Annotated in this window: 53 protein-coding genes and 1 riboswitch (2 of these 54 cut by a window edge); of the genes, 27 read left to right on the top strand and 26 right to left on the bottom strand. The window is 74.5% G+C overall.

What is annotated here, in order from left to right; all coding sequences use genetic code 11:
• Nucleotides 1–524, bottom strand: the 5' end (the start) of a protein-coding gene (locus ACZ56L_RS17175; protein WP_401757795.1) for an endonuclease/exonuclease/phosphatase family protein. It extends 1,342 nt beyond the left edge of the window; only the first 524 of its 1,866 coding nucleotides appear in the window; the start codon lies at nt 522–524; its stop codon lies beyond the left edge, outside the window.
• A 243-nt stretch (nt 525–767) separates the two neighbouring features.
• Here ACZ56L_RS17175 and ACZ56L_RS17170 point away from each other — a divergent pair, with 243 nt between their 5' ends.
• Nucleotides 768–2,255, top strand: coding sequence for a hypothetical protein (locus ACZ56L_RS17170; RefSeq protein WP_471064801.1), 1,488 nt, complete (start codon nt 768–770; stop codon nt 2,253–2,255).
• A gap of 452 nt (nt 2,256–2,707) precedes the next feature.
• Nucleotides 2,708–4,828 carry a terpene synthase family protein gene (locus ACZ56L_RS17165; RefSeq protein WP_471064799.1) on the top strand — a complete coding sequence of 707 codons (2,121 nt, stop codon included), beginning with the start codon at nt 2,708–2,710 and terminating at the stop codon, nt 4,826–4,828.
• A gap of 283 nt (nt 4,829–5,111) precedes the next feature.
• On the opposite strand, the gene ACZ56L_RS17160 is transcribed toward ACZ56L_RS17165, so the two are convergent.
• Nucleotides 5,112–7,493, bottom strand: a complete 2,382-nt coding sequence (locus ACZ56L_RS17160) for a protein kinase domain-containing protein (protein ID WP_471064797.1) — start codon at nt 7,491–7,493, stop codon at nt 5,112–5,114.
• A gap of 247 nt (nt 7,494–7,740) precedes the next feature.
• Here ACZ56L_RS17160 and ACZ56L_RS17155 point away from each other — a divergent pair, with 247 nt between their 5' ends.
• Nucleotides 7,741–7,968, top strand: a complete 228-nt coding sequence (locus tag ACZ56L_RS17155; RefSeq protein ID WP_185025425.1) for a hypothetical protein — start codon at nt 7,741–7,743, stop codon at nt 7,966–7,968.
• A gap of 120 nt (nt 7,969–8,088) precedes the next feature.
• On the opposite strand, the gene ACZ56L_RS17150 is transcribed toward ACZ56L_RS17155, so the two are convergent.
• From ACZ56L_RS17150 to ACZ56L_RS17140, 3 genes are all read right to left on the bottom strand, one after another.
• Nucleotides 8,089–8,298, bottom strand: coding sequence for a hypothetical protein (locus tag ACZ56L_RS17150; RefSeq protein ID WP_468684192.1), 210 nt, complete (start codon nt 8,296–8,298; stop codon nt 8,089–8,091).
• Nucleotides 8,299–8,396: 98 nt separating this feature from the next.
• Complete coding sequence (locus tag ACZ56L_RS17145) at nt 8,397–9,632, bottom strand: TerD family protein (protein WP_471064794.1); 1,236 nt, start codon at nt 9,630–9,632, stop codon at nt 8,397–8,399.
• Between the two features lie 144 nt (nt 9,633–9,776).
• Nucleotides 9,777–9,995, bottom strand: coding sequence for a hypothetical protein (locus tag ACZ56L_RS17140; protein ID WP_471064793.1), 219 nt, complete (start codon nt 9,993–9,995; stop codon nt 9,777–9,779).
• 95 nt (nt 9,996–10,090) lie between these two features.
• Between ACZ56L_RS17140 and ACZ56L_RS17135 the strand changes: the two genes are divergently transcribed.
• Complete coding sequence (locus tag ACZ56L_RS17135; RefSeq protein WP_471064791.1) at nt 10,091–11,131, top strand: AraC family transcriptional regulator; 1,041 nt, start codon at nt 10,091–10,093, stop codon at nt 11,129–11,131.
• Nucleotides 11,132–11,332: 201 nt separating this feature from the next.
• Here ACZ56L_RS17135 and ACZ56L_RS17130 read toward each other — a convergent pair whose 3' ends face one another.
• Together ACZ56L_RS17130 and ACZ56L_RS17125 are read right to left on the bottom strand one after the other, a co-directional pair.
• Complete coding sequence (locus ACZ56L_RS17130; protein ID WP_345224193.1) at nt 11,333–12,145, bottom strand: NAD-dependent epimerase/dehydratase family protein; 813 nt, start codon at nt 12,143–12,145, stop codon at nt 11,333–11,335.
• Between the two features lie 84 nt (nt 12,146–12,229).
• Entirely contained in the window at nt 12,230–13,435 is a 1,206-nt protein-coding gene (locus tag ACZ56L_RS17125; RefSeq protein WP_471064788.1) for an MFS transporter, read from the bottom strand.
• 294 nt (nt 13,436–13,729) lie between these two features.
• On the opposite strand from ACZ56L_RS17125, the gene ACZ56L_RS17120 reads away from it, so the two are divergent.
• Both ACZ56L_RS17120 and ACZ56L_RS17115 read left to right on the top strand, forming a co-directional pair.
• Entirely contained in the window at nt 13,730–14,323 is a 594-nt protein-coding gene (locus ACZ56L_RS17120; protein ID WP_345224195.1) for a TIGR03086 family metal-binding protein, read from the top strand.
• A 145-nt stretch (nt 14,324–14,468) separates the two neighbouring features.
• Complete coding sequence (locus tag ACZ56L_RS17115; RefSeq protein WP_345224196.1) at nt 14,469–15,806, top strand: S28 family serine protease; 1,338 nt, start codon at nt 14,469–14,471, stop codon at nt 15,804–15,806.
• Nucleotides 15,807–15,899: 93 nt separating this feature from the next.
• On the opposite strand, the gene ACZ56L_RS17110 is transcribed toward ACZ56L_RS17115, so the two are convergent.
• The 5 genes from ACZ56L_RS17110 to ACZ56L_RS17090 form a co-directional block, all read right to left on the bottom strand.
• A complete protein-coding gene (locus ACZ56L_RS17110; protein WP_471064785.1) occupies nt 15,900–17,360 on the bottom strand; it encodes a peptidoglycan D,D-transpeptidase FtsI family protein in 1,461 nt (486 codons plus the stop codon).
• A gap of 118 nt (nt 17,361–17,478) precedes the next feature.
• Entirely contained in the window at nt 17,479–18,096 is a 618-nt protein-coding gene (locus ACZ56L_RS17105) for a response regulator (protein ID WP_380837074.1), read from the bottom strand.
• Between the two features lie 89 nt (nt 18,097–18,185).
• Nucleotides 18,186–19,481, bottom strand: a complete 1,296-nt coding sequence (locus ACZ56L_RS17100) for a sensor histidine kinase (RefSeq protein WP_468684204.1) — start codon at nt 19,479–19,481, stop codon at nt 18,186–18,188.
• Nucleotides 19,478–20,449: a hypothetical protein gene (locus tag ACZ56L_RS17095; RefSeq protein ID WP_468684206.1), complete on the bottom strand. Its 972-nt coding sequence runs from the start codon at nt 20,447–20,449 to the stop codon at nt 19,478–19,480. The genes ACZ56L_RS17100 and ACZ56L_RS17095 overlap by 4 nt, the downstream gene beginning before the upstream one ends.
• A gap of 131 nt (nt 20,450–20,580) precedes the next feature.
• The gene (locus ACZ56L_RS17090) at nt 20,581–21,069 is read right to left on the bottom strand and encodes a GNAT family N-acetyltransferase (RefSeq protein ID WP_345226580.1); all 489 of its coding nucleotides are present in this window, start codon (nt 21,067–21,069) and stop codon (nt 20,581–20,583) included.
• 194 nt (nt 21,070–21,263) lie between these two features.
• On the opposite strand from ACZ56L_RS17090, the gene ACZ56L_RS17085 reads away from it, so the two are divergent.
• Nucleotides 21,264–21,962, top strand: coding sequence for a DsbA family oxidoreductase (locus ACZ56L_RS17085; protein ID WP_471065216.1), 699 nt, complete (start codon nt 21,264–21,266; stop codon nt 21,960–21,962).
• A 61-nt stretch (nt 21,963–22,023) separates the two neighbouring features.
• Complete coding sequence (locus ACZ56L_RS17080) at nt 22,024–23,112, top strand: aminotransferase class V-fold PLP-dependent enzyme (RefSeq protein ID WP_471064783.1); 1,089 nt, start codon at nt 22,024–22,026, stop codon at nt 23,110–23,112.
• Between the two features lie 49 nt (nt 23,113–23,161).
• Here ACZ56L_RS17080 and ACZ56L_RS17075 read toward each other — a convergent pair whose 3' ends face one another.
• Complete coding sequence (locus ACZ56L_RS17075; RefSeq protein ID WP_468684210.1) at nt 23,162–24,061, bottom strand: SCO1860 family LAETG-anchored protein; 900 nt, start codon at nt 24,059–24,061, stop codon at nt 23,162–23,164.
• 391 nt (nt 24,062–24,452) lie between these two features.
• A complete protein-coding gene (locus ACZ56L_RS17070) occupies nt 24,453–25,550 on the bottom strand; it encodes an amidohydrolase family protein (protein ID WP_468684212.1) in 1,098 nt (365 codons plus the stop codon).
• A 129-nt stretch (nt 25,551–25,679) separates the two neighbouring features.
• Here ACZ56L_RS17070 and ACZ56L_RS17065 point away from each other — a divergent pair, with 129 nt between their 5' ends.
• From ACZ56L_RS17065 to thpD, 5 genes are all read left to right on the top strand, one after another.
• Nucleotides 25,680–26,789, top strand: coding sequence for a pyridoxal-phosphate-dependent aminotransferase family protein (locus tag ACZ56L_RS17065; protein ID WP_471064780.1), 1,110 nt, complete (start codon nt 25,680–25,682; stop codon nt 26,787–26,789).
• A gap of 336 nt (nt 26,790–27,125) precedes the next feature.
• Nucleotides 27,126–27,662 carry a diaminobutyrate acetyltransferase gene (gene ectA / locus ACZ56L_RS17060; RefSeq protein ID WP_471064779.1) on the top strand — a complete coding sequence of 179 codons (537 nt, stop codon included), beginning with the start codon at nt 27,126–27,128 and terminating at the stop codon, nt 27,660–27,662.
• Between the two features lie 245 nt (nt 27,663–27,907).
• Nucleotides 27,908–29,176 (top strand): diaminobutyrate--2-oxoglutarate transaminase, encoded by a 1,269-nt coding sequence (gene ectB, locus ACZ56L_RS17055; protein ID WP_345224209.1) that lies wholly within the window; start codon nt 27,908–27,910, stop codon nt 29,174–29,176.
• 50 nt (nt 29,177–29,226) lie between these two features.
• A complete protein-coding gene (locus ACZ56L_RS17050; RefSeq protein WP_345224211.1) occupies nt 29,227–29,625 on the top strand; it encodes an ectoine synthase in 399 nt (132 codons plus the stop codon).
• 6 nt (nt 29,626–29,631) lie between these two features.
• The gene (gene thpD, locus ACZ56L_RS17045; protein WP_471064776.1) at nt 29,632–30,546 is read left to right on the top strand and encodes an ectoine hydroxylase; all 915 of its coding nucleotides are present in this window, start codon (nt 29,632–29,634) and stop codon (nt 30,544–30,546) included.
• A 70-nt stretch (nt 30,547–30,616) separates the two neighbouring features.
• On the opposite strand, the gene ACZ56L_RS17040 is transcribed toward thpD, so the two are convergent.
• Nucleotides 30,617–31,696 carry an alkene reductase gene (locus tag ACZ56L_RS17040; protein ID WP_471064774.1) on the bottom strand — a complete coding sequence of 360 codons (1,080 nt, stop codon included), beginning with the start codon at nt 31,694–31,696 and terminating at the stop codon, nt 30,617–30,619.
• Nucleotides 31,697–31,823: 127 nt separating this feature from the next.
• On the opposite strand from ACZ56L_RS17040, the gene ACZ56L_RS17035 reads away from it, so the two are divergent.
• Nucleotides 31,824–32,291, top strand: coding sequence for a MarR family winged helix-turn-helix transcriptional regulator (locus tag ACZ56L_RS17035; protein ID WP_345224217.1), 468 nt, complete (start codon nt 31,824–31,826; stop codon nt 32,289–32,291).
• Nucleotides 32,292–32,418: 127 nt separating this feature from the next.
• On the opposite strand, the gene cobC is transcribed toward ACZ56L_RS17035, so the two are convergent.
• Both cobC and ACZ56L_RS17025 read right to left on the bottom strand, forming a co-directional pair.
• Complete coding sequence (gene cobC / locus ACZ56L_RS17030) at nt 32,419–33,462, bottom strand: Rv2231c family pyridoxal phosphate-dependent protein CobC (RefSeq protein ID WP_468684219.1); 1,044 nt, start codon at nt 33,460–33,462, stop codon at nt 32,419–32,421.
• Nucleotides 33,452–33,877 (bottom strand): cobalamin biosynthesis protein, encoded by a 426-nt coding sequence (locus ACZ56L_RS17025; RefSeq protein ID WP_471064772.1) that lies wholly within the window; start codon nt 33,875–33,877, stop codon nt 33,452–33,454. Before ACZ56L_RS17025 ends, cobC begins: the two co-directional genes overlap by 11 nt.
• 83 nt (nt 33,878–33,960) lie before the next feature.
• Between ACZ56L_RS17025 and ACZ56L_RS17020 the strand changes: the two genes are divergently transcribed.
• Nucleotides 33,961–34,689, top strand: a complete 729-nt coding sequence (locus ACZ56L_RS17020) for a ZIP family metal transporter (RefSeq protein WP_471065214.1) — start codon at nt 33,961–33,963, stop codon at nt 34,687–34,689.
• 8 nt (nt 34,690–34,697) lie between these two features.
• On the opposite strand, the gene ACZ56L_RS17015 is transcribed toward ACZ56L_RS17020, so the two are convergent.
• The 7 genes from ACZ56L_RS17015 to ACZ56L_RS16985 all read right to left on the bottom strand — a co-directional run bounded on the left by ACZ56L_RS17015 (nt 34,698) and on the right by ACZ56L_RS16985 (nt 43,255).
• Entirely contained in the window at nt 34,698–36,095 is a 1,398-nt protein-coding gene (locus tag ACZ56L_RS17015) for a cobyrinate a,c-diamide synthase (RefSeq protein WP_401757827.1), read from the bottom strand.
• Nucleotides 36,089–36,697, bottom strand: a complete 609-nt coding sequence (gene cobO, locus ACZ56L_RS17010; RefSeq protein ID WP_345224226.1) for a cob(I)yrinic acid a,c-diamide adenosyltransferase — start codon at nt 36,695–36,697, stop codon at nt 36,089–36,091. The genes ACZ56L_RS17015 and cobO overlap by 7 nt, the downstream gene beginning before the upstream one ends.
• Before the next feature lie 2 nt (nt 36,698–36,699).
• A complete protein-coding gene (locus tag ACZ56L_RS17005; protein ID WP_471064769.1) occupies nt 36,700–38,739 on the bottom strand; it encodes a putative cobaltochelatase in 2,040 nt (679 codons plus the stop codon).
• 142 nt (nt 38,740–38,881) lie between these two features.
• Nucleotides 38,882–40,432 (bottom strand): cobyric acid synthase, encoded by a 1,551-nt coding sequence (locus tag ACZ56L_RS17000; RefSeq protein ID WP_401757832.1) that lies wholly within the window; start codon nt 40,430–40,432, stop codon nt 38,882–38,884.
• Nucleotides 40,429–41,412 carry a cobalamin biosynthesis protein gene (locus ACZ56L_RS16995; RefSeq protein ID WP_471064767.1) on the bottom strand — a complete coding sequence of 328 codons (984 nt, stop codon included), beginning with the start codon at nt 41,410–41,412 and terminating at the stop codon, nt 40,429–40,431. The genes ACZ56L_RS17000 and ACZ56L_RS16995 overlap by 4 nt, the downstream gene beginning before the upstream one ends.
• Nucleotides 41,413–41,448: 36 nt before the next feature.
• Nucleotides 41,449–41,596, bottom strand: a riboswitch (cobalamin riboswitch).
• A 140-nt stretch (nt 41,597–41,736) separates the two neighbouring features.
• Nucleotides 41,737–41,958, bottom strand: a complete 222-nt coding sequence (locus ACZ56L_RS16990; RefSeq protein ID WP_471064765.1) for a hypothetical protein — start codon at nt 41,956–41,958, stop codon at nt 41,737–41,739.
• A 13-nt stretch (nt 41,959–41,971) separates the two neighbouring features.
• On the bottom strand, nt 41,972–43,255 hold the full coding sequence (locus tag ACZ56L_RS16985; RefSeq protein ID WP_471064763.1) for an inorganic phosphate transporter: 1,284 nt from the start codon (nt 43,253–43,255) through the stop codon (nt 41,972–41,974).
• Between the two features lie 321 nt (nt 43,256–43,576).
• On the opposite strand from ACZ56L_RS16985, the gene ACZ56L_RS16980 reads away from it, so the two are divergent.
• The 3 genes from ACZ56L_RS16980 to ACZ56L_RS16970 all read left to right on the top strand — a co-directional run bounded on the left by ACZ56L_RS16980 (nt 43,577) and on the right by ACZ56L_RS16970 (nt 46,983).
• Nucleotides 43,577–44,248: a class II aldolase/adducin family protein gene (locus ACZ56L_RS16980; protein ID WP_468684229.1), complete on the top strand. Its 672-nt coding sequence runs from the start codon at nt 43,577–43,579 to the stop codon at nt 44,246–44,248.
• A gap of 105 nt (nt 44,249–44,353) precedes the next feature.
• Nucleotides 44,354–45,484 (top strand): alpha/beta hydrolase, encoded by a 1,131-nt coding sequence (locus ACZ56L_RS16975; protein WP_471064761.1) that lies wholly within the window; start codon nt 44,354–44,356, stop codon nt 45,482–45,484.
• A 101-nt stretch (nt 45,485–45,585) separates the two neighbouring features.
• Nucleotides 45,586–46,983, top strand: coding sequence for a hypothetical protein (locus ACZ56L_RS16970; protein WP_401757841.1), 1,398 nt, complete (start codon nt 45,586–45,588; stop codon nt 46,981–46,983).
• Nucleotides 46,984–46,996: 13 nt separating this feature from the next.
• Here the strand turns inward: ACZ56L_RS16970 and ypfJ are convergent, their stop codons facing one another.
• On the bottom strand, nt 46,997–47,887 hold the full coding sequence (ypfJ, locus tag ACZ56L_RS16965) for a KPN_02809 family neutral zinc metallopeptidase (RefSeq protein WP_345224245.1): 891 nt from the start codon (nt 47,885–47,887) through the stop codon (nt 46,997–46,999).
• A 295-nt stretch (nt 47,888–48,182) separates the two neighbouring features.
• On the opposite strand from ypfJ, the gene ACZ56L_RS16960 reads away from it, so the two are divergent.
• The 4 genes from ACZ56L_RS16960 (at nt 48,183) to ACZ56L_RS16945 (ending at nt 52,350) form a co-directional block, all read left to right on the top strand.
• Nucleotides 48,183–49,112 (top strand): PQQ-binding-like beta-propeller repeat protein, encoded by a 930-nt coding sequence (locus ACZ56L_RS16960; protein ID WP_471064759.1) that lies wholly within the window; start codon nt 48,183–48,185, stop codon nt 49,110–49,112.
• A gap of 99 nt (nt 49,113–49,211) precedes the next feature.
• Nucleotides 49,212–50,810: an ABC-F family ATP-binding cassette domain-containing protein gene (locus ACZ56L_RS16955; protein ID WP_345224250.1), complete on the top strand. Its 1,599-nt coding sequence runs from the start codon at nt 49,212–49,214 to the stop codon at nt 50,808–50,810.
• Nucleotides 50,811–51,234: 424 nt separating this feature from the next.
• Nucleotides 51,235–51,453: a helix-turn-helix domain-containing protein gene (locus tag ACZ56L_RS16950; protein WP_185035675.1), complete on the top strand. Its 219-nt coding sequence runs from the start codon at nt 51,235–51,237 to the stop codon at nt 51,451–51,453.
• Between the two features lie 105 nt (nt 51,454–51,558).
• Nucleotides 51,559–52,350 carry an enoyl-CoA hydratase/isomerase family protein gene (locus ACZ56L_RS16945; protein WP_471064755.1) on the top strand — a complete coding sequence of 264 codons (792 nt, stop codon included), beginning with the start codon at nt 51,559–51,561 and terminating at the stop codon, nt 52,348–52,350.
• Nucleotides 52,351–52,417: 67 nt separating this feature from the next.
• Here the strand turns inward: ACZ56L_RS16945 and ACZ56L_RS16940 are convergent, their stop codons facing one another.
• Nucleotides 52,418–53,284: a nucleopolyhedrovirus P10 family protein gene (locus tag ACZ56L_RS16940; protein ID WP_471064753.1), complete on the bottom strand. Its 867-nt coding sequence runs from the start codon at nt 53,282–53,284 to the stop codon at nt 52,418–52,420.
• Between the two features lie 100 nt (nt 53,285–53,384).
• On the opposite strand from ACZ56L_RS16940, the gene ACZ56L_RS16935 reads away from it, so the two are divergent.
• The 5 genes in view from ACZ56L_RS16935 to amaP are tightly spaced (at most 58 nt apart) and all read left to right on the top strand, a layout consistent with a single transcriptional unit that may run on beyond the window.
• A complete protein-coding gene (locus ACZ56L_RS16935) occupies nt 53,385–53,897 on the top strand; it encodes an Asp23/Gls24 family envelope stress response protein (protein WP_380836900.1) in 513 nt (170 codons plus the stop codon).
• 58 nt (nt 53,898–53,955) lie between these two features.
• On the top strand, nt 53,956–54,174 hold the full coding sequence (locus tag ACZ56L_RS16930) for a hypothetical protein (RefSeq protein ID WP_345224263.1): 219 nt from the start codon (nt 53,956–53,958) through the stop codon (nt 54,172–54,174).
• Nucleotides 54,171–54,542, top strand: coding sequence for an Asp23/Gls24 family envelope stress response protein (locus ACZ56L_RS16925; protein WP_471064750.1), 372 nt, complete (start codon nt 54,171–54,173; stop codon nt 54,540–54,542). The genes ACZ56L_RS16930 and ACZ56L_RS16925 overlap by 4 nt, the downstream gene beginning before the upstream one ends.
• On the top strand, nt 54,539–55,135 hold the full coding sequence (locus ACZ56L_RS16920; RefSeq protein WP_468684245.1) for a DUF6286 domain-containing protein: 597 nt from the start codon (nt 54,539–54,541) through the stop codon (nt 55,133–55,135). The genes ACZ56L_RS16925 and ACZ56L_RS16920 overlap by 4 nt, the downstream gene beginning before the upstream one ends.
• 7 nt (nt 55,136–55,142) lie before the next feature.
• Nucleotides 55,143–55,536 carry the 5' portion of an alkaline shock response membrane anchor protein AmaP gene (gene amaP / locus ACZ56L_RS16915; RefSeq protein WP_471064748.1) on the top strand. It continues 179 nt past the right edge of the window, so the window shows 394 of its 573 coding nt (coding positions 1–394); the start codon lies at nt 55,143–55,145; the stop codon falls past the right edge of the window.

Below are 55,536 nucleotides of genomic sequence, written 5' to 3'. Positions count from 1 at the left end.
CCGTCCGGGGCGTACCGGGAGGGCACCGTGCGGGAGTCGATGAGGACCGGGGCCGGGACCGGGTTGCCGGAGGAGAGCACCGTCACCGTCGGCTTCGAGAGCTGGGTGAGGGACTGGTTGCCCGAGGTCGGGCCGCCCGGCACGTACTCGGTGACAGTGCCGGAGACCTTCACCGCGTCGCCGGGCCGCACGGTCGGGGCGGCGGAGGTGAAGACGAAGACGCCCTCGCTGGTGGCGGCGTCGCCGTCGCCCTTCGGGTCCTGGAACCAGAAGCCCTTCGAGCCGTACGTCCGGACCCCCGTGACGATGCCCTCCACGTCGGCGACCGGCCGGCCGGCCAGCGGGGAGAGGCGGGTGGAGCCCTGGATGTCGTGGATGCGGACCGGGGCCGCGGCCGCGTCGTCGGCGGAGGCGGCGGCCGTGGCGGAGGCGGCACCGGTGAGCAGGCCCGCGGCGAGGGCCGTGGCGAGGAGGGTGGCGACCGCGGTGGTTCTCGGCAGGGAGGGGGACGGACGGGACGTCATCAGGGGACTCCGGAAGTGAGGGTTGCGCGCGGGCGGCAGAGGTCCGCACGGGAAAGGTTCTACGCGCGTCAATCTCTTTCCTGCGCACGGGTGTTGTCAAGGCTCCGGGGGCGAGCGGCCGATGCACGGAACCTGACGGGTGCATGAACCCCGGGGGACCGGTGCGGATACGTCTACGCTGGGGGCCGCTCCACCCGCTCCACCCCCTTTTGCCCCACGTGCGTCACCGAGGAGAACCCCCAGATGTCCGAAGACCGCCCCACCCTGCCGCCGGTGCGGCTGCACTCGGACGCGGAGCTGGCGCGGGACGCGCTGGCCGCGCCGCTGTTCGCCCGCGCCGTCACGCTCGCCCGCTGGGCCTCGCCCGACACCCGGGTCGGCGCGGGCGGCGAACTGGTGGAGGAGCAACTGCCGGAAGCAGCAGCCGTGTTGGAGCTGGGGCCGGCCGACGGGGTGGAGGACGAGGAGGACGCCGCCGCCTGCGCGAGCGAGGCCTGGCGCACGGCGGTCGACACCGGGCTCGTGGACGTCACCGACCCGCCGGACCCCGCCGGCTCCGCGGCGGACGCGGCGCACGGCACGGCCGCGCCCGGCGAGGCGCTCGCCGTGGTCGCCGGGGGCAGCCCGCAGGACGTGCTCGGGCTGTGGCTGGAGGCCTTCGAGACGGCCTTCGCCGACGCCACCGCGCCCGTGCTCGACGACCTCGGCGCGCTCCTCGGCGACGACGGCGAACTCGACTTCGACGCGCTCGACTGGGACCCGCAGCAGGAAGCGGAGTTCCTGGAGGCCGTCCTCGGCAACCTCTACCTGCTCACCGTCTCCGGCGGCGGGCCCGAGGACGGCTGGGTGCCGCTGCCCGCGCTGGCCGCCTCGATGATCGTGCCCGACGACATGGGCGAGCCCACCGATGACGTACTGGAACAGGTCTCCGACGCGATGATGCGTCTCGACGACCAGTTCCGGGTGCTGGAGCCGGTGGGCCTGGTGGCGTACCGGCCGGTGGACGAGGCGTTGATGGCGGAGGAGCCCGAGGGTTCGCCCGCCGCCGGGGAGCTGGACGAGGAGGACGTCGCCTGTTACGGCATGGTGCGTCTGACCCCGCTCGGTCTCTACGGGGTGCGCGCCCGGATGCTGGAGGCCGGGGTGGACGCCCCGGCGGTCGGCGATCTCGCCGAGAAGGGCGCCGACGTCCTCCTCGCCTCCCTCGCGTACTACCCCGAGCAGGCGGGGCGCGCCGAGCTGGAGCAGTGGCTCGCCCGGCGCGAACCGGCCGCCGCGGCCGAGGAGTTGCTGTCCGCCGCCCGTGGCCAGGACCCGGCCGCACCGCTGCGCAGGCTGCGCTGCCAGCAGGGTCTGCTGCTGGTCGACGCCGCGGCGGAACCGTCGGTGCGCGCCGTGCTGGACGACCGGGAACTGGGCGGGCTCGCCCGGGTGTGGCTCGCCGAGCGCGGCGCGGCCGACGTGCCCGCGCCGCCGCAGGAGATGGTCTTCTGGCTCGCCGTCGACACCATCGCCGCCCAGTTGGACGCCGACGGCGAGACGCCTGAGCTGGAGGAACTGGTGGTGGGCCTGATCGGCCAGCACACCGGATTCCTCGACTCCGCCTGGCGCGTCGACCACCCGGCGACCGCGCCGGTGCTGGAGGCGATGGGACGGCTGCACCCCGAGAAGAAGATCGCGAAGGAAGCGAAGAAGGCGGCCTTCAAGGCGCGCTCGCGGACGGGCGCCTAGCGCCGCGTTGTCCTGAACCGCCCCCGTGCGCACGGCACTCGGGGGCGGTCCCGTGCCCGGGGCATGTGCCCGTCGCCGCAGGCCGGGACGGGAGCGGGCCGTTCCGGGTGGCTGGAAGAAAACGGCGCACCGGGGGCGCGTGATGACTGGTTCACGCCTCCTCGTGTTGGGTATCGGTTGGATGCCGCAGGGTGTGGCGTACCTCCGATGGCTGTGCGTCGGCCGAGAGGCAGTGTTCGATGACGATGGCCCCGGCCCATGGCCCCCCACCGTGGGACCGGTAGCGGAAGGGCTCCGTCGTCCCTCCCCCTGCACGGCTGTTCGGCGCTCGGGAGCCGGTCGGTTCCGGGCGCCCGTCCGCTGCTCGCCCCCGGGCGCTTTCGCGCGAGCGAGCGGCCCGGCGCGGCCCCGGCCGCGCATCCGTGTCGTCCACGCCCCGAGAAGGACTCTCCATGACGCCCGCCACCGCAGGCCCGGCCCTCATCGGCCGGACGGGATTCGATCCCGGCCAGGTGCCCCAGTACTACACCCGCAAGACCTCCGACATCCTGCACAAGTACGGGCCCGGACCCCGTACGCACTTCCACGTCGGCATGTTCGGACCCGGCGAGCACCCGCAGACCACCGTGGCGCAACGGGTCCTCAAACGCCGCATCGTCGACTCCCAGGAGGCGGTGCTCGCCCGCGCGGCACAGCTGTGGGACGTGGCGGCCGCGCCGCCCGAGACCCTCCTCGACGTCGGCTGCGGACTCGGCGGCGGCTCGCTGTTCTGGGCGCAGGAGTACGGGGCCCGGGTCACCGGACTGACCGTCACGCCCGACCACATACCGGTGATCGAGGACTTCACCCGCAGGGCGGGCGCCCAGGGGCAGGTCACCGCCGTGCTCGGCGACGTGCACGACTGGGAGCGGGACCGGGAGTACGACGCCGCGGTGGCGATCGAGAGCTCCGGCTACATGGACCGTGAGCGGCTCTTCACGGTGATGGCCAGGACCTTACGGCCGGGCGGCTGGTTCGGCATCCAGGAGCACTTCCTGTGCCGCCCGGAGTGGACGGAGTTCGTCGACGGCTACTACCGGACCCGGCTCGGCACCCTCACCGAGTACATCCGCGCGGCCCGCGCGGCGGGCTTCGAACTGGAACTGGACGAGGACATCACCGACCGGGTGTCCGAGTTCTGGGTGCAGTCCATGGCGTGGACGACGGCGGAGATCGAGGGCATCGACGAGGGGCGCGGCTCCCCGATAGCCCGGGACCGCCTGGTCGAATCGGCCCTCACACACGGCAAGTTCTACCGGGTCTGGCGCGACCACGCCCTGGAGACCCGCCTCCTCCTCTTCCGGCTGGCGGGCGGGCCCACCGCCTCCCCGGCCCCCGCCCCGGTCCCCGCGCCGTCCCCCGAGGCCGCCCCCCGTGCCGGGGCGGTCACCGCCCAGCGCTTCGGGCGGACCGCCGCCGACGCCGCCCGGCGCGGCACCAGCGGTCCCCGGTCCGCGCTCGGCGAGAGCCTGCCGCCGTTCTACTGCCCGCTGCCCGACGCGGGCGCGCACCCCGACGCCGAGGCGCTCGGCGCGCACGCCCTGGCCTGGGCCGACCACTACGACCTGTACCCGAACGCCACCGAACGGGCCTGGGCGCAGGCCATCCACAACCCCGACTTCGTCTGCCGGGCCATCCCGCACGGCGACACCGAGACCCTGCTGCTCTTCATGGAGTGGAACTACTGGGCCTGGGCCGTCGACGACTGGCAGGACTCCGGGAGCGCCGCCGGACGCACGGCGGTCGTCGTCGACCACGGCCAGCGGGTGCTGCGCGCCTTGGAGGCCCCCGGCTCCGGACTGCTCCCGGCCGGTGCGCTCTCCGCCGCCCTGGACGACCTCGTCACCCGCACCCGGGCCCGCTTCACACCCGCCCGGCTGCACCGGCTGACCACCGGCACCCGGGACTGGCTGGCCGGGGTCGCCGGCCAGACCGCCAACACCGAACGCGGTCGGATGCCCTCCCTCAACGACTACGTCGCCCAGCGCGTCTCGGTCAACGGCACCCGCTTCTCGCTCGCCTTCAGCGAGGCCGCCAACGGGATCGAGCTGCCCCCGGACATCCACTTCTCCCCGCCGGTCCAGGCCCTGACCGACGCCGCCGGGTTCATCGTCTCCTGCGACAACGACCTCTTCTCGTACGCCATGGACGACCACCTCACCCCGCCGGCCCAGAACCTGGTCAACGTCCTCGCCCACCAGCGCGGCCGCACCCCGCGCGAGGTGCTGCCCGAGGCGGTGGTCCTGCGGGACCGGGCCATGACGTACTTCACCACCCGCGCGGAACGCCTCACCGCCGGACACGGCCATCCCGAACTCCCGCGCTACGTCCAGGCGTTGGAGACGTACGTCGCCGGATGCATGCGGTGGATGAGCAACGCCCCCCGGTACGCCAGCCCCCGCAACCGGCATCCGATGCCGGTCGAGGGCGCCTCGTACGGCATCACCGTCACCGACCGCCCCGCGCCCGGCGGCGAGCAGGACGGCCCGGTCCCCGGGGTGCCCGCGCTGGACTGGTGGTGGGGGCAGGAGTGAGACACGGGTACGGGTCCGGGGCGGGCGGCTCCGGGCCCGTACGGCATGCGGCGCGGCGGCCCCGGCCGGGCCCGGTCGGCCGCCCGCGCGGCGGCGGCCTCCCGGCGGAACCGCTCCCGGTGGTGCGGCTCGGCGGCGGGACGCGCGTGCACCGTCTGCACGGCGACCGGGCGGCCCCCGGCCGCCCGCCCCGGGAACACCTGCCCCGTCCCGCCGGAACCGGCCCGCCCCGACAACCGGAGCGGGCCGGGCCGCCGGAAGCAGCCGGGCGCCGGCGGCCCGCTCACGCCGCCCCCGGGCCGCGCAGCGTCAGCAGGGTGCGGCCCACGCACAGGTGGAGGAGCCCGCCGCCCGCCGCCGCCTGCACCCCTCTCATCCGCTCCACCGGCACCGCCCACACCAGCTTCCCCGTCCGGGGGTCCAGGGCGTGCACCCCCCAGCCGGTCGAACGGCCGCCGTCGGCGGCCGGCACCGAGGGGTCCGAGCCCGCCGCGTAGAGCAGGCCGCCCGACACCAGCGGCACCGCGTCGTCCCCGTCGTCCAGGCGGCGCACGTCCGTGCGCATCCACACCTGGTGGCCGGTGGCCGCGTCCAGGGCCCGCAGATCGCCCCCGCCGGCGTGCACCAGGCCGTCCGTCGCGCGGGGCGTGATCGTCGCCCCGCTGCCCGCCGGGCGGGACCAGCGCCGCTCACCGGTGGCCAGGTCGACGGCGGCGACCGCCTCCGGGCCCGGATAGTGCCGCACGCCCGAGGAGCCGGGGTGCGCCTGCGGATACGCGGAGCCGCCGGGGATCTCCCGCTCGGGCGTGCCGTCGCGGTCGCGCAGGACGACCAGCGGGCCGTCGGCCGGCTCCCGGGCCGGCGTCCGGTGCTCCGACACGGCCACCGCGAGCCGTCCGCCGCCCTGGTGGACGGCGAGCACGCCCGTCGCCGTGCCCGCGCGGTGCCAGAGCGGCCTGCCGTCGCGCGCGTCGAAGCCGTACGCCCGCCACCTGCGGCCCTGTGCCGTGCGCCGTTCCCACAGGGTGCCGGAGGCGGCGAAGGTGACCAGGCAGACCACGGCGCCGTCGGCCGTCAGGTGGGCCGACTGGCCCTCCAGTTCGCTGACCGGCCGGTTCGGGGAGGTGTCCCGGAACGGGTTCGTCACCAGGTCCCGGGTCGCCCAGCGGCGCGCTCCGGACGCCGCGTCCAGGGCCACGATCCCGGTGTCCGTCAGCGGCTGCCGCAGCACGAACACGGTGTCGCCCACCGGCCGCACGTCCCGGAGGCGGTCCTCCCCGTACCGCCAGCGCACCTCGCCCGACGCCGCGTCGTAGCAGGTGAGGAGGCGTGTCGTGCGCACGTACAGCGCGTCGCCGTGGCGCAGCACCGCGCCTCCGTACGCCGGCGCGTCGTCCAGGTCGCGCGACCACACCGTGCGGCCGGGCGTCCACGCGAGGGGCGTCGCCGCCTTCGCCCCGGGCGTGCGCCCGCCGTCGTCGCCCAGCAGCACGCCCGCCGCGGCGGAGCCGGCCACGGCGGTCACGGCCGCTCCCGCCCAGGCGAGGAAGCGCCGGCGGCGGGGCCCGGCCCCGGGCTCCCGGCCGGCGGCCGTGCGCGCGTCCCGGCGCGCCGCCGCGTCAGTCGTACCGCTCGCGTCGGTCGTATCGCTCGCGTCCGTCGTACGGGTCCCAGCGGCCGCGTCGACCGGGGCCGGTGCGGTCTGCGTCGCGGCGGGGGGCTGCCGGGACGTGGGCGGGGCGAGGAAGGCCGCCGGGATCTCGTCCTCCCACTCCTCCTGCACCTCCACCAGTTCCGCCGTCGCCTCCTCGTGCTCCCGTACGAGTCCGGCGACGGGCTCCTCCTCCCACCAGGGCCGCGCGGCGGCCCGCCCCGCACACCACTCCAGGGCCCCGGCGACGGTGGGCCGCTCCGCCGCGTCCAGCGCGAGACACCGGCGCAGGAAGGTCTCCCACTCCGCGTCCGGCACCCCCAGCAGGCACGGCGGCTCGTGCAGGGTGCGGTGCAGGACCTGCGGGGCGGTGCCCGAACCGTACGGATTGCGGCCCGTGCTCGCCAGCACCAGCAGCGCGCCGAACGCGAACACGTCGGCGGCGGGCCCCACTTCGCCGTCGCGGGCCAACTGCTCGGGTGCGACGAAGCCGAGCGTGCCCACCGGCTCCCCGCCGTCCTGCGCCGCGCCCTTCGCCAGGCCGAGGCCGAGGACCTTGGGGCCGTCGCGGGTGACGACGACGTTGGCGGGCTTGAGGTCCCGGTGCACCAGACCGGCCGCGTGCACGGCGGCCAGCGCCTCGGCGAGCGCCGCCCCGAGCGTGCCGAGCGCCGCCGAGTCCAGCGGGCCGAGCGTGCTGATGACGTCCACCAGGGCGGGACCCGCGCAGAACTCGCTCACCAGCCAGGGGAGTTCGGCCTCGGTGTCCGCGTCCAGGACGGCGGCCGTGAACACGTCCTCCACCGCGCGGGCCGCCGTCACCTCCCGGCGGAACCGCTCCCGGAAGCGCGCGTCGGACGCCAGCCGGGGGTGCAGGGTCTCCAGCACGACCAGCCGCCCCGCCGGGGTGCGGGCCAGCTCCACGCGCCCCGTGCCGCCCTCCCCGAGCGGTGCGACGACGTGGTACCGGTCCGAGGACCGTCCCGGCCCGGCTTCGGACGCTGAGGCTGACATTCCTACGGCTCCCCTCCCGCTCGCCCCCACGGCGCCGGACGCTGACTGCGACGCCCGGGACGGGGCGCGCGGTTGCGCCGGTGCGCGGGCTGTGACGCAACGCACCGAGGAGCGGCCGTCCTGGCCGTCGTGGGCCTGACGAGGGGCGGGTCGCGGGGCGGGCGGGAGGAGCGCGGCGGGGCGGACGGGAGTGGCGGGCGGGAGACGGGCATGGCATCTGGTCTCCGGTGGGCGCATACTGAAGGTGATGACAAAGCCAGCCGGAGCCCGGCGACACCTGCCGTCCAGTCCCTTCAACGTCCCGGCCCCGGCCGCCCCGCCCATTGAGAACTACGAGGTGGGAGACCGGGTTTCGCATGATCAATTCGGACTCGGAAGAGTCGTGGGAGTCGAGGGAGACCTCGCCGTGCTCATCGACTTCTCCGGACGTCAGGGGCGGATCCTCAGCCCCTACTCCAAGTTGACCAAGCTCTGAGCCTCCGCGGCTCCGGGAAAACGCCTCCGCCCCGTGTCCCGATCATCACGATCGGGACACGGGGCGGAGGCGTTTCGGCGCTCCGTCAGTGCGGAGTTCCGGTAGGAGGCGGGGACGCGCTCAGGACACGGGCTCGGTCGCGGCGTCGTGCGTCGCGGCCGCCCACTCGACGAGGAGCAGTTCGTACTCCTCCGAGGGCCAGGCCCCGTCCGTCGTCTGCGCGTCCACGAGGCGGCGGATGGCCGCGTTCGTCTGGTCCGCGCCGGGCGTTTCGGATCCCTCGGGGCCCGAAGCCTCCGGGCCGGGGGCGGGCGGAGAGGTGATGGACATGTCTTCCAGGCTACGTCCGGCTCCGCCCCGCCAAACCGCTGCGGCACGTGGCTTCCGTCACGCCCCCGGCCCCCGCGCGCCGCGCCTTCCGCCCGCCCCTACAGCGCCTGGGCCGCGGGTTTCACCATGCCGCGCACCGTGCGCGACTTCACGAAGTCGCCCATCGCGGTCATCTCCCACTCGCCGCTGAACTGCTTGATCAGCTTCGCCATCATCACGCCCGTCTGCGGCTCGGCGCCCGTCAGGTCGAAGCGGACCAGCTCCTCGCCGGTCGCGCCGTCGAGCAGCCGGCAGTAGGCCTTGGCGACCTCGCTGAACTTCTGGCCGGTGAAGGAGTTCACCGTGAAGACCAGGCCCGTGGCCTCCGCCGGGATGCGGCCGAGGTCCACCGTGATCACCTCGTCGTCGCCCGCGCCCTCGCCCGTGAGGTTGTCGCCGGAGTGCTTGACGGCGCCGTTCAGGATGGACAGCTTGCCGAAGTAGCAACTGTCGATCATCTTGCGGTTGCCGTCGTAGGCGATGACCGAGGCGTCCAGGTCGATGTCCTTGCCGCGGAACGCGGGCTCCCAGCCCAGCCCCATCTTGACCTGCGAGAGCAGCGGGCGGCCGCCCTTGACCAGGGAGACCGTCTGGTTCTTGGTCAGGCTCACCCGGCCCTTGTCCAGGTTGATCTTGCCGGAGCCCGGGGCGGGGGCGGCAGGGGCCGCGGGCGCCGGGGGAGCGGCCGGGGCCGCCGGGGCGGCCGTCCGGGGGTCGTACGACGGCGTGGGCGCCGACGGCGGGGCGGCGGGTGCCTGCGGGGCCGCCGGGGCGGCCGGGGCCTGCGGGGCGGCGGGAGCGGGTTCCTCGACCGAGACGCCGAAGTCGGTGGCGATGCCGGCCAGCCCGTCGGCGTACCCCTGGCCGACCGCGCGGACCTTCCATGCGCCGTTGCGGAGGTAGACCTCGACCACGACCAGGGCGGTCTCCGAGCCCAGTTGCGGCGGCGTGAACGAGGTGATCACGGCGTTGTCGTCGGCGCCGCGCACGGTCGCCGTGGGCTCGATGCCCTGGAAGGTCTGGCCCGCGGCGTCCGGGCTGGCGGTCACCACGACCCGCTCGATGCCCGGCGGCAGCGCGCCCGTGTCCACCAGGATCGAGTCCGGCGCCGTGCCGCCGCCCGAGCGGTAGGTCACACCGGGCCCGGCGGGCTGGTTGTAGAAGATGAAGTCGTCGTCGGAGCGCACCTTGCCGTCGGCGGTGAGCAGCAGGCCCGACACGTCGAGCCGCACCGGGGCGGCGACGTCCACGGCCACGCGGGCGGTGGGAAGCGGAATGTTCGAGCCGGGGGTCATTGCGGTCATGTCACAGCTAACGACCCGGGGCGCTTTGCCGTTCCCTTACCTTCGGACGAATTTGCGCACGTCGCCCGGACGGCCCCGCGCCGGACCCCGCGCCGGACCCCGCACCGGCCCCCGGTCCGCGGGACGCGGACGCGCTCAGCGGTTGCGCGGGTGGCTGCGGGCCGTGCGTTCGTTGCCGAACTTGTACGCCCCCGTCCAGCGGGCCATCACGAGCTGCGCGTCGCCGTCCGTCACCTCCGCGAGGAACTTCTCCGCCCGGCCGCCGCGCAGCGTGGCGGCGGCACGCTCGCGGTGGCTGATGACGACCGTCCCGTCGCCGCGCTGTTCGTATCGGAATCCCCGGGGTCTCGGCATGGGCACAAGAGTCCCGCACCGGAAACCGCCCGCGCGAGTGAATTTAGCCAGAAGCCCCGTCGGCAGGAGGCGGCACCGGTCCTAACCTGACGCCCGTGCACACCTTCAGGTCCGCCGATCTGGACGAGACGCGTCAGGCCATCGGCGAGCGTTTCTACCCCACCCGCATCGAACCGCTGGGCGATCCGGGCGGGTTCGAGTCCCGGATGGACACCGCGCGCCTCGGCTCCCTCACCGTCGGCGACCTCGTGCTCGGCGCCGATCTGCGGATGCGCTTCGGGGAGCTGGGCCACTACCACGTCAACGTCCTGCTGGGCGGCACCCTGGCCTGGCGGCAGCAGGGGCGGGCCGAGGCCGTCGCCACCCCGCAGCGCGGCTGCGTCCTCGACCCGGCGTCCGTCACCCGCATCGACCGCTGGAGCAGGGACTGCCGCCTGCTCGCCCTGAAGATCGAACCGGACGCCCTGCACCGGCAGCTGGAGCTCCTGCTCGGCCGTCCGCTGCGCGGCTCCGTCGATTTCGCGCCGGAAATCGACGTCACCCGGGGCGCGGGGCGGAGCTGGGCGCGGCTGCTGTCCTGGGCCGTGGACCAGGCCCGCGACGCCGACGCCCTGGCCGCCCACCCCGTGATGGCCGCACCCCTCCAGGAGACCCTGCTCAACGGGCTGCTGCTGGCGTCGGACCACCCCTACCGGGAGGAACTGGCCGCTCCCGCGCCGCCGTTGCGGCCCGCCCCCGTCAAGCGAGTCCTCGACCTCCTGCACGCGCACCCCGAACACCCGCACACCGCCGCCTCGCTCGCCGCCGTCGCCCAGGTCGGCGTGCGGCGGCTCCAGGAGGGCTTCAGGGACCACGTGGGGACGACCCCGACCGCGTACCTGCGCGGCATACGGCTCGACCGGGCGCGCGCGGACCTGGCCGGGGCCGCGGCGGACGGGGCGGCCGGCGTCACCGTCGCCGACGTCGCGTTCCGGTGGGGCTTCGGGCACCTGGGCCGTTTCGCGGCGGCCTACCGGGCCCGGTTCGGGGAGTCCCCCTCGTACACACTGCGCCACCGCGCGGACCGGCCGCCTTCGCCGCGCAAAGCGGACGAGGACCGCGCGGAGCGGATCGCGCCGCTCCGGGCCGCCCTCTAGGTTGTCCGTATCGCGGGCGTGCTCGCTCTTTTCCGGTTCCCCCCGGGCGGGCTCGTCGGCGATGCTCTCCGGCCGGTCCCGGAAGCGCCGGGCGCGGAAGGCCCCGCGGTTCCGGGCCGGCCGCCCCTCACCGGGCGGCCGGACCCGTATCCCGTCCCGCCGGTGGGCCTTGGCCCGGCCGGCACGCCGCCCGCGTTCCCGTCAGTACGGCCACTGCGGCGGATCGGTGCAGAAGGCCCCGCCGAGGAAGTCGTGCTCCGGGTCGCCCGGACGCGGCTCCCCGTGCTCCGCGATCAGCTTCTCCGCGTACTGCTCCGCGTCGTCCTGCGGTGCGTATCCCAGCGCCCGCGCGGTCGACAGGTCCCAGCACAGCCGGGTGTTCGCGGAGGACCCGTACACCACCGTGTGCCCGACCCGCGGGGCGGTGAGCGCCGCGTCGAAGAGGCGGGCGGCGTCGCCCGGGCTCAGCCACATCGACAGCATCCGCACCGTGGACGGCTCCATGAAGCACGCGCCGAGGCGCACCGACACCGTCTCCAGGCCGTCCCGGTCCCAGTAGAGCTGGGCCAGGTCCTCGCCGAACGCCTTGGACAGGCCGTAGAAGGTGTCCGGGCGGTGCGGGGCGTCGGCCGGGATCAGCGGGCCGTGCGGGCCGGGCATCGGGGTGAAGCCCACCGCGTGGTTGCTGGAGGCGTGCACGATCCGCCGCACGCCCTCCGCGCGGGCCGCCTCGTAGAGGTTGTACGTCCCCTCGATGTTGGCGCGCAGGATCTTCTCGAAGGGCGCCTCCAGCGAGATGCCCGCCAGGTGCACGATCGCGTCCACCCCCTCGACGGCCTCGCGCAGGGCGTGCTTGTCGCCGAGGTCGGCGGTCACCGCCGCCGGTTCGCCCTCGATGGGCGTCGCGTCGAAGAGCCGCAGCTCGTATCCGTACGCCGGCAGCAGCCCCCGCATCAGGGTGCCGATGCCGCCGGCCGCGCCGGTGAGCAGGATGGTGCGGGAAGCAGCGGGCATGGGAGGGGCTCCTCAGGGGTTCCGCGACGGGGCGCCGCTGGGGGCGGCGGCCGTCGCGACGCTAGGGAGCGGGACGCGGCCGCGTCAAGTAATGGGCGCAGTACGGCGGTTCGTGCTACGGGCACCCGAAACGAGCGCGCCCGCCGCGGCGAGTCCCGCCGCGCCCGTCGCCGCGAGCACCGCCCGGTGGCCGGTCACCGCGACCAGTGCCGAGCCGAGCGCGATGGCGGCCGTCATCGGCCCGTACACCAGCGTGGTGACGGTCGCGGAAGTACGTCCCAGGAGCGCGTCCGGCGTCTCGCGCTGCACCGCGGTGAACACCACGATCAGCACGCACGGCAGCCCGAGCCCGATGCCCGCGCTGCCCGCCAGCACCGCCGCCTCGTACGGCAGCGCCCGCAGCGCCGCCGACAGCGCGAACAGCGCGATGCCCGCCGCGGCCAGCGCCCGCTCGGGCGTCCGGCGCAGCAGGGGCCCGGCGAGGACGCCGGTGAGGACGGTGCCCGCGCCCTGGACCGCGTACAGCACGCCCGTGTACGCGGGGGAGCGGCCGAGGCCCTGGTCGACGACGGCGAAGACCATGGCCCCGCCGAGGCCGGAGAGCACCATCGTCGCGGAGGCCGCCGCCACCAGGGGCCGCAGCACGGGGGAGCGCCGCAGGAACCGCGCGCCGTCCGCCCAGGACCCTTCCGCCCGGGGGCCGGGGGCGTCCTCGCGCACCCGCAGCAGCGCGATCAGCCCGGCGGCGACGGCGAAGGTGAGGGCGTCCAGGAGCGCCACCGGCAGTCCGCCGAACCGGGCGAACAGCGCGGCCCCGGCCAGCGGGGCGAGCAGCTTCATGCCCTCCTGGGCGGTCATCCGCAGCCCGTTGAAGTCACCGAGCAGCCGCTTGTCGACGGCCCCGGCGACCAGCGCGGACTCGGCGGCGTCCGCGAGCGTCCCGGCCGTCCCGTACAGGAAGAGCATCCCGAACAGGATCCACACCCGGTCCGCCGCGTCGACGGCCGCCAGCGAGACCAGGAGCGCCGCCGTCGCGAGGTTCACCGCGATCAGCAGCGGCCGCCGGCGGAACCGGTCGGCGACCGCGCCCAGCAGCGGCCCGGCCAGCACCGGCAGCCACAGGCAGAAGGTGGTGAGCGCGGCCAGGGCGTCGGAACCGGTCAGGTCCTTGACCCAGATCCCGGCGGTCAGCCACATCGCCGAGCTGCCGAACCCGGACACCACGACCACCGTGAGGAAGAGGGCCGCGTTCCGGTCCCGCAGGACGTGCGTTCGTACGGAGGTGATCACTGCCGGGCCGCCTTCGTTTTGTTCGGGTGGGGCGGCGTCAGCGTGGCAGCGCGGACGGGGCCGAGGCATCGGGAAGATGCCCTAGATCCCGCCTCCCGCAGGGCCTTGGGCCCGCCGGACAGGTGCCGCCCGGACAGTGAGGACCACCGCCCCGACCTGGGAAGTCGCCCATTTCCAGAAGAACTTCGAGCCGTTTCGATGAGTTTTCCGGCGGCCGTGAGTCTTCCCTTCGTCGCTGCCGCGACGGCGCACCGCTGCCGTCGCGGCTCCGGGACGCAACAGGGAGGGACCTTGATGACGACCACCACGACCGCCGCCCCCACCGCCGTCGTGTTCGACCTCGAACCGGCGGCCCGACGCCTCGTCCGGCTGCTCGACGGGGTGACCGAGCAGCAGCTCCAAGGGCCCACGCCCTGCGCCCGGTTCACCGTCCGGGACCTCCTGGCGCACCTCGTGCACCGCACGGCGGCGTTCCGCGACGCCGCCCGCAAACGGCCCGAGCCCCCCGCCGGGGACGCCCTGCCGGCGGACTGGCGGCGGCGGCTGCCGGGGCAGCTCGCCGCGCTCGCCGGCTCCTGGCAGCAGCGCGACGCCTGGACCGGGGCCACCACCGTCGGCGGCACCCCGCTGCCCGCCGGGGTCGCCGCGCAGATCGCCCTGGACGAACTGGTGCTGCACGGCTGGGACCTGGCCCGCGCGACCGGGCAGCCCTTCGTCTGCGACCGGCGGAGCCTCCAGGTGGTCTACGCCCTGCTCGCCCCGGAGGCGGACAACCCGGCCCGCGCCCCCATGTTCGGCCCCGTCGTGGACGTACCGGACGGATCGCCGTTCCTGGACAGGGTGGTGGGGCTCGGCGGGCGGGACCCCCGATGGGTCCCCGCGGCCTGAGAGTTCACCACTCAGTACGCATGTCGGACACCGGAATCCGATTCGGTGGCCGTGAGGGGCTGACGACGGGCGGGCCGGCGTGCTTACGATGCGGGGCTGCGGCGCATCGATCAACGCGTCACCATCCGCCCGAGGGGAATTCAGCGTGCGTACGAAGGTACTTCCCGCCCTGTTCTGTGCCGGACTCATAGCCACGACCGGCGTGCTCGCCGGAAACGCCGCCAGCGCGGCGCCCCGTGGCAGCTCGGCCGTGGCGCAGGACGCCACCGTCCGGGAGAAGCTGGAGAAGATCCCCGGCCTGCGGATCGTCTCGGAGACCCAGAAGGAGGGCCGGCCCTTCTTCACGCTCATGCTGAGACAGCCCGTCGACCACGACCGGCCGTGGCGCGGCAGCTTCGAGCAGCAGTTCACCCTGTGGCACAAGGCCGAGACCGCCCCCGTCGTGCACTACACCGGCGGCTACACCCTCTCCTCCAGCACCCGCGAGATCACCCGCCTGCTGGACGCCAACCAGGTGAGCGTCGAGCACCGCTTCTTCGGCAAGTCCGTCCCCGCCGGCCGGACCGACTGGAGCAAGCTCACCATCCAGCAGCAGGCCGCCGACGAACACAACATCGTGCGGGCCCTGAAGCGCATCTACCCGGCCAAGTGGCTCGGTACGGGCGCCAGCAAGGGCGGCATGACGCAGACCTACCACGAGCGCTTCTACCCGGAGGACCTCGACGCCGTCGTCGCGTACGTCGCCCCCAACGACGCCGACAACCGCGACGACCGGGTCTACGACGAGTTCTTCGCCACCGTCGGCACCGCCGAGTGCCGCACCGCGCTGGACGCCGTGCAGCGCGAGATGCTGGTGCGCCGCGAGACGATCCGGCCGCTGTTCGAGGCCACCTCCAAGGAGCAGGGCCTCACCTTCCGGCAGCTCGGCTCCACCGACCGCGCCTACGAGTTCTCGGTCCTGGACCAGGTGTGGAACTTCTGGCAGTCCGGCTCCGCCGCCGACTGCCCGACCGTCCCCGACGCCAAGAAGGCCACCGACCGGGAGCTGTACGACTGGTCGCTGGGCCACGGCCTGTCGATCTACTCCGACGCCGACGCGGGCCCCGAGGGCACCGGCCCCTACTACCGGCAGGCCGCCGCCCAGCTCGGCTGGGCCGACCTGAAGTTCAAGCACCTGCGCGACGTCCGCAACCACCCGGACATCTACCAGCCCAACTCCCTGCTCGCGGCCGACATGCGCACCCGCTACAGCGGCTGGGACGCCAAGGACGTCGACCGCTGGGTGAACAAGAAGGGCCAGCGGATGATGTTCGTGTACGGGCAGAACGACCCGTGGAGCGCCGAGCGCTACCGCCCCTCCAAGCGCGACTCGCACCTGTACGTCGCCCCGGACACCAACCACGGCGCGCTCATCTCCAAGCTCACCCCGGAGCAGCGCGCCGAGGCGGAGGCCACGGTCAAGCGCTGGGCGGGCGTGAAGTAGCCCACCGGACGCACGCGTCGAGCGCGGCCCGCGCGGGCCGCGCTCGACCCGTCGCCGTCCGGCACGGGACCGCCGGGCTTCCGTGCCCGCGGCTCACCCGCCCAGTGCGGCCTGCATGGTCTTCCGCGCGACCGGCGCCGCCAGACCGTTTCCGCTGACCTCCGAGCGGGCCGCGCCCGAGTCCTCGATCAGGACCGCCACCGCGACCTCCTTGCCGGTCCTCCGGTCCTTCGCGTACGAGGTGAACCAGGCGTAGGGCGTCTTGCTGTTCTTCACGCCGTGCTGGGCGGTGCCGGTCTTGCCGCCGACCTCCGCGCCCGCGATCCGCGCGTTGGTGCCGGTGCCGTCCTCGACGACCGTGACCATCGCGCTGCGCAACTGCTCGGCGGTGCGCCCGGAGACGATCCGCCTGTTGTCCGCGCCGTCCTCGTGCTTCTCCAGCACGTCGCCGCCCGCGCCGGTCACCTCCGACACCAGGTGCGGGGCGGGCAGCTCGCCGTTGTTGGCGAGGGCGGCGGAGACCATCGCCATCTGCAGCGGGGTCGCCGTCACGTCGAACTGGCCGATGCCCGTCAGCGCCGTCTGCGCCTTGTCCATGCCCTGCGGGTAGACGCTCGCGTAGGCGCGCACCGGCACGTCCAGCTTGTCGGTGTTGAAGCCGAACTTCTCCGCCATCGCCTTCACCTTTTCCTGCCCCAGGTCCACGGCGAGCTTCGCGAAGACGTTGTTGCAGGAGTACTTGAGGGCGGTGCGCAGGGTGGCGTTCTCGCACGGCGCGGACCGGTTCTCGTTGTGCAGGACCGTGCGGGTGCCGGGCAGGGTGTACGGGTCGGGGCTGGCCGTCGGGGCGTCCACCGAGTCGTACAGGCCGTTCTCCAGCGCGGCCGACGCGACGACCAGCTTGAACGTGGAGCCGGGCGGCAGCGGCTGGCGCATCGCCCGGTTGGTCATCGCCTTGTCCTCGTCGTCGCCGGAGGTCAGTTTCTTCCAGGCCGCGCCGTCGTGCGATCCGGTGATCGTGGAGGGGTCGTACGACGGGGTGCTGACCATGCCGAGGATGCGGCCGGACTTCGGGTCGAGGGCGACGACCGCGCCCTTCTTGTCGCCGAGCGCCCGGTAGGCGGCCTTCTGGACGGCCGGGTCGATGGTGGTGACGACGTTGCCGGGGCGCGGGTGCTTGCCCTGGACCAGGTCGGACGGGTTCTTCAGGCGGTCGTCCGTGCCGTCGAGGACCTTGCGGTAGATGCCCTCCAACTGGGTCGCGCCGTACACCTGCGAGGTGTAGCCGGTGACGGGCGCGTAGAGCGGCCCGTCGGTGTAGGTGCGCTTGTACGCGAGGTCTCCGCCCTCCGTCTTCGCCGAACCGGTGACCGGCGAACCGGCCACGATGATGTTCCCGAGCGGACGGGCGTACTGCTGCACGATGTTCCGCCGGTTGTCCTTGTCCTCTGCGAGCGCCTTGCCCTGGTACGCCTGCACCCATGTCACCCGCACCAGCAGCGCGAGGACGAGCAGCAGGCAGAACACGGCGGCGCGCCTGATCGTCTTGTTCATCCTGTGGGGAAGGACGAACGGGGGCCGGACGGGAGTTCCGTCCCGCGGTGGTTCTCATCCTTTCTTCAGGTACGGGGCCTCGGGCAGGGGCCTCGGGCGCGGGACGGCCGCGCCGGGCTCAGCCGGGCTGGATGTAACCCGTCTCGTACGCGAGGATCACGGCCTGCGTACGGTCCCGGGCCCCCGTCTTCGCGAGGACCGCGGCCACATGGGTCTTGGCGGTGGCCGCGCCGAAGCCGAGGGCGGCGGCGATCTCCGCGTTGGTGAGGCCCTTGGCCATCAGCCGCAGCACCGCCGCCTCCCGCCCGGTGAGCCGGGACGCCCACGGGGGCGGGTCCGCCGCCCGGCCACGGCCGTACTCGGCGGCGAGCGAGCGGACCGCCGCGGGGAACAGGAGGCTGTCGCTGCGCGCGACCAGCCGCACCGCCCGCACCAGGTCGTCGGCGCCGGCCCGCTTCAGCAGGAACCCGGCGGCGCCCGCGCGCAGCGCCTCGTACACGTAGGCGTCGTTCTCGAAGGTGGTGACGACGACGATGCGCGGCGGGTCGGGAAGGGTGGCCAGGAGCTGCTCGGTGGCGCGGATGCCGTCGATCTCCGGCATCCGCACGTCCATGAGGACCACGTCGGGGCGCACGGCACGGACCACCGAGACCGCCTCCGCGCCGGTCGCGGCCTCGCCGACGACCTCCAGGTCGGGTTCGGCGTCCAGGATGACGCGCAGCGCGGTGCGGACCATGCGTTCGTCGTCGGCGACGACGAGGCGGACGGGGGCGGGCAGGGGGTGCTCGGCGGCGGGGGCGGGCGGGGGCTGTCGGGGCGTGGTGTTCATCGGGGGTCCCTTCCGGTCGTCTCGGCCAGCGGCAGCCGGGCGGTGAGCCGCCAGACCCCGTCGGACGCGTGTGCGCCCGCCTCGGCGTGCCCGCCCAGCAGCACGGCCCGTTCGGCCATGCCGCGCAGGCCCCGGCCGCCGCCGGGGCGGACCGGGGCGGGGCGCCGCGGCAGCGGGTTCTCCAGCACGATCTCCAGCTCCCCGCCGTGCACGGCGGCCCGCAGCGAGACGGGCCGCGCGCCGCCGTGCCGCAGCGCGTTGCTCAGGCCCTCCTGGACGATCCGGTACGCCTCCCGCGACACCGGGCCCGGCACCTTCGCCAGGACGTCGTCGCCGTCCCCGGCGCGCGTCACCGGGACGCCGCTGCGGGCGAGCAGGCCGGCCAGCGAGTCGAGCGCGGGCCCCGTCCGGTCCCCGGGGGCGTCCTCGCCGCGCCGCAGCACGCCGAGGACGGCGTCGAGTTCGCCGACCGTGCGCCGGGTGGTGTCCTCGATCGCGGCGAGTGCCTCCCGTACGAACTCCACGTCGTCGGGCCGCCCGCTGTCCAGGACCTTGCGGGCGGCCCCCGCCTGGAGGGTCACCGCGCTCAGCGCGTGTCCCACCGAGTCGTGCAGCTCGCGGGCCAGCCGGTTGCGCACGGCGAGGTCGGCGGCCCGGCGCTCGGCCGCGGCCAGCCGGTCGGCGGGGGTGGGCCCGAGCAGCACCGGCGCACACCGGGCCAGCAGCGCGGAGGCCGCCGCGCTCACCGCGGCCAGCAGCAGCATCGACAGGACCCCCGCGACCGGGGCGAGCGCCAGGGCCCAGGGCTGCCCGGCGAACTCCGGCAGCCCGTACCGGGACTCCCGCAGGACGGGCACGAACGGCAGGGCCACCAGCACGCACGCGAACGGCGTCAGCGCCAGCGAGGCCCCGCTGACGATCCCGCCGAGCGCCAGGTGCAGCGTGAACCACCCCGAGGTCCGCACCCGGGCCGCCCGCGTCCTGGCCGGCCCCTCCGGGAAGCCGTCGCCCCGCGCCGGGGCGAGTCCCAGCGAGCGGACCGTCGCCACCGACAGCGGCCGCGCCGGGGCCAGCAGCCCGAACACGGCGACCAGCGGCAGCACCGCCGCGAAGGCGGAGAGCTGGCCGGCCGCCGACAGGAACGGGTTGCCGCCCCCGGCCAGCGGGCCCACGACCACGGTCCCCACGAGGTGGAACGGCATCAACAGCGCCCCGCCCACCACCAGGTGCAGCCAGCCGAGCCGCGCCGACCGCCCGAACAGCCATGTCCGCAGGGACCGTTGCCCGCTCATCCGGTGTGCTCCCGCTGCTGCCTCAGCCGGGCGAACAGAGACCTGCCGCCCACCAGGGCGAGGAGTCCGGTGATCACCTGGACAGCGTAGGCCAGCAGGTCCGCGAGCGGGGCCGCCTCCGCGTTCCCGGCCATGGTTCCGGTGGCCAGCATCCAGCCGCCCCAGCAGCCCAGCACACCCGACCCCGTCCAGGCCGCCGCCAGCGCCGCCCGCAGCGGGATGCGGCCGCCGAGCCGCAGCGCGAGCACCAGCAGGCCGGCGGCCGCGGTGAGGGCGAAGGCCCCGTGCACCCCGGAGACCAGCCGGGCGTTGACGGAGAGCGCCTGCCCGGCGCCGCTCCCGTGCCCGGTGCAGGCCGCCAGCAGATGCGGTACGGAGCAGGCGGCGGCCAGCACGGCCCCGGCCACCCCGGCGGCCCCGGTACGGCCGGCCGGGCGCGGCAGCCCGGCGACGGGGCCCTGCCACAGGTGCCCCCAGCGCTCCTTCGCGTACCGGACGAACAGCGCGCCCAGGGCGAGCCCCTGGAGGATGAACCCGCCGTAGACCACCGTGAACACCCACGGGTCGAGGAACGGGGCCTCGTCGGGCGGCGTGACGCCGGGGGAGTCGCCGAGGAGCAGTTGCAGCGGGAAGGCGGTCATGATCGGCGCGAGCAGCCCGGCCGCCGCCCACGTCGGCAGGACCAGCAGCGCGGCGGGCACCCGGCGGCCCCATGCCTGGGTCAGCAGCAGGGCCAGCGCGATGACGGCGGCGTCCATCAGGACGGTCACGGAGTTGGCGAGCGCCATCAGCGCCGGCATCTCCAGCAGCGCACTGCCGTCGGGGATGCCGAGCCGGCCGCCCGCGATCCAGGAGACCTTCAGGGCGAGGTACGGCACGCAGGCGACGACGGCCACGGCGCGCAGGGCCCGCACGGCGGCGGAGGGCGGCCGGACGGCCGGGGCGAGCGGTGCAGTGAGGGTGGTCATGCCTCCACACTCCCGTCCGGGCCGCCCGCGTACCTCCTGCTCGCGGCGGAACCGCCTCCCCCGCGCGGGGGAGGCGGCCCGGGAGGGCGAGGGGGAGGGAGACGGCTCGGGCGTGCGCCGGTGGAGCCGGTTCAGGAACCGAGTTCGAGGACGACCTCCTCGATCTCCACGCCCCGCGCGTTCGCATACCCCCGCTCCCGGTGCGAGAGCACGAACCCGCACTTCTCCATCACCCGGATCGACGCGCTGTTGTCCGCCGCCGCCCGCCCGTACAGCGGCCGGTCCGCCACCAGGTCCAGCAGCGCCCGCAGCGCCCGGGTGGCCAGCCCGAGGCCCCAGTGCTCGCGGCCGATCCAGTACGTGATCTCCCGCTCGCCGGCGGGCCCGAACACGGCCGCGTTCCCGACGACCACCTCCTCGCCGTCCGCCCCGTGGGCCACCACGGTCCGCGCCACCACCTGCGGATCTTCGCGCACCCGCCGCCAGTGGGTCGCGAAGTGCTCGCGGTCGGCGGGGTCCTCGCTGGTGAAGGCGGCCATGTCGAGGGCGGCGGCGTCATTCATCTGCTGGAAGAAGACCGGCAGGTCGCTGTCGCGGACCTCGCGCAGCAGGATCCGCAGGGAGGTGGACTCGGAATGCGAGGGAAGCACAGGCGTCCTCCGGTCGGAGCGTGGATGATGCCGGGCAGGCTATCGAACAAGGGATCGAATAAGGGTGGGAATGGGGACGGCCGCGGCGCGGTTGCCCCTGTTGTTGACAGTTGTACTTGTATGAGACCGGGAGAAGAAGAACCATGACCACCCCCGCCGCCCCCCTGCGCGTAGAGATCTGGTCCGACGTGGCGTGTCCCTGGTGCTACGTGGGCAAGGCCCGTTTCGAGAAGGGCCTCGAAGCCTTCGCGCACCGGGCCGACGTCGAGGTGGTCCACCGTTCCTTCGAGCTCGACCCGAACCGTGCCAAGGGCGACGTCGTCCCGGTCGTGGACCTGCTGGCGCAGAAGTACGGCCGCACGCCCGAGCAGGCGCGCGCCATGGAGGAGACCGTCGCCGCCAACGCGCACGCCGAGGGCCTCGGTTACGTCACCGAGGGCCGCGACAGCGGCTCCACCTTCGACATCCACCGCGTCCTGCACCTCGCCAAGGAGCGCGGCCTGCAGAGCGAGCTGCTCGACCTCGCCTACCGCGCGAACTTCGCCGGGACCGCGTCCGTCTTCGACGACGAGGTGCTGGTCGGTCTCGCCGTACGGGCGGGCCTCGCGGAGGCCGAGGTGCGCGCGGTGCTGGCCGACCCGTCCGCGTACGCCGGGGCGGTCCGCGCCGACGAGCGCGAGGCGGCCGAACTCGGCGCGAGCGGGGTGCCGTTCTTCGTCTTCGACCGCCGTTACGGGCTGTCCGGCGGACAGCCCGCCGAGGTCTTCACGAAGGCGCTGGAACAGGCGTGGCAGGGCCGCTCGCCCCTGGTGCAGGTGGCGGCCGAGGGGCAGGCCTGCGAAGTGGACGGCAACTGCGCCTGAAACGCGGCCCGTTGGGTGAAACGGCGTGGACGGGGCGGGGCGGGCCGGGCAGAGTTCCCGTATGAACTCTTCTTCCCGTCCCGCCCCCTCCGTCCGTCCCGCCGAAACCGGGCTCGTCCCCGGCGAGTTCGCCCCCGAAGGCGCCTACCTCAACACCTCCTCCTACGGGCTCATGCCGCGCCGCACCGTCGAGGCCGTCACCACGCTCACCGAGCTGAGCGCCCGTGGGCTGCGGCCCGACGCGGGCACGTACGAGGCCGTGGACGTGGCCCGCGCGGCGTACGGGCGGCTGGTCGGCGTCGATGCGGGCCGGGTCGCCGTCGGCACGTCGGTCGCGTCCCATACGTCCGTGGTGGCGGCCGCGCTGGCGCCGGGCTCCGAAGTCCTGCTGCCCGAGGGGGAGTTCTCCTCGCTGGTGCAGCCCTTCGTCGTACGTCCGGACCTCAAGGTGCGGTGCGTTCCGCTCGACGACCTCGCGGCGGCGGTGCGGCCGGAGACCGCGCTGGTGGCGTGGGCCGTCGTGCAGTCCGCGGACGGCCGGGTGGCCGACGACGCGGCGGTACGGGCCGCCGCCGCGGCGCACGGGGCCCGCACGCTGGCCGACCTGTCGCAGGCGGCGGGGTGGCTGGCGGTGGACGCCGGGGCCTACGACTACACGGTGACGGCCGCGTACAAGTACCTGCTGTGCCCGCGCGGGACGTCCTTCCTGACCGTCTCGCAGGAGGCACAGGACGTCACCCCGCCGATCCAGGCCGGATGGTCGGCGGCCGAGGACATCTGGGCGAGCACCTACGGGCCGGTCGCGGAACTGGCCCGGTCGGCACGGCGGTACGACACCTCCGTCCCCTTCCTCTGCTATCAGGGGGCGGTGGAGTCGCTGGCCCTGCTGGAGTCGGTCGGCGTCGAGGCGGTGGCGGCCCACAACGTGGGGCTCGCGGACCGGCTCCGGGCCGGGCTGCGGGAGGCGGGCCACGAGCCGGTGGCGGCCCCGGGCTCGGGCATCGTGGCCGTGCCGGGACTGGGCGACCGGGCGGCCGGGCTGGAGCGGGCGGGGGTGCGGGTGTCCGCGCGGGCGGGGAACCTGCGGGTGTCCTTCCACCTCTACAACACGGCCCAGGACGTGGACCGCGTGCTGTCCGTCCTGGGGTGACGGGACGTCCCGGTGCCGGGGCGCGGCCCCGGCACCGGCCGTGCCCGGGCTACGCCCGCCGGCCCCGGGCCACCGCCGCGCCGCCCACCGCCAGCAGCAGCACTCCGCCGCCCACCAGGTACGGCGTCGCCGAACTGCCGCCCGTCTCCGCCAGGTTGACCGGATCGGCCGCCACCGTCTGGGGCGCGGGAGCGGCGGCGGGGGCGGCGGGGGCGGGGGCGGCGGGGGCCGCCTGCACCGTGCGGACGTCCGGCACCGTGCACGCCGTGGAGGCCAGGGTCACCACCCCCTCCACCTCCGCCACGTTCAGCTTCAGCGGGTTCACCGACACCTTCAGCTCCAGCGCCGCCGCGGCCGCCTCCCGCGTCGTCGTGTGCGTCCTGGCGAGGGTCAGCGCCACCTCGCCCACCGCCGGGACCCGCACCCGCGTCACCCCGCCCGCCGTCAGCGTGACCCGCTTGCCCAGCACCGTCACCCGCCCCAGCGCGTTCGCCTCCGCCTCCGGGCGGGCCCCCGCCACGCACACCGACCGCGAGGTGATCTTCTCGACCTCGATCAGCGACAGCAGGGGCAGCCCCGGCACGTGCACCTTCGCCCGGGCCAGCTCCGCGTGCGCCTCGGCCCGTTCCGCCCGCACGTCCGCCCCGGCCGTCGCCACGTCCGCCCGCAGCATCGACACCGGCCGCCCCGCGCCGACCCCGTCCACCGTCACCGTCAACGCGGTCCGCGAGGCGGTCCCGGGGGCCGTCACCTCGTTCAGGGAGGCCTTCACCGGCACGTTCAGCGACTTGTCGAGCAGGGACACGTCCAGGCCGGCCGTCAGGACGGACGCCCGCGCCGTCCCCTTGTCGTCGCCGGTGGCCTGCGCGGGGCCCGCGGCCAGGGCCAGCAGCGTCAGCGCCCCGGCGGCAGAGGCGACTGCGGGCAGGCGGAAGAGAGAGCTGTTCAAGGCGGTGGACCCCCACAGAGAAGCACGCGTGAATGACGCCGCCCGACCCGCGGCCGTCCGTCACGGGGGACACCGTGGCGGCCGCGGTCGGGCGACTGAGACAGGGGAATCCTTACGCACCGAGGGTGAATGAGGGGGCGCAGAGCGTGAGTTCACCCCAAGGGGTGGTTTTCGCGCATGAGTTCGCAACTGGAGGCCCCTGAGGGCACGGGAGTTCGCTCCCTTCACCCCCGTCCGGGGGAGCGCCCGGGGGGACGCACGACGGAGAACGCCCGCTCCCCGCCACGCGTCCGTCAACCCCCCGCCACCGCGCGCTCCCCGCCACCGCGCACCCCTGGCCTCCGCCGGCCGCTACGCGCCCCGCACCCCCGCCCCCCGCGTCACACGTCCGTCACCGCCCCGCCACCACGCGCCCGTTCACCACCACGTGCCGAGGCGCCCCCAGCACCCGGACGTCCGCCCTCGGGTCCGCCTCGTACACCACCAGGTCCGCCGGAGCGCCCTCCTCCAGGCCCGGGCGCCCCAGCCATTCCCGCGCGCCCCACGCCGTCGCGGCGAGCGCGTCCCGGGCGGGGATGCCCGCCTTGACCAGTTCGGCCACCTCCTCCGCCACCAGGCCGTGGGCGAGGGCGCCGCCCGCGTCCGTGCCGACGAACACCGGGATGCCCGCGTCGTACGCCGCGCGCACCGTGTCGTACCGGCGCGCGTGCAGTGCGCGCATGTGCGCCGACCAGCGCGGGAACTTCGCCTCGCCGCCGTCCGCGAGGTGCGGGAAGGTGGCGATGTTGACCAGCGTCGGAACGATCGCCACCCCGCGCTCGGCGAACAGCGGAATGGTGTCCTCGGTCAGGCCCGTCGCGTGCTCGACGCAGTCGATCCCGGACTCCACCAGGTCGCGCAGCGAGTCCTCGGCGAAGCAGTGCGCCGTCACCCGCGCGCCCAGCCGGTGCGCCTCCGCGATGGCCGCCGCCACCTCGCCGCGCGGCCAGCACGGGGTCAGGTCGCCCGCCTCGCGGTCGATCCAGTCGCCGACCAGCTTCACCCAGCCGTCGCTGCGCCGGGCCTCGGCCGCGACGTACGCGACCAGGTCGCCGGGCTCGATCTCGTGCGCGTAGTTGCGGATGTAGCGGCGGGTGCGGGCGATGTGCCGGCCCGCCCGGATGATCTTCGGGAGGTCGTCCCGGTCGTCGATCCAGCGGGTGTCCGCCGCCGACCCGGCGTCCCGGATCAGCAGCGTCCCCGCGTCCCGGTCGGTCAGCGCCTGCCGCTCGCTGGTCGCGGCGTCCACGGCCCCGTGCCGGTCGAGCCCGACGTGGCAGTGCGCGTCGACCAGGCCGGGCATCGTCCAGCCCTCCAGCACCGTCGGCTCCACGGCCCCCGGCGGGCGTTCGTAGGTGATCCGGCCGTCCACCGCCCACAGTTCGTCCCGTACGTCCTCCGGGCCGGCCAGCACCCGCCCCTTCACGTGCAGCACCTCGTGATCGCTCATTCGAGCACTGTACGAGGCCGGGCGCGCCCCCGGCCGGTCGTGCCGGGGACCGGCGAAAGCGCCCGGACACGGCGGTGGGACTACCCTCGGCCGGGTAAGACCGAACACTGATCCGAAGAGAGCGCCGCCGTGACCCACAGCCTGCTGGACCTGCCCGCCCTCACCGCCGAGGACGTCGCGCGCATCGACCGCAAGGTCGCCGCCCTCCTGGACACCGAGCAGGACGTCGTGATCATGCAGGGCGAGGCGCTGCTGCCGCTGGAGGCGTGCATCCGGGCCGGCGCACCGCGCGGCTCGCACGCGCTGAACATCGTCACCGGTCCTTACGGGCAGACCTTCGGCAACTGGCTGCGCGACTGCGGCGCCACCGTGCACGACCTCGCGGTGCCCTTCCACGCGGCGGTCACCGCCGAAGCGGTGCGCGACGCGCTCGCCGCCCACCCGGAGATCGGCTTCGTGTCCCTGGTGCACGCCGAGGCCGCCACCGGCAACACCAACCCGGTCGCCGCGATCGGGGACGTCGTCCGCGAGCACGGCGCGCTGTTCTACCTCGACGCCGTCGCCTCCGTCGGCGCGGAGCCGGTGCGCCCCGACGCGTGGGGCGTCGACATGTGCGTCATCGGCGCGCAGAAGGCGATGGGCGGTCCCGCCGGGGTCTCCGCCGTCGCGGTCAGCGCCCGCGCCTGGGAGCGCTTCGCCGCCAACCCCGACGCGCCCCGCGCCTCGTACCTCTCGCTCCTGGACTGGAAGGCCCGCTGGATCGACGGCGGCCGCCGGACGCTGATGTTCGCCCCCGCGCAGTTGGAGATGCTGGCCCTGGAGGCATGCCTGGACCGCATCGCGGCGGACGGGCTCGACGCCGTCATGGCCCGCCACGCCCGGGCGGCCGGGGCGGCCCGGGCCGGCGCGCTCGCGCTCGGCGGCGGGATCGAGCCGTTCGTGTACGAGGCCGGGGCCGCGGCCCCCGTCGCCACCACGCTGCGGGTGACCGGCGGGCTCGACGCGTCCGAGGTCGTCGCGGAGGCCCTCGCGCTCGACCCCTCCGTGCCGCTGATCGCGGGCGGCGGCGCGCTCGCCAAGGAGATGATCCGGGTCAACCACTACGGCACGGACGCCACCCGTGAGGCCGTGCTCGCCTCGCTGGAGGCGCTGGGCGGGGCACTGGAGCGGCTCGGCGCACCGGGCGTGAAGACCGCTTCTGCCCGGGCGGCCGTCGCGGAAACCTGGCCGGGCGAATAACTCACACGTAATTGCCGATGGAATTGCCGGGCATTCCCCGGAATTAACGGAGGCCCACAGATAAACGGGAAGCTGCTTGTTCACCGCAGCTTCCCGTTTTCTTCTGCCCGCGATCATGGAGCCTAAACACCAGGATTCCGCAGGGGTCACACCGGTGTTTCGGACGTGTGACCGACCCCACATGCAAGCCGATTTGCCCGGAAATTACCGGGCAAATCGGCTTCATTCGCGACCGGTTCACCAGCGGTTCGCGCTCGCGCGATAACACGGAAAGCGTCATCAGCCAACCCCATCCCTCCATGCATTTTTTGAATTCCCTCGGTAAATTTCACCGACATGACTGCCGCACAAGCAGACCCAGTAACCACGTCAGTTTTGGAGATCGACAGCCCGCGAGTGGAGGACGGAGCTGCGATCTGGCGCATTGCCCGCGACTCCGAGGTCCTGGACCTGAACTCCTCGTACAGCTACCTCCTGTGGTGTCGCGACTTCGCGACGACTTCGGTGGTCGCCCGCGACCGGCCCGGCGGCGACCCGATCGCCTTCATCACCGGCTACGTCCGCCCGGAGCGCCCCGAGACGCTGGTCGTCTGGCAGGTGGCCGTCGACGACGCGCACCGCGGCCGGGGACTGGCCGGAACCCTGCTGGACGCGCTGACCCTGAAGGTCGCCGCCAGCCACGGCATCACCGCCGTCGAGACGACGATCACGCCGGATAACATCCCGTCCGACCGGTTGTTCACCTCCTACGCGGAGCGCCGCGGCGCGACCGTCAGCCGCGAAGTCCTCTTCGACGAGGGCGTGTTCCCCGCCGACTCGGGCGAGAGCCACCTGCCCGAGGTGCTGTACCGGATCGCGCCGGTGGCGGCCTGAGCCGTACGCGCGCCGGCAGCGGCCCGAGCCGCGTGCCCGCCGGTGGCGGCCCCGGACCGTACGCCCGCCGGCACCGGTCCGAGCCATTCGTACGCCGGTAGCGGCGTGGCCTGCGGGCGCACCGGCCCGGCCCGAGCCGTACGCACGCCGTCCCGCGACGAACGGGACGGCCCCGTCCCGCGACGGCCGGGACCCCCGAACTTCTTCTTCGCACATCCGCCCTCTCCCCATCCCAGGAGACCGCTGTGACCATCACGCCCCCCGCCCTGAGTGTCTTCGAGACCGTTGAGTCCGAGGTCCGCAGCTACTGCCGGAGCTGGCCCGCCGTGTTCGACCGCGCGCAGGGCTCGCGCATGTACGACGAGGACGGCCACACCTACCTCGACTTCTTCGCCGGCGCCGGCTCCCTCAACTACGGGCACAACAACCCGGTCCTCAAACGCGCCCTGATCGACTACATCGAGCGCGACGGCGTCACCCACGGCCTGGACATGGCGACCACCGCCAAGCGCGCCTTCCTGGAGACCTTCCAGAACGTGATCCTGCGCCCCCGCGACCTCCCCTACAAGGTGATGTTCCCGGGCCCGACGGGCACCAACGCGGTCGAGGCCGCGCTGAAGCTGGCCCGCAAGGTCAAGGGCCGCGAGTCGGTCGTGTCCTTCACCAACGCCTTCCACGGCATGTCGCTGGGCTCGCTCGCCGTCACCGGCAACGCCTTCAAGCGCGCCGGGGCGGGCATCCCCCTCGTGCACGGCACGCCGATGCCGTTCGACAACTACTTCGACGGCCAGGTCCCGGACTTCCTGTGGTTCGAGCGCCTCCTGGAGGACCAGGGCTCGGGCCTCAACAAGCCCGCCGCCGTGATCGTCGAGACCGTCCAGGGCGAGGGCGGCATCAACGTCGCCCGCGCCGAGTGGCTGCGCGCGCTCCAGGAGCTGTGCCACCGCCAGGACATGCTCCTGATCGTCGACGACATCCAGATGGGCTGCGGCCGCACCGGCGCGTTCTTCTCCTTCGAGGAGGCGGGCATCCAGCCGGACATCGTCACCCTCTCGAAGTCCATCAGCGGCTACGGACTGCCCATGTCGCTCTGCCTGTTCAAGCCGGAGCTCGACGTCTGGGAGCCCGGCGAGCACAACGGCACCTTCCGCGGCAACAACCCGGCCTTCGTCACGGCCGTCGCCGCGCTGAACGCCTACTGGGCCGACGGCCAGATGGAGAAGCAGACCATCGCCCGCGGCGAGCTGGTCGAGCGCGCGCTGCTCGCCATCGCCGACGAGAACGCCGAGTCCGGCGTCAGCTTCCGCGGCCGCGGCCTGGTCTGGGGCATGGAGTTCACCGACAAGAACCGCGCCACGGCCGTCTGCCGCCGCGCCTTCGAGCTCGGCATGCTCCTGGAGACCTCCGGCCCGGAGAGCGAGGTCGTGAAGCTGCTTCCGTCGCTCACCATCTCCGCCGAAGAACTCGACGAGGGGCTGCGCATCCTGGCCCGCGCGGTCCGCGAGACCGCCTGACCCCCCGTCACCTCTCAGCCGACGTACGCAAGAGAAAGGCCCAACCCACCGTGATCGTCCGCTCGTTCAAGGACATCGAAGGAACCGACCGCCATGTGAAGGCCAAGTCCGGCACCTGGGAGAGCAAGCGCATCGTCCTCGCCAAGGAGAAGGTCGGCTTCTCCCTGCACGAGACGACGCTCTACGCGGGCACCGAGACCCAGATGTGGTACGCGAACCACATCGAGGCCGTGCTGTGCGTCGAGGGCGAGGCGGAGCTCACCAACGACGAGACCGGCGAGACCCACTGGATCGAGCCCGGCACCATGTACCTGCTGGACGGCCACGAGCGCCACACCATGCGCCCCAAGACCGACTTCCGGTGCGTGTGCGTGTTCAACCCTCCCGTGACCGGACGGGAGGACCACGACGAGAACGGCGTCTACCCGCTGCTGACCGAGGAGGTCTGAGCCGAAATGACCGACGTACTGACGAACCCCACGGGCTCCGCCACCCGCGACCTCTACCCCACCCGCGGCGCGACCGAGGTCACCACCCCCCGCCAGGACCCGGTGGTCTGGTCGGCCCCCGGCGCCGAGGGCCCGATCACGGCCGGCGACCTGTCCGGCTACGAGCGGGACGGCTTCCTCACCGTCGACCAACTGATCACGGACGAGGAGGTCGCCCTCTACCGGGCCGAGCTGGACCGGCTGGTCGCCGATCCGGCGGTGCGGGCCGACGAGCGCTCCATCGTCGAGCCGGCGTCGCAGTCCGTGCGGTCGGTCTTCGAGGTGCACAAGCTCAGCTCCGTCTTCGCGCAGCTCGTGCGGGACCCGCGCGTGGTGGGCCGGGCCCGTCAGATCCTCGGCTCGGACGTCTACGTCCACCAGTCGCGGATCAACGTCAAGCCCGGCTTCGGGGCGTCCGGCTTCTACTGGCACTCCGACTTCGAGACCTGGCACGCCGAGGACGGCCTGCCGAACATGCGCACCGTCTCGGTCTCCATCGCGCTCACGGAGAACTTCGACACCAACGGCGGGCTGATGATCATGCCCGGCTCGCACCGGCACTTCCTGGGCTGCGCGGGCGAGACGCCGAAGGACAACTACAAGAAGTCCCTCCAGATGCAGGACGCGGGCACCCCGTCCGACGAGGCGCTGACCCGGATGGCCGACGCGCACGGCATCAAGCTCTTCACCGGGCGCGCCGGTTCGGCCACCTGGTTCGACTGCAACTGCATGCACGGCTCCGGCGACAACATCACGCCGTACGCCCGCAGCAACGTCTTCATCGTGTTCAACAGCGTGGAGAACACGGCGGTGGAGCCCTTCGCGGCCCCCGTGCCGCGCCCCGACTTCATCGGCGCGCGGGACTTCACCCCCGTGCGGTAGTTCCCGCCGCGCGTACGCCGTGGGGCCGGCCTCCGTCGCGGAGGCCGGCCCCACGCGGCAGGTCCGGGGGCTAGCCGGCCAGGGCGGGGTAGTCCGTGAAGCCCTTCGCGTCGCCGCCGAAGAAGGTGGCCGGGTCGGGGGCGTTGTACGGGCCCCCGGTGGCCAGCCGGGCGGGCAGGTCCGGGTTGGCGAGGAACAGCGCGCCGAACGCGAGCACGTCGGCGGCCCCCTCGTCGAGCAGCGGCAGCGCGCGGTGGTCGGTGGGCCCGTCGGTGTAAGGGTTGAGCACGAAGGTCCCGTCGAAGGCCGCGCGCAGCACCGGGGTCAGGGCGCGGAACTCGTCCGTGGCCTCGGTCACGTGCAGGTAGGCCAGGCCCAGCGGCGACAGCGCGGCGACCAGGGCCTCGTACGTCGCGGGGACCTCGGTCTCGGTGATGTCGTTGTACGGGTTGCCGGGGGAGAGGCGGATCGCGGTGCGCTCCGCGCCGATCTCGGCGGCGACCGCCTTGACGGTCTCCACGGCGAAGCGGATGCGGTTCTCCACGGTGCCGCCGCCCCATTCGTCGGTGCGCAGGTTGGCGTTGGCGGACAGGAACTGGTGGATCAGGTACCCGTTGGCGCCGTGCAGTTCGACCCCGTCGAAGCCGGCGTCGACGGCGTTGCGGGCGGCCCGGGCGAAGTCCCGTACCGTCTCGCGGATCTCGTCGGCGGTGAGCTCGCGGGGCTCGGTGAAGTCGGCGGGGCCCGTGGCGGTGAAGAGCTGCCCGGCCGGGGTCACGGCGGAGGGGGCGACCGGGGTCAGGCCCTCGGGGAGCAGGCTCGGATGGCCGATCCGGCCGCCGTGCATGAGCTGGGCGAAGATCACGCCGCCGCCGGCGTGCACCGCGTCGGTGACCTTCCGCCACCCGGCGACCTGCTCCTGGCTGTGCAGGCCGGGGGTGAACGGGTAGCCCTGGCCGACCACGGAGGGCTGGATCCCCTCGGTGACGAGCAGCCCGGCGGAGGCGCGCTGGGCGTAGTACTCGGCGACCAGCTCGGTCGGCACACCGCCCTCCCCGGCACGGCTGCGGGTCATGGGGGCCAGGGCGATGCGGTTGGCGAGAGCGGTGCCGGCGAGGTCGTGCGCGGTGAAAGCGGTGGCGGTGGTCACGGTGAGCCTCCGAGGCTGATTGTTGGTCGGCCAAGTAATTCTCGACGGCGTCACTGTAACTCATTACTTGGCCGACCAAGTTAAAGTGGTGGAAAGTTTTTGCCGTCCCCTGGAACGAGGCACCGCCATGACCCCGGACGAACCCGCCTGCCCCAGCGCGGGCCCGGTCAGCTTCTCGCTGTCGACGGTGGCCCGGCTGCACCGGATCGCCGCGGGCAGGGTCCTGCGGTGCCTCGGGCTCTACCCGGGGCAGGAGTTCGTGCTGATGCACCTGTGGGAGGCGGGCCCGGTCCGCCAGGCGGAGCTCATCAAGGCCGTCGGCCTGGACCCCTCCACGGTGACGAAGTCCCTCCAGCGCCTGGAGCAGGCGGGGTACGTCCGCCGCCGCCCGGACCCGGCGGACCGCCGCGCCTCCCTGGTCGAGGCCACGGACCGGGGCTGCGCGCTGCGCGAGCGGGTCGGGGAGGCGTGGGCGGCGCTGGAGGCCCGCACCCTGGACGGCCTGACCCCGGCGGAGCGCGAGACGCTCCTGCTCCTGCTGGGCAAGGTCGAAGGCAACCTGTGCCCGGAGGCCGCGCCGGAGGAGTGCGGCTGACCTGCCGGCCCTGTTCCGCCCGGCGTCCGGCGCCGGGCTCGTTCCCGTCCGCGCGGGTGCGTCCCGGCCGCCCGCGTGGTTCCCCGCGCCCCCGACGGGACGCCGAGCCCCCACCGGCCCGCGCGGCTCACCCCTCCGCCAGCACCTTCCCCAGCTCCGTCAGGAAGCGGTCCGTCGTCTCCCGGTCCCGCACCGCGACCCGCACCCACTCCTGCCCGAGCCCCGGAAACGTGTCCCCCCGCCGCACCGCGAACCCCCGCTCCCGCAGGGGCTCCCGCACCTGCGTCGGCACCCGCACCAGGACGAAGGGGGCCCGGGCGCCCCCGACCACGCTCACGGACCCCAGTCCGGCGAGCCCCGCCACCAGGTGGTCCCGGTCCGCCGCGATCCGCACCGCCGCGTCCGCCGCCTCCTCCTGCGCCAGGGGCGACACGCACACCTCCGCCGCCACCAGCGCCGGCGCCGACACCGGCCACAACGGTTGCGCCCGCTCCAGCAGCGCGATCACGTCCGGCGCGGCCGTCACGTACCCCACCCGCAGCCCCGCGAGACCCCACGTCTTCGTCAGGCTCCGCAGCACCACGAGACCCGGCACGTCCGTGCGCCCCACCAGCGCCTCCGGCTCCCCGGGCACCGCGTCCAGGAACGCCTCGTCCACCACCAGCACCCGCCCGGGACGGGCCAGCCGGGCGATCTCCGCCGCCGGGTGCAGCACCGACGTCGGGTTCGTCGGGTTGCCGATCACCACCAGGTCCGCGTCCTCGGGCACCGCCGCCGAATCCAGCCGGAAGCCCTCCGACTCCCGCAGCAGCACCCGCCCCACCTCGTGCCCCGCGTCCCGCAGCGCCGCCTCGGGCTCCGTGAACTGCGGGTGCACCACCACCGGCCGCCGCACCCGCAGGGCCCGCGCGAGTAGCACGAACGCCTCCGCCGCGCCCGCCGTCAGCAGCACCCGCTCCACCGGCAGCCCGTGGTGCGCGGCCACCGCCGCCCGTGCCGCCCGCCCGTCCGGGTACGCGGCGAGCGTGTCCAACGAGGCCGCCAGCCGTGCCTTCAGCCATTCCGGCGGCGTGCCGGACCGTACGTTCACCGCGAGGTCCACCAGCCCCGGCGCCGCGCCCCGCACCTCCGCGTCGCCGTGATGCCGCAGGTCATGGCCGTCAGACGTCATCGACAACATCCATTCCGGTACGGGCCACCGCGCACGTCGCCATGGCCGGATGCCCCGCGGGGCTCGACTTCCTCTTCGGCACCAGGAGCTCGCCCCCGGGGCCGGCCGCCGCGAGCGCCGCCGCCTCCGCCACCGACGGCGTGCCCACCGCGCTCAGCGCCCGCCCGGACGGATTCGGCACCGTGACCGAGGCCAGCACGTCCGCCCCGTACGACAGCACCGGCACCCCGAACCTCCGCCCGCACTCCACGATCGCCCGCTCGTCCGCCTTCACGTCGACCGTGGCCAGCGCCCCGACCGAGGCCGGCGGCAGCCCAGCCGCGCCGAGGGCGTCCACCACCAGCGCGTACAACTCCTCGACGGGCGCGTCCTCGCACGCCCCGACCCCCACCGTCACCCGTGCGGCAGCACTCACCGGACATCCTTTCGCGCGGCGAATCGGCCCATTCCGACATGCGCCGCACCGCGCCCATCGACTAGCAAGGGCTCATGGCGTACATGGCGGTCCTCGTCGCGCTCGGCGCGTTCCTGATGACGCTGTTCGGTGGCTGGGTCGCCCAGCGCGTCACCGACCGGCGGCACCTCGTGCTGGGCCTGGCGGGCGGGCTGATGCTCGGCGTGGTCGGCCTGGACCTGCTGCCGGAGGCCCTGGAGGCCGCCGGCAACGAGGTGTTCGGCGTGCCCGCCGCCCTGCTGCTGTTCGTCGGCGGCTTCCTCGTCGCGCACGTCGGCGAGCACCTCCTCGCGGGACGACACGCCGCGCACGGGGGAGAGGAGCAGGACCGCGTCCCGGAGGTCGGACTCACCGCCGCCGCCGCGATGGTCGCCCACAGCCTGATGGACGGCATCGCCCTCGGCGCGGCCTTCCAGGTGGGCGGCGGCATGGGCGCGGCCGTGGCCCTCGCGGTCGTCGCGCACGACTTCGCCGACGGCTTCAACACGTACACCCTGACCAGCCTGTACGGCAACGCCCGCCGCAAGGCCCTGGCGATGCTGTTCGCGGACGCGGCGGCCCCGGTGGTGGGAGCGGCGTCGACGCTCCTGTTCACCCTCCCGGAGGAACTCCTCGGCTGCTACCTGGGCTTCTTCGGCGGCGTCCTGCTGTACCTGGCCGCCGCCGAGATCCTTCCCGAGGCCCACCACGACCACCCGGGCCGCTCGACCCTGCTGTGCACGGCGGCGGGCGCGGGCTTCATCTGGCTGGTGGTGGGCATCGCGGCGGAGTGAGTGCGGGCTCATGACGCGGCGCACCGCTCCACGAACCGGTACGCCAGCCCAGGAGCGGCAGCCCAGTGCGTGTGCAGATAACTGGCGTGCACATTTCCCTGTACGAAGCCCTCCACCCGGCGCCGCGGATGCGTGAACCCCCACGCGGGCGCGGCCCCGGCCCCCGGCTCGATCACGGTCCGGTGGAACTCGTGCCCGCGCAGCCGCGTCCCGGCGGCGGCCAGCGCGCTGTCCCCGACGGCCACCGCCTCCCGGTATCCGAGCGTCAGCTTCTCCGACATCCGCGCCTCGGCGTCCAGCACCCCGCACATGGGCTGCCCGTCGAGGGAGCGCGCGAGGTACAGGAGCCCGGCGCACTCGGCGGCCACCGGCGCGCCGGACGCGGCCAGTTCGGCGACGGCCCTGCGCAGCGGCTCGTTCGCGGACAGCTCGGGCGCGTACACCTCGGGGAACCCGCCCCCGATGACCAACCCGCGCGTGCCGTCCGGCAGCCGCTCGTCCCGCAGCGGATCGAACGGTACGACGAGCGCCCCGGCCGCGGCCAGCAGCTCGGCGTGCTCGGCGTACGAAAACGTGAACGCGGGCCCGGCCGCCACCGCCACCACCGGCCCCTGCGACTCCGCTTCCCCCGCCCCCTTCGCCCTCGTCCCCCCGGGCGACGGGGCCGCCCCCCGGCCGGCCCCCGCACCGGGCTCCCATGCCACGGAACCCGTGCCCCCCGCACTCCGCGCCAGCGCCAGCACCGCCTCCAGGTCCACCCCGCCCCGCACCTGCTCCGCCAGCGCCGCGACCGCCTCGACCGCCTCCGCCCGCCGCTCCGCCACCGGCACGAGCCCCAGATGCCGCGACGGCGTCCGCACCTGCGGGGCCCGCCGCAGCACTCCGAGCACGGGCACCCCGGAGCCCTCCAGCGCCTCCCGCAACAGCTCCTCGTGCCGGTCGGACCCCACCTTGTTCAGGACGACGCCCCCGATCCGCACCTCCGGGTCCCACGAGGCGAACCCGTGCACCAGCGCCGCCACCGACCGCGACTGCGACGAGCCGTCCACCACCAGGACCACCGGCGCCCGCAGCAGCTTCGCGACCTGCGCCGTGGACGCCAGCTCGCCCTGCCCGGCGGCCCCGTCGTACAGGCCCATCACCCCTTCGACGACCGCCAGGTCGCACCCGGCCGCCCCGTGCTCGAAGAGCGGTCCCACCAGCCCCGTCCCGCACATGTACGCGTCGAGGTTGCGCCCCGGCCGCCCCGTCGCCAGCGCGTGGTACCCGGGGTCGATGTAGTCCGGCCCCACCTTGTGCGGCGACACGGCGAGCCCGCGCTCCGTGAAGGCGGCCATGAGCCCCGTCGCGACCGTGGTCTTGCCGCTGCCCGACGACGGCGCGGCGATGACGATCCGTGCTACCACTCGATGCCCCGCTGGCCCTTCTGACCCGCGTCCATCGGGTGCTTCACCTTCGACATGTCCGTGACCAGGTCGGCCGCGTCCAGCAGCGCCTGCGGGGCGTTGCGCCCGGTGATCACCACGTGCTGCGTGCCCGGCCGCTCGCGCAGCACCCGGACGACCTCGTCCACGTCGATCCACCCCCAGTGCAGCGGGTACGCGAACTCGTCCAGCACGTAGAAGGTGTACGTCTCGGCCGCCAGGTCCCGCTTGACCTGCTCCCAGCCCTCACGCGCCTTGTCCTCGTTGTCGGTGTTGTCGCCGTGCAGGTCCCGCTGCACCCACGACCAGCCCTCGCCCATCTTGTGCCAGGCGACCGTCCCGCCCTCGCCGGTCGCGCCGAGGGCCTTCAGCGCGTTCTCCTCGCCGACCTTCCACTTCGCCGACTTCACGAACTGGAACACCCCGATCGGCCAGCCCTGGTTCCAGGCGCGCAGCGCCATCCCGAAGGCGGCCGTCGACTTCCCCTTGCCGATGCCCGTGTGCACCATGAGCAGCGGCCGGTTGCGGCGCTGGCGGGTGGTGAGCCCGTCGTTCGGTACGCTCGTAGGCTGTCCCTGCGGCATCGTTAAGCGGCCTTCCTCGAAGTTCCCGTGGTTCCCGTGACGTCCTTGACCAGCCCGGCGATGGAGTCCGCGCGCAGCTCGTCGAGCGTGACGGCGGTGCCGCCCAGCTCCCGGGCCAGCTCCGCCGCGAGCCCGAGCCGGACCAGCCCCGACTCGCAGTCCACGACCACCGAGGCGATGCCCTCCGCCTCGTGCAGCCGCGCCGCGCGGCCCGCCAGCGCCACCGGCTCCGGACCGCCGGTCGCCCGGCCGTCCGTCACCACGACCAGCAGCGGCCGCCGCGAGGGGTCGCGCAGCCGCTCCACCCGCAGCACCTCGTGCGCCTTCAGCAGCCCGGCGGCCAGCGGGGTGCGCCCGCCGGTCGGCAGCAGCTCCAGCCGGGCCGCCGCCGCGTCCACGGAGGAGGTCGGCGGAAGCGCGACCTCCGCCTCCTTGCCCCGGAAGGTGACCAGGCCGACCTTGTCCCGCCGCTGGTAGGCGTCGAGCAGCAGCGAGAGCACCGCGCCCTTCACCGCGCTCATCCGCTGCCGCGCCGCCATCGACCCGGACGCGTCCACGACGAACAGCACCAGATTCCCCTCGCGGCCCTCCCGGGTCGCCTGCCGCAGATCGTCCCGGCGCACGACCAGACCGCGCCCGGCGCGTCCGCGCGCGTGCTGGTGCGGGGCGGCGGCCTGCACGGTCGCCGCCAAGTGCAGCTTGGTCAGGGCGCCTTGCGGGCGCACGGCGCCCGTCGTACGGCCGTGCTCGGTGCGCGCCCGGGAGCGGCGTCCGGCCGCGCCCTCGCCCAGGCCCGGCACGCTCAGCATCTTCGTGCGGAACGGCTCGGCGGCCTTGGCGGCGGGCTGCTCGGCGCTGCTCCCGCCGGAGAGGGCGGGCTGCTCCTGCGGCGCCTCGGGCGTGTCGGGGGCCTCCGGCGCACCGGCCTCGGGCGTGTCGGGCGCGTCGTCCTGCGGGGGCAGGCCGCCGCCTCCGGGGCCGTCGGGACCGGGGTCCGGGTCGTCGTCGTTGCCGCCCTCGGGGGGCTCCGGGGGGCTGTTCTGCTCCAGCGTCTCGTCGAGCTTGTCCTCGTCGAGGCCGGGCGCGTCGAAGGGGTTGCGCCGGCGGCGGTGCGGCAGCGCGAGCAGCGCGGCCTGCCGTACGTCCTCCTCCTGTACGTCCTCACGCCCCGCCCAGGCCGCCAGCGCGGTCGCCGTACGGGCCATCACGATGTCGGCCCGCATCCCGTCGACCTCGAAGGCGGCGCAGGTCGCGGCGATCTGGCGCAGTGCGTCGTCGCCGAGCCGCACCTGGGGGAGGAGCGCGCGGGCGGCCGCGATCCGCTCCCGCAGGTCGGCCTCCTCGCCGGCCCACTTCGCGGCGAAGGCCGCCGGGTCGTCGTCGTACGCGAGCCTGCGCCGCACGACCTCCACCCGCTGGTCGGTGTCGCGGGACGCGGCGACCTCGACGGTCAGCCCGAACCGGTCCAGCAACTGCGGCCGCAGCTCGCCCTCTTCGGGGTTCATGGTCCCCACCAGCAGGAACCGCGCGGCGTGCCGCACGGAGACGCCTTCGCGCTCGACGTACGAGGCGCCCATGGCGGCGGCGTCGAGCAGGAGGTCGACCAGGTGGTCGTGGAGGAGGTTGACCTCGTCGACGTAGAGGATGCCGCGATGCGCGTCCGCCAGCAGGCCCGGCTCGAACGCCTTCACGCCCTCGCTGAGCGCCCGCTCGATGTCGAGGGCCCCGACGAGCCGGTCCTCGGAGGCCCCGACGGGCAGCTCGACCGTGCGGGCGGCGCGCGACACGCCGTCCCCGGCCTCGTGGGGACCGTCGGGACACGCCGGGTCGGGGGCGGCCGGGTCGCACGAGAACCGGCACCCCTCCACCACGTGCACCCGCGGCATCAGCGCGGCCAGCGCGCGGACGGCGGTCGACTTCGCGGTGCCCTTCTCGCCGCGTACGAGGACGCCGCCGACGGCGGGCGACACGGCGTTGAGCAGCAGCCCGAGCCGCAGGTCGTCCTGCCCGACGATCGCGGTAAAGGGGTACGGGGTACTCATACGGTCTCCATCGTCGGTCGGTCGGCTTCCCGCGGGCGGCGGGCGGCCTCGGTCATGTACGGGTGCGTCCCGGCTGGTCGCGCGGTTCTCCGCGCCCCTGACGGCATGTCATGCGGGCAGCCGTCCCCCGCCCGGGCGCGGCTCACCCCCGTACCCCCGGCGGCACGAACGGCAGTCCCGCCGGCGCGCCGGACTCGATCAGCCGCCACAGCCCCTCCGTGTCCGCGTGCTCCTCGATCAGATCCCCCAGCCGGTCCAACTGCTCCTCGCGCAACCCCGCGAAGCTCGTGTCGGCGGCCGGCACGAACCGCCGTCCCGCCGCCGCCGCGACCTCCCGCAGGAAGGCCCGCCGGAAGGCGTCGCTCTCCAGCGACCCGTGCCAGTGGGTGCCCCACACGGCCCCCACCCGGCAGCCGTCCAGGAAGGCCTCCCCGCCCAGCACTTCGGCCACCCCGTGGTGGATCTCGTACCCCTCCACGGCCTCGCCCAGCGCCGAGCCCACCGGCCGCGCCAGGGTCTTCTCCCGCGCGAACCGCACCCGTACCGGCAGCAGCCCCAGCCCCTCGACCACCCCGGCCTTCGACTCGACCTCGTCCTCGATCAGCTCGCCCAGCGCCTGGAACCCGCCGCAGATCCCCAGTACGGGCAGCCCCGCCGCGGCCCGCCGCGCCAGCGCGTCGGCGAGCCCGCGTTCCCGCAGCCACTCCAGCGCGCGAACCGTCCCGCGCGTCCCCGGCACGACCACCAGGTCCGCGTCCGCCAGCTCCTCCGCCCGGTCCACGAAGCGCACCACCACGCCCGGCTCCGCGGCGAGCGCGTCCACGTCCGTGAAGTTCGACATCAGCGGCACCGCGCACACCGCGACCCGCAGCACGTCCTCGCCGACCGGCGGCGCGACCACGGACTCCCGGACCGCGCCCCGCAGGGACACCCGCAGCCCGTCCTCCTCGTCGATGCCGAGCCCGTGCGCGAAGGGCAGCACGCCGTACGTCCTGCGCCCCGTCAGGTCCTCCAGCATGTCGAGCCCGGGCTCCAGCAGGGACACGTCACCCCGGAACTTGTTCACCAAGTACCCCGCGACCAGCCGCTGGTCCTCCTTCGCCAGCAGCGCCGTCGTGCCGAAGAACGACGCGAAGACCCCGCCCCGGTCGATGTCCCCGACCACCACCACCGGGAAGTCCGCGGCCCGCGCGATCCCCATGTTGACGATGTCCGTCCGCCGCAGATTGATCTCCGCCGGGCTGCCCGCCCCCTCGCAGATCACCGCGTCGTACTGACCGCGCAGCTCCGCCAGGCACTCCGTGACCGTGCCGAGCAGCGCCTCCCGGTGCCCGCCCTGCACGCCCTTGCCGTACGTCGTGCCGCCCGCCGTGCCGAAGAAGCCGCGCGCGCTCATCTCGCCCACCGGCCTGCCGAGCAGCACCACCTGACTGGACCTGTCGCTCCCCGGCTTCAGCAGCACCGGATTCATCAGCGCCGTCGGCTCGACGCGCGCCGCCTGCGCCTGCATCGCCTGGGCGCGCCCGATCTCCGCGCCCTCCCGCGTCACGAACGAGTTCAGCGACATGTTCTGCGCCTTGAACGGGGCCACCTTCACCCCCCGGCGCACCAGCCACCGGCAGATGCCCGCGGTGACGACGCTCTTGCCCGCGTCCGACGTGGTCCCCGCGACCAGCAGTCCGCCGCCACTCATGCGTTCCGTCCCTTCGCGTACGAGAACGCCAGCCGCCCCGCCGCACACGCGGCCAGCGCCAGCACGCCCACCCGGCGCGACAGCCGCACCGCACGTTCGATGTCGGGCACGTCCACCGGACGCCCGCGCTCCCCGTTCAGCACCGCCCGGTGCTCCACCCGCCCCGCGTACGACAGCGTTCCGCCGAGCCGCACGCCCAGCGCGCCCGCGAAGGACGCCTCGACGGGGCCCGCGTTGGGGCTGGGGTGCGCGGCGGCGTCGGCGCGCCAGGCCCTGACCGCGCCCCGGGCGTCGTCCCCGGCGAGCACCGCGAGCGCCGCCGTCAGGCGCGCGCCGGGCCAGCCGGCCACGTCGTCGAGCCGGGCCGAGGCCCACCCGTACCTGCGGTGGCGGGCCGACTTGTGCCCGACCATCGCGTCCAGCGTGTTCACCGCCCGGAACGCGACAAGCCCGGGCACACCGCCGACCGCACCCCACACCAGCGCGCCCACCACCGCGTCCGAGGTGTTCTCGGCGACGGACTCCACGACCGCCCGGGCGAGCTGCTGCCCGTCCAGGGCCTGCGGGTCGCGCCCGCACAGGTGCGGCAGCCGCTCCCGGGCCAGTTCCAGGTCCCCGGCGGCCAGCGCCCCGCCGATCGCCCTGGCCTCGCGCCCCAGCGACGTGCCCCCGACGACGGCCCAGGTGGCGGCGGCGGTCAGCGCGACGGACGCGGCGGGGCGGCGGCGTACGAGACGGGAGGCCACGGCGGCGACTGCGGCCGCTCCGCCCACGCAGACCAGGGTGTGCGCCGCGCCCCGCGCCCGGTCGTCCCGCCACAGCACCCGTTCGACGGCGGCCGCGGCACGTCCGAAGAGGGCGACCGGATGTCCCCGGCGCGGGTCGCCGAACACGGCGTCGCAGGCCATCCCGAGGGCCGCGCCGAGCGCGAACGCGTACGGGGGCACGGCGACGCAACCGCGGGTACCGCAGCCGGGCATGGCGACGAGTCCTTAACTCAGGGTCCGCGCCCTGGTTGGAGGTGACGAGCGGCTGGGAGTTCCTGGCTTCGGCACGACCCTCGTCGGGTCGGCCGTGACAGTGGCGGGACCGCGCCGGATTCGCACCGGCTTCCTCTCCATGCCGCCGTAATGGCTCCGGCAGTCCACCACGCCCCACGAACAGCCGTCAACCTAGGGTTGACCTGCGGGAGGCGGGGGGCGGGCACCGATCCGGAACGGCCGACAGCCGGCGGGGCCGGAAGACCGGCGGCCCCGCCGGCTGCTCCGGCGTCGGGGGGCGGGGCGGACGGGCCCCGCGGGTTGTCAGGAGACGATCAGGAAGATGCCGTACGCGACGGCCGCGCCGCACAGCGCGAAGCAGGCGTACGCGCCCGTGCGGGCGACCGGGGCGGAGCCGCCCGTGGCGGCGGCCGCGGTCTGCTTGGAGAGGCCCACGATGCCGAGGGTGAACAGGCCCACCAGGGAGACGGTGGCCACGAGGCTGACACCGAACACGGTGCCGAGAGCTGCCCAGTCGATGTTCATGTCGCGTGTGTCCTTAGACCGATGCGGCCGGGCGGGCCGGGTCGGCGGTGGGGGAGTGGAGGGTTGCCTTCAGGTCGCCGGTGACCGTGTGGGTGGTCCCGGCCGGGAGGAGGCCGGCGGGCGGCGGGGTGACCGCGGCCATCGCGGTGGTGACGACACCCGCGGGCTCGGCGGCCGGGGCGGCCGCGCCGCCGAGGTCGTCGGCCGTGACGTTGGTGTGGTCGACCGGCTTGCGGCGCGACAGCATCCAGATCGCACCGGAGCCCGCGACCAGCAGGATCGCGACGGCGGTGACGCCCCACGTGCCCTGACCGGTGAGGAACTCGGCGGCCGCGGCGACCGCGCCGGCGGCCGGCAGGGTCAGGCCCCAGGCGACGAACATCCGGGTCGCGGTCGACCAGCGGACCACCCCGCCCTTGGGCGCGAGACCCGAGCCCATCACGGCGCCGGAGCAGACCTGGGTGGTGGAGAGGGAGAAGCCGAGGTGCGAGGAGGCCAGGATGACCGTCGCGGCGCCGGTCTGGGCGGCGAAGCCCTGCGGCGGCCGGAGGTCGGTGAGGCCCTTGCCCATGGTGCGGATGATGCGCCAGCCGCCGAGGTAGGTGCCGAGCGCGATGGCGACGCCGGCCGAGACGATGACCCACATCGGCGGGTTCGAGCCGGGGGCCAGCACGTTGCCGGTGACCAGGGCCAGGGTGATGACACCCATGGTCTTCTGCGCGTCGTTGGTGCCGTGCGCGAGGGAGACGAGGCCGGCGGAGGCGATCTGGCCCGCCCGGTAGCCCTTGGCGGTGGCCTTCTCGTCGGTCCTGGACGCCAGCTTGAAGGTGAGCTTCGTGGCGAGGTAGGCGGCGAGACCGGCGACGATCGGCGCGGCGACCGCGGGCAGCAGCACCTTGGTGATGACGACGCTGCCGTTGACGCCGGAGGCGCCCACCGACATCAGGGTGGCGCCGATGAGGCCGCCGAAGAGTGCGTGGGAGGAACTGGACGGCAGGCCGATCAGCCAGGTCAACAGGTTCCAGAGGATCGCGCCGACCAGGGCCGCGAAGATCACTTCGGTGGTGATGCCGCTCTCGTTGATGAGCCCGCCGGAGATCGTCTTGGCGACCTCCACGGAGAGGAAGGCACCGACGAGGTTGAGCACGGCGGACATGGCCACCGCCGTCTTGGGCTTGAGAGCGCCGGTCGAGATGGTGGTCGCCATCGCGTTGGCAGTGTCGTGGAAACCGTTCGTGAAGTCGAACACGAGAGCGGTCACGATCACGATTCCGAGAAGGAGCGTGATGTGTTCCATTTACCCAGGCAATCGTTTGAGGTCAGTGGCTGTTGGACCGTAAGCAACCTGAGTGAACGGAAGATGAACTGGGCGGGGCGGCACGGTGACTCGAAACGCCGTGCCGCCGTTCCGCTTTTCACCCCGACGGCGGTGCGGCCCTAGGGGCGACCGGACCCGGCCGGGGCGTCAACCGCGCGGCAGGGCCCTCGGCCCGCCGCGCGACCCCTCGAAGAGATCCTGGTCACCCGACGGGCGGACCGCGCACCGCGCCCGTCGCCGGACGGGACGGGCCCGCGGAGTCCGGGCCGCCCGGCCGCGGCGCGCCGCCCGGCTGGCAGGATGCCCGCCATGACGACACGGGTGACGGACGCGGTGGCGGCGGCATGGCGGGACCTGGTGGACACGGCCCGCCGGTCGGTGACCGACGGGCTGGTCGTGGGGACCTCGGGGAACGTCTCGGTGCGGGCCGGCGAGGACCTGATCCTGGTCACCCCGAGCGGCGTGCCCTACGAACGGCTCGCCCCCGACGACGTGACCGGCGTCGACCGTACGGGCCGCCAGGTGCTCGGGCACCTCGTCCCCACCAGCGAGCTGCCCATGCACCTCGCGGTGTACGAGGACACCGACGCCCGGGCCGTCGTGCACACCCACGCGGTGCACGCCACCGCGGTCTCGACGCTCGTGGACCGGCTGCCCCTGGTGCACTACATGGCGGCGGCCCTGGGCGGCCAGGTCCGCACGGCGGCCTACGCGACGTACGGGACGAGGGAGCTGGCCGACAACGTCCGCCGCGCCCTGCGCGACCGCACGGGGTGCCTGCTCCAGAACCACGGGACCCTCACGTACGGAGCCACGCTCGCCCAGGCCTACGACCGCACGGCCCAACTGGAGTGGATGTGCCAGGTCTGGCTCGCCGCCTCCGGAGTCCCGGGCCTGACCCCCTCTCTGCTCACCGAGGCGCAGGTGGACACGGTCGCCGACCGGCTGCGGAACTACGGCCAACCGGGCTGACCCCCGCCCGCACCCGCGCGGCGCGACCGTCGGCGCGGGGCGGCCGGGCCACCCCGGGGGCCCCGCCCACTGGCCGTGGAAGCCGGGCGTACGGACACTGGGACCGTGCACCCGGCCAAAGCAACGGCAGCAGCCGTCACCACACTCATGGGCATCGGCGCGGCCACCGTCGCCGCCGCCCGGTACGCGGGCGACGCCGCGCTCAAGGCGACGCCCGGCCGCCCCCTGCCCGGCGACCCCCGCGTGACCGTGCACGCCACGGGCCCCGCGCAGATCACCCTGACCCGGGACCTCGCCACCCTCAGGCCGGGGGTGTTCGGCCTGGTGGGCGACGGCGTCCACGCGGTCGTCGGCCCCGTCCTGGAGGCCGCCCCGCACGCGCCCGACACCGTGGTGCGCCGCCTGGAGCGGGTCACCCGGGGCTTCCTGGAGCCCGGCGCCCGCCTCCACCTCACCCCGAACGTGCACAGCGGCGACCCCGGCACCGCCCTCGGCCTCGACTTCGCGCACGTCGACGTCATGGGCGAGCTCGGCTCCCTGCCCGCCTGGTTCGTCCCCGGCAACCGGTCGAGCACCTGGGTGATCGCCGTGCACGGCCTGGGCGCCACCCGCGAGCACCCGCTGAACGTCCTGGACCTCCTGCACCGCTTCCAGCTCCCGGTGCTCGACCTCGCCTACCGGGGCGACCCCGGCGCGCCCCGCTCCCCGGACGGCCTCGGGCACCTCGGCGACTCCGAGTGGCGCGACCTGGACGCCGCGATCCGGCACGCCGTCCGCGAGGGCGCGGAGCGGATCATCCTGTACGGCTGGTCCACCGGCGGCGCCATGGCCCTGCACGCCGCCACCTCCTCCGCCCTGCGCCACCACGTCGCCGGTCTGGTCCTGGACTCCCCGGTGCTGGACTGGGAGGCGACCGTGCGCGCCCTGGCCGCCGCCCGCGGCATCCCGGCCGCCCTCCTTCCGCTTGCCGTCCGCGCCGCCCAGGGCAGCACGGGACCGCACGGCGACCGGCTCCGTGCGGCCGCCGCCCCGGACGGCCTGCGCGTCCCGGCGCTGATCGTGCACGGCCCCGGCGACGCCGTCGCCCCCTGGGGCCCCTCCCGCGCCCTGGCCGACGCCCGCCCCGACCTGGTCACCCTGCACACCGTGCGGGACGCCTCCCACGCCGCCATGTGGAACGCCGACCCGGCCGCCTACGAAGAGGTCCTGCGCCGCTTCCTCACCCCGCTCCTCTGACCGGTCCCGCCCCGCCCACGTAGCAGATCCCACGGCGCCGTGTGGGCGGTGCGCGGGATTCCGTTTGGGCTTTCGGGCAGTCAGCGGAGACACTGCTCCACGTGACGTCCCGTACACCGCGCGACTCCAGGCTCCGACTTGTCCGCCCGCGACCCCTCGCCACAGCCCGACGGGCCGTGACGAACCGGCGTACCCGCCCGGCCCCCCGCCCTCCCGAGGGAACCCCCGCCCAGGCGGAACTGGCCCGCCACGCACGGGAAGTGCTCGCCGACGCCACCCGGGTGGCGCGCTGGGTCGACACCGAGCGCGCCCGCGGCGCCGCCCCCCGGCCCGGCCAGGCCGGAGGGCTCTCCGGCGCCTCCGCCGAACGCGCCGCCGAGGCGCTGCGCCTGACCGAGGCTCAGGTGCGGGCCGGCTGGGACCGGGCGCGCCTCGCGGGCCTCGTCGAGATCCACGGCACCAACGCCCGCCCCGGCTGGCGGCTGCGCGCCTGGGACCGCGACGACGCCGCCGTGCTGCGCGGCTGGGTCGCCCTCTTCGACGCCTGGTCGATCGTCCACCCCGCGCCGAAGGACATCGCGCCCGCCACCGTCGCGGAAGTCGTCGAGTCCGTCCCCCAGGTGCTCTCCCTCCTCCAGCTCTCCGCCGGACCCGTCCCGGTCCCGGCCCTGCTCGACCTGCTGGAGCAGCGCGTCGCCGAACTGCACGAGGAACGCTGCGAGGTCCCCCCGCACCTGCACGGCATCCCCGCCCAGACCACGGCGCACTCCGTGCCCGTCCCTCTCTCCCTGCTCCTCGGCTGGGCCCTGGAAGGGCTCGCCTCCGTCGGCGCGCTGACCCTCGGCGAGGGCCAGGCCACCCTGACGCCGCTCGGGAGCTGGGCGGTCTGGGTCAAGCTGGAGCAGATCTGCGTCGCCGCGCAGAGCCCCGCCGGGAACATCGAGCAGTCCGCCGACGCCATGCTCAGCGGCTGCGCCCGCCTCACCCCCGGCCCGGCCCGCGCCGAGTACCGCGCCTGGCTCGCCGCCCGCACGGTCGGCACCGCCGTCCTGGAACTCCTCGAAGTCGCCCGCGGCGAGGACGCCCTCCTGCGCGGCCTCGCCTTCGAGGCGCTCAGAGTCGTCGGCGCCCCCGCCGAGGCCGAGGTCCGCGCCGCCGCCGAGGAGGTCGCCCTGCGCCCGTACGCCCTGCTGTGGCTGGCCGAGCACGAGGGCGACGACCCCGAGGAGGCCCACGACCGGCTCACCCGCGAGGAGTCCACCTGGCTCTGGGTGGACACCGCCGCGGCCGTCGCCGACCACGGCGAGAGCGAACTGCTGGTGCGCCACCTCGAATCGGCGGTCCAGGGCACCGTCCCCGCCCTGCTCGACGAGGTCCGCGCCGTCGGACATCCGCGCACTGTGCAGGTCCTGGTCGCGCTCGCCGCCGCCCACCCCGACCCGGCCCTCGCGAAGGCCGTGCGGCGGGCGGCGTTCCAGGTGCACACCGGCGGGGTCTAGGCGCTCCGCCGGTCTAACGGAAGGTGTCGCACCGCGCCGTGTCGCCCGTCCGGAAGCCGTTGTAGAACCACTGCTGGCGCTGCGCCGCCGACCCGTGCGTCCAGCTCTCCGGCGTCACCCGCCCCTGGAACTTCTCCTGGATGCGGTCGTCGCCGACTGCGGCCGCCGCGTCCAGGCCGTCCCGGATGTCCTGCTCCGTCAGCTGCGTGATCAGCGGCTTCCCGGACTTCTCGTCCGGCGTCCGGGTCGCGTGGTGCGCCCACACCCCGGCGTAGCAGTCCGCCTGGAGCTCGACGCGCACCGCGTTGCTGTCCGCGCCCTGGCGGCCGTCCTGGGCGCGGGCCAGGGTGCCCATCGCGTTCTGGACGTGGTGCCCGTACTCGTGCGCCACCACGTAGGCCTGCGCGAACGGCCCGCCGGTGGAGCCGAACTTCGTCCGCAGCTCGTCGAAGAAGCCCAGGTCCAGGTAGACCTGCCGGTCGCCCGGGCAGTAGAAGGGGCCGACCGCCGACGAGGCCGTGCCGCACGCCGTGGGCACCCGGTGCGAGAAGAAGACCGTCTTCGCGTCGCCGTAGCGGACGCCGCGGCGCGTGAACTCCGCCCGCCAGTAGTCCTGCACGCTGTTGACCACGCCCAGGATCCGGCAGTCCTCCCGGGTGTTCGCGTCCCGCCCCGTCCTGCACCCCTCCTGCACCTGCGCCTGCCCGGACGCGGAGACCGTGGGCTCCTGCTCGTCGGAGGACAGGCCGAGCTGGTCCGGGCCCACTCCGAACAGCACGCCCACGAGCAGGGCGATGAAACCGACGATGCCTCCGCCGATCGTGGCCTTTCCGCCGGGAACGCGGCTGCCGCGCACGTCCCGGACCTCCGAGCTGTCCAGATTGGCGTCGTCGTCGAACTGCACCGGGCCACACCTCCCTCTGCTCGTGCTGCCTGTACCGGCCGCTGCCCGGCCGGTACTCGTCCCGGCCGGCCCGGTGACGGAACTCCGCCACCCTGCGCCGAGTATCAGCCCATTCGCCACCGTGTGCCCCTTCGGGTACCCCGGGGGACCACCGCCGAACGGGGGACCGCCGCCCCCTCACTCCGTCGTGTCGCCGTCGGAGCGGACCGCGCGCCCGCGTCCACGCCGCTACGGTTCGGGAGCCACGCCGGGTCCACCCCCGGGGCACCGCCGCACGAGGGGGAACCCGCCACCCATGACCGACCTCCGCCCCGGTCCCGTCTCCCGCCGCCGCACCCCGCCTCCGCGCCCCTTCCGCGTCCGCCCCGCGGGCCCCCGCCCCGCCGGTCTGCGCCCCTTCCGCCGCGGCACCCCCGGTCTCCCGGCCGCCCGCCTCCGCGCTCTCCGCCTCCCCGCCCGCCGCCGTCTCGCCCGCCTGGCCGCCGCCCTCGGCGCCCGCCCCGCCCGGCGGCTGCTGCTCCCCGTCCTCGCCGCCCTCCTGGCCGTGCCCCTGCTCACCGCCGCCCACCGGGCCCGCCCCGCCCCCTACGGCGACCGGCTCGTCGCCCCCGCGGGCCTCCCGGCCGCCGCCGACCCCGCCGTACGCATCCGGGACGCCCGGGTCCAGGCGTACGACACGGCCACCGGACGCACCCGCTGGACGTACGCCCGAACGGGTCACCGGCCCCTGACCGTGCGCGCGGTGTCCGGCCACGTCTTCGCCCTGTGGAGCGACGGCCTGGTCACCGACACCGTGCGCGGCGACGGGCGCGCGGTGCGCTGGCACCGCGCCATCCCCGCCTTCGACGGCCGCCCCGCCGGGGTCCTCCAGCCCCTGGACCCGGCGGGCGAGATGCTCGCCGTGCTCTCCCCGCAGCACGTCGCCGCCTACCGCGCCGTCGACGGCGACCTGCGCTGGGTGCTCCCGGCCAGGCGCGGCTGCCACTTCGTCCCCTCCCGCACCGCCCGCCGGGGCCCCGTCCTGCTCGTCGCCCAGCCCTGCGCGGAGCCCGCCCCCTGGACCGAGCAGCTCGTCCCCGTCGACGCGCTCGGCCGCGTCACCCCGGGCCGCGCCCCCCTCGGCAACGGCCGTACCGCCCGGCCCCGGGACCACGGCACGCCCGGCCCCGGGGTCCGCCGACCGGCCGTCGCCGGGCCCGGAAAAGGGCTTGCGGGCGCCCGTTAGACTGGGCCGTATGGCACCTCTCCTTGCGCATTAGCGGCGTCGAAGCAAGAGCCCGCCCGTCAGACCTTCCGCCGTCCCACCCCGCACAGGAGTTTTTCCGTGATCACCGCCTCCGGCATCGAGCTGCGCGCCGGCGCCCGCATCCTCATCGAGAACGCGTCCTTCCGCATCGCCAAGGGCGACCGCATCGGCCTCGTCGGCCGCAACGGCGCGGGCAAGACCACCCTCACCAAGTGCCTCGCGGGCGAGGGCACCCCGGCGGGCGGCACCATCACCCGGTCCGGCGAGGTCGGCTACCTCCCGCAGGACCCCCGCACCGGCGACCTCGACGTGCTCGCCAAGGACCGCATCCTCTCCGCCCGCGAGCTGGACTCCGTCCTGCGCAAGATGCGCGAGAACGAGCAGAAGATGTCCACCGGGCAGGGCGCCACGCGCGAGAAGGCGATGAAGAAGTACGAGCGCCTGGAGACGGAGTTCCTCACCAAGGGCGGATACGCCGCCGAGGCCGAGGCCGCCACCATCGCCGCCGCGCTGGGCCTGCCCGACCGGGTGCTCGGCCAGCCCCTGCACACCCTCTCCGGTGGTCAGCGCCGCCGGGTGGAGCTCGCCCGCATCCTCTTCTCGGACGCCGACACCCTCCTGCTCGACGAGCCCACCAACCACCTCGACGCGGACTCCATCGTCTGGCTGCGCGACTACCTGAAGTCCTACCGCGGCGGTTTCATCGTCATCTCCCACGACGTCGAACTCGTCGAGACGGTCGTCAACAAGGTCTTCTACCTGGACGCCAACCGCGCCCAGATCGACGTCTACAACATGGGCTGGAAGCTCTACCAGCAGCAGCGCGAGGCCGACGAGAAGCGCCGCAAGCGCGAGCGGCAGAACGCCGAGAAGAAGGCCGCGGCCCTCAACTCGCAGGCCGACAAGATGCGCGCCAAGGCCACCAAGACCGTTGCCGCGCAGAACATGGCCAAGCGCGCCGAGCGCCTGCTCTCCGGCCTGGAGGCCGTCCGGGTCTCCGACAAGGTCGCCAAGCTGCGCTTCCCGGAGCCCGCGCCCTGCGGCAAGACCCCGCTGATGGCGGAGGGCCTGTCCAAGTCGTACGGCTCCCTCGAGATCTTCACCGACGTCGACCTCGCCGTCGACAAGGGCTCCCGCGTCGTCATCCTCGGTCTCAACGGCGCGGGCAAGACCACCCTGCTGCGCCTGCTCGCGGGCGCCGAGAAGCCCGACACCGGACAGGTCATCGAGGGCCACGGCCTGAAGATGGGCTACTACGCCCAGGAGCACGAGACGCTCGACCCGGACCGCACGGTCCTGGAGAACATGCGCTCCTCCGCCCCGGACCTGGACCTGGTCGAGGTCCGCAAGACCCTCGGCTCCTTCCTCTTCTCCGGCGACGACGTCGACAAGCCCGCCGGCGTGCTGTCCGGCGGCGAGAAGACCCGTCTGGCCCTCGCCACCCTGGTGGTCTCCTCCGCCAACGTCCTGCTCCTCGACGAGCCCACCAACAACCTCGACCCGGCCAGCCGCGAGGAGATCCTCGGCGCGCTGCGCACGTACAAGGGCGCGGTCATCCTCGTCACCCACGACGAGGGCGCCGTCCACGCGCTGGAGCCGGAACGGATCATCCTGCTCCCCGACGGCGTCGAGGACCTGTGGGGCCCCGACTACGCGGACCTCGTCGCCCTGGCCTGACCCGTCCGCCCGGCGCCCGGCCCGGGGCGGGACACCGGACGTGGCAGCGGCATATCCCACCGGCAAAGGCGCTGGCAGCGGGCCTGCTCTGATCCACTCCGGCTGGATCATTCGGCCTACGCGTGATCCTTCATCTGAGTGAGGGCCTCTCGTACCCCGGCGCGCCCCCGGCATCCGAAGGCCCGTCCCCCCGTGGGACGGGCCTTCGACGTGCCACTGATCGTTTCGCGGCGCTGACCTGGACATTCCCGGGAGCGCCCGGATTCCGGTATGGCGAACGACACGCGGAATTCCGTATTCCGCCCCCGGCCGTCACTTCCTCCACGGCGAACCTTGTTGTACGGACCTTGCCGAATGGGTGGCCAGGACGGCGGGAAGGGGTGATCATGAGAAGTCCAGAGCGCACTTCCTTGAGGAGGCACGGGTGGCCGAGACTCTGAAGAAGGGCAGCCGGGTGACCGGCGCCGCGCGCGACAAGCTCGCGGCAGACCTGAAGAAGAAGTACGACTCCGGTGCGAGCATCCGGGCGTTGGCCGAAGAGACCGGCCGCTCCTACGGATTCGTCCACCGGATGCTGAGTGAGTCCGGAGTGACGCTGCGGGGACGCGGCGGAGCGACACGCGGCAAGAAGGCCACGGCCTGACCATCGTTGTCCCTCACACGGGGCCGGTGGCCGGCCGGGTTCCCCGGGTGGTTACTGTGCAGTCACTTGACAGGTGACGGCACCGTACCGATCCGGAGGCACCCCATGGCTTCGCTCGACCCCGTACTCGACAAAGACGGCGTGCAACTCACCGTCGAGGACGCCGTAGCCACGGTGACCCTGGCCAACCCGGCCAAGCGCAACGCCCAATCCCCCGCTCTGTGGCGGGCGTTGACGGAGGCCGGGAGGGCGTTGCCCGGGACCGTCCGGGTGGTCGTACTGCGCGGAGAGGGCACATCCTTCTCCGCCGGTCTCGACCGGCAGGCGTTCACTCCCGAGGGCTTCGACGGTGAGCCGTCCTTCCTCGATCTCGCACGTGGTTCCGACGCGGACCTCGATGCGGAGATCGCACGTTACCAGGAGGCCTTCACCTGGTGGCGCCGCCCCGACATCATCAGCATCGCCGCGGTCCAGGGCCATGCGATCGGTGCCGGTTTCCAGCTCGCCCTCGCCTGTGACCTGCGGGTCGTCGCCGAGGACGTGCAGTTCGCCATGCGCGAGACCAGCCTCGGCCTGGTGCCCGACCTCGCCGGGACCCACCCGCTGGTGGGTCTCGTCGGCTACGCCCGCGCGCTCGAAATCTGCGTCACGGGCCGCTTCGTGCGCGCCGCGGAGGCCGAGCGCACGGGCCTCGCCCATCTCGTCGTGCCGAACGACGAACTCGACGCCGCGGTACAGGACCTGACCGCGGCCCTCCTCGCCGCGCCCCGCGACGCCACGGTGGAGACCAAGGCCCTCCTCCAGGGCGCCTGCGACCGGACGTACGAGGACCAGCGCGCCGCCGAGCGCGCCGCCCAGGCCCGCCGCCTGCGCGACCTCGCGGGGCTCTCGGACTAGCGCGCCGCCCCGCCGCCCGGCCCGGGCTCCGGCTCGGAACCCCGCTCCGGCCCGAGCCCGGCCCCGGCTACGGCGTCGGACCCGGCCCCGGGTCCGACGCGGGGACCTGCCGGACCTCGGTGACCAGCACGGTCACCGACGGCGGCCCCGGCAGCGCGTCCGCGACGGCCGCACGGACCTCCCGGGCCACGTCCACCGCGCGGCGCTCCCCGCCCACCGCCACCTCCACCCGGACGTGGCCCGCGGGGAGCGCCGCGCCGTCGTACCGCACCGGCGCACCGAGCACTCCGGTCAGCCGGGCCACCCCCGGCACGGCGGCGGCGGCCCGCGCGGCCGCCGCCTCGGGAGAGTCCTGTCCCCCGGGCGGAGCAGCCGGGCTCTCCTTTTCTGCGGCGTCCCGCGAACCGCCCTCCGTCGCGTCGTTCGTCGGGCCGTCGGACGCGTGCTCCGGTACGCCGCCGGGCGTGTCCGGCGAGGTGCCCCGGCCGGCCTCGGTGAGCAGCCCCGTGACGCGCAGGTCCACCTCCGTCACCGCGAGCCCCAGCCGCTGCCGGGCCGCCTCGGCCAGGGCGGCGCGCAGCCGTTGGGCGGCGTGCGGGATCGGCTCAGCGGCCGAGGCCTCGAACTCGGCGTCCACCCGCAGCCCTCCGGGCGGCAGCGCCCCCGGGGGCGGCGGCACGGCCGGTGCGGGCGGCGGGACGTCCGGGTCGGCGAGCCCCACCCGGAGCGGGCCGAGCACCACCCCCGGCACCCGGGCGGCGGCCTGGCGCAGGACGGCGTCGGCCGCGCGTTCGGCCAGCCAGGAGCCGTCCTCGGGGGAGCCGAGCGGGAGCAGCCGCCCCAGACCGAGCCGCCCGCGCACGGCCTGCGGCCACCTGCCTTCGAACGCTCCCCGTGGGGACTTCGCTGTTGTTTCTGCTGTTCGGTCTGCCATGGGCTCAGCGTGCCCCATCGCGGGCGCGGCATCGGGCAGGCGGACTTAATGTGGCAAAGGAGTCCAGTACCGCGTAACCCCCGGAAAGGGACGAATGGCGATGGCTGACACCGAAGACCGCACCATCAGGCCGGGCGGCCTCGTGAAGGAATCCACCTCCGGCGGCACGGCCGCCCGGTCGAGCGGAGCCGGCACGCCGCAGCGCGGCGGCGGCGACCCGGCCGGGCGTGGCCGCACCACGATCGCCGACGGCGTGGTCGAGAAGATCGCCGGAATGGCCGCGCGCGACGTGGTCGGTGTGCACGCGATGGGCGGCGGCTTCTCCCGCACCCTCGGCGCGGTCCGCGACCGGGTGCCGGGCGGCAACGCCAAGTCGGTCAGCAGGGGCGTGAAGGCCGAGGTCGGTGAGGTGCAGACGGCACTCGACCTGGACATCGTGGTCGAGTACGGCGAGTCCATCACGGACGTGGCCAGGGCGGTCCGCGAGAACGTGATCTCGGCGGTCGAGCGGATGACGGGCCTCGAAGTCGTGGAGGTCAACATCGCGGTCGGCGACGTGAAGCTCCCCGACGACGACGAGGAAGAGGACGAGCCGGAACAGCGGCTCCAGTGAAGGACCCCGTCGACGCGGGGCGGGCGGCGAGCGTACGCGACACAGTGAGGACGGTTCGATGAGTTGGTCCCTGGTCGGCCTGGCGGCCGGCATCGCACTCGGCTTCGCCGGGTACTTCGGCGGGTTCGGCGCGTTCGTGGTGGTCGCGGTGCTGGGGCTGATCGGCCTCGTGGCGGGCCGTTACCTCGACGGCGACCTGGACCCGGGCGACTTCCTGCGCCCGCGCGACCGGGGTCGCGACGACGACCGGCCGCGGACCAGGCCCCGCCCGCGGTGACGGGAACGGGGACGGGGGCGGCGGCGGGCTCGGCGGTCGGGGCGGTCCCGGCCGCCGAGCGCGGTGCCATCCGGATCGCCGACCGGGTCGTCGCGAAGATCGCCGTCCAGGCCGCACGGGAGGCGCTGCCGGAACCGCCGCCGGGGGGCGCACCACCGCACGTCACCGTCGACGTACGGGACGCGTCGGCCCGGCTGCACGTCGGCGTGGAGCTGGCCTACCCCAGTGACATCGGGGCCCAGTGCGCCGCGGTGCGTCAGCAAGTGGCAAGCAGGGTAGGCGAGTTGGCGGGCCTGACGGTTCCCGAGGTGACAGTGCTGGTCGAGCGGTTGCATCGGGCGGCCCCGGAGAGCGGGAGGATGCGGTGAGCGAATACGTGCCCACGCTGGAGGCCGAACGCGAACCGGCCGTCCGGGACGGCCCCGGGACTCGCGCCCGTTTCTGGTCCGCGCGGCGCGTTCCGGCGGCGCTGACCGCTGCGGTCCTCCTGGCAGGCTCGGGCCTCCTCCTCTACGACGTCGTCGCGGTACGTCTCGGACACCCCGGCATGGGCTGGCGCCGCGAACTGGCCCAGGCCCTCGCGCAGCGCCCGCTGGAACAGGTGTGGATGCAGGTCGGCGCGGGTCTGGCGGTGGCGCTGGGCCTGTGGCTGGTGGTCCTGGCCGTGACGCCGGGTCTGCGCGCCCTGCTGCCCATGCGCGCCGGCGAGGCGGGCGCGGTACGGGCCGGGCTCCACCGGGGCGCGGCCGCGCTGGTCCTGCGCGAACGGGCCATGGCGGTGCCGGGGGTGCGGGCGGCCCGGGTGCGGGTGCGCCGGGCCCGGGTGAAGGTGCGGGTGGTCTCGCACTTCCGGGAACTGGACGACGTACGTGCGGACGTGGGCGAGGCGATGCGTACGGGCGTGCGTGACCTCGGCCTCGTCCGCGAACCGTCGGTCGCGGTGCGGGCGGAGCGGGGGTGAGGGACTGATGCGCAATCCGGTGAACAGGGTGCTGCTGGGACTGCTGGGCCTGGCACTGGTCGTCCTCGGCGGTTCGGCGCTGGCGGCCGGGCTGGGGGTGCCCGTTCCCTCCTGGTGGCCCTTCTCGGGCCGGGACGACGTGCTGCTGAGCGCGGCGGACCGGACGCGGTGGCGGGACGAGGGCTGGTGGTGGCCGGTGGTGATCGCGGCACTGGCGGTGGCGGCGCTGCTGGCGCTGTGGTGGCTGCTGGCGCAACTGCGCGGCAAGCGGCTGGGCACGGTGCGGGTGGGTGACCCGGCGGACTCGGTGCTCCTCCGCGGCCGGGCCCTGGAACGCGTCCTGGGCGAAGAGGTCGAGGCGGTGCCGGGCGTGTCCCGGGCGGCGGTCTCCCTGAAGGGGA

The organism is Streptomyces sp. NPDC039736 (assembly GCF_055596485.1).
The sequence above is the reverse complement of the archived record's forward strand: the minus strand, read 5'-3'. Positions and strand labels throughout refer to the sequence as shown.

Excerpts from the sequence above, each read along its gene's own strand:
- ACZ56L_RS17170 (WP_471064801.1), top strand. The coding sequence starts at position 768 with ATGTCCGAAGACCGCCCCACCCTGCCGCCGGTGCGGCTGCACTCGGAC.
- ACZ56L_RS17165 (WP_471064799.1), top strand. The coding sequence starts at position 2,708 with ATGACGCCCGCCACCGCAGGCCCGGCCCTCATCGGCCGGACGGGATTC.
- ACZ56L_RS17160 (WP_471064797.1), bottom strand. The coding sequence starts at position 7,493 with ATGTCAGCCTCAGCGTCCGAAGCCGGGCCGGGACGGTCCTCGGACCGG.
- ACZ56L_RS17155 (WP_185025425.1), top strand. The coding sequence starts at position 7,741 with ATGACAAAGCCAGCCGGAGCCCGGCGACACCTGCCGTCCAGTCCCTTC.
- ACZ56L_RS17150 (WP_468684192.1), bottom strand. The coding sequence starts at position 8,298 with ATGTCCATCACCTCTCCGCCCGCCCCCGGCCCGGAGGCTTCGGGCCCC.
- ACZ56L_RS17145 (WP_471064794.1), bottom strand. The coding sequence starts at position 9,632 with ATGACCCCCGGCTCGAACATTCCGCTTCCCACCGCCCGCGTGGCCGTG.
- ACZ56L_RS17140 (WP_471064793.1), bottom strand. The coding sequence starts at position 9,995 with ATGCCGAGACCCCGGGGATTCCGATACGAACAGCGCGGCGACGGGACG.
- ACZ56L_RS17130 (WP_345224193.1), bottom strand. The coding sequence starts at position 12,145 with ATGCCCGCTGCTTCCCGCACCATCCTGCTCACCGGCGCGGCCGGCGGC.
- ACZ56L_RS17120 (WP_345224195.1), top strand. The coding sequence starts at position 13,730 with ATGACGACCACCACGACCGCCGCCCCCACCGCCGTCGTGTTCGACCTC.
- ACZ56L_RS17110 (WP_471064785.1), bottom strand. The coding sequence starts at position 17,360 with ATGAACAAGACGATCAGGCGCGCCGCCGTGTTCTGCCTGCTGCTCGTC.
- ACZ56L_RS17105 (WP_380837074.1), bottom strand. The coding sequence starts at position 18,096 with ATGGTCCGCACCGCGCTGCGCGTCATCCTGGACGCCGAACCCGACCTG.
- ACZ56L_RS17100 (WP_468684204.1), bottom strand. The coding sequence starts at position 19,481 with ATGAGCGGGCAACGGTCCCTGCGGACATGGCTGTTCGGGCGGTCGGCG.
- ACZ56L_RS17095 (WP_468684206.1), bottom strand. The coding sequence starts at position 20,449 with ATGACCACCCTCACTGCACCGCTCGCCCCGGCCGTCCGGCCGCCCTCC.
- ACZ56L_RS17080 (WP_471064783.1), top strand. The coding sequence starts at position 22,024 with ATGAACTCTTCTTCCCGTCCCGCCCCCTCCGTCCGTCCCGCCGAAACC.
- ACZ56L_RS17070 (WP_468684212.1), bottom strand. The coding sequence starts at position 25,550 with ATGAGCGATCACGAGGTGCTGCACGTGAAGGGGCGGGTGCTGGCCGGC.
- ectA (WP_471064779.1), top strand. The coding sequence starts at position 27,126 with ATGACTGCCGCACAAGCAGACCCAGTAACCACGTCAGTTTTGGAGATC.
- thpD (WP_471064776.1), top strand. The coding sequence starts at position 29,632 with ATGACCGACGTACTGACGAACCCCACGGGCTCCGCCACCCGCGACCTC.
- ACZ56L_RS17035 (WP_345224217.1), top strand. The coding sequence starts at position 31,824 with ATGACCCCGGACGAACCCGCCTGCCCCAGCGCGGGCCCGGTCAGCTTC.
- cobC (WP_468684219.1), bottom strand. The coding sequence starts at position 33,462 with ATGACGTCTGACGGCCATGACCTGCGGCATCACGGCGACGCGGAGGTG.
- ACZ56L_RS17020 (WP_471065214.1), top strand. The coding sequence starts at position 33,961 with ATGGCGGTCCTCGTCGCGCTCGGCGCGTTCCTGATGACGCTGTTCGGT.
- cobO (WP_345224226.1), bottom strand. The coding sequence starts at position 36,697 with ATGCCGCAGGGACAGCCTACGAGCGTACCGAACGACGGGCTCACCACC.
- ACZ56L_RS17005 (WP_471064769.1), bottom strand. The coding sequence starts at position 38,739 with ATGAGTACCCCGTACCCCTTTACCGCGATCGTCGGGCAGGACGACCTG.
- ACZ56L_RS17000 (WP_401757832.1), bottom strand. The coding sequence starts at position 40,432 with ATGAGTGGCGGCGGACTGCTGGTCGCGGGGACCACGTCGGACGCGGGC.
- ACZ56L_RS16995 (WP_471064767.1), bottom strand. The coding sequence starts at position 41,412 with ATGCCCGGCTGCGGTACCCGCGGTTGCGTCGCCGTGCCCCCGTACGCG.
- ACZ56L_RS16990 (WP_471064765.1), bottom strand. The coding sequence starts at position 41,958 with ATGAACATCGACTGGGCAGCTCTCGGCACCGTGTTCGGTGTCAGCCTC.
- ACZ56L_RS16985 (WP_471064763.1), bottom strand. The coding sequence starts at position 43,255 with ATGGAACACATCACGCTCCTTCTCGGAATCGTGATCGTGACCGCTCTC.
- ACZ56L_RS16980 (WP_468684229.1), top strand. The coding sequence starts at position 43,577 with ATGCCCGCCATGACGACACGGGTGACGGACGCGGTGGCGGCGGCATGG.
- ACZ56L_RS16960 (WP_471064759.1), top strand. The coding sequence starts at position 48,183 with ATGACCGACCTCCGCCCCGGTCCCGTCTCCCGCCGCCGCACCCCGCCT.
- ACZ56L_RS16945 (WP_471064755.1), top strand. The coding sequence starts at position 51,559 with ATGGCTTCGCTCGACCCCGTACTCGACAAAGACGGCGTGCAACTCACC.
- ACZ56L_RS16940 (WP_471064753.1), bottom strand. The coding sequence starts at position 53,284 with ATGGCAGACCGAACAGCAGAAACAACAGCGAAGTCCCCACGGGGAGCG.
- ACZ56L_RS16935 (WP_380836900.1), top strand. The coding sequence starts at position 53,385 with ATGGCTGACACCGAAGACCGCACCATCAGGCCGGGCGGCCTCGTGAAG.
- ACZ56L_RS16930 (WP_345224263.1), top strand. The coding sequence starts at position 53,956 with ATGAGTTGGTCCCTGGTCGGCCTGGCGGCCGGCATCGCACTCGGCTTC.